Source organism: Rossellomorea aquimaris, from assembly GCF_008180865.1.
GTDB lineage: Bacteria > Bacillota > Bacilli > Bacillales > Bacillaceae_B > Rossellomorea > Rossellomorea yichunensis.
In genome coordinates, this window is the sequence record NZ_VTEX01000001.1 from 1268620 (window position 1) to 1326290 (window position 57671).

Genomic DNA, 57671 nt, shown 5'->3' on the forward strand with positions numbered 1-57671 from the left:
TTTACCCATGTTGACTACCTCCCAGTAACTCTTTCACTTGTTCCACATCTTTATCCCCTCTGCCGGATAAACAAATCACTACTGACTCTTCTTTTCTCATTTTTCCTGCTAACTTCACCGCATAGGCGACTGCGTGTGAGCTTTCAAGTGCTGGTATGATTCCTTCTGTCTGGGACAGCTGCTTAAATGCATCTAATGCTTCCCGGTCTGAAATGGACGTATATTCCACTCTATCAATGTCTTTCAAGTAGCTATGCTCCGGCCCGACACCAGGGTAATCAAGGCCTGCTGAAACAGAGTGGGCTTCTTGAATCTGCCCTTCATCATTTTGCAGCAGGTACATCATGCTGCCATGAAGAATCCCGACGGACCCCTTTGTTAATGTGGCTGCATGTTTGTCGGTTTCAACCCCGCTTCCAGCCGCTTCCACACCGTATAAGTCAACTTCCCTATCATCAATGAACGGGTGAAACATTCCGATGGCATTGCTGCCGCCTCCAACACAAGCGACAATGGCCTTAGGGAGGCATTGTTCCTTTTCGAAGAACTGTCGCTTTGTTTCCTTACCGATCACACTTTGAAAATCCCGTACCATTTTAGGAAATGGGTGTGGCCCTAACACGGAACCGATAATATAGTGTGTGTCCTCTACATTTGCTACCCAGTAGCGCAGGGCTTCATTGACTGCATCTTTTAATGTGGCACTTCCCTGGGTGACACTCACCACTTTCGCTCCCAGTAACTCCATTCTGAATACGTTGAGCTTCTGTCTGCGAATATCTTCCTCCCCCATAAAAATGACGCAATCCAGGTTTAAAAGGGCACATACGGTTGCCGTTGCGACACCATGCTGCCCTGCTCCTGTTTCCGCCACGATTTTTCTTTTGCCCATCCGTTCTGCAAGCAGTGCCTGACCGATTGTATTATTGATTTTGTGAGCACCCGTATGATTGAGATCCTCACGTTTTAAATAGATTTTCGCTCCACCTACCTGTTTGCTTAGATTTTCAGCAAAGTAGAGTGGGTTTTCTCTTCCTACATAATCCTTTAAATAGTTTTGAAGTTTCTCTTGGAATCCTTCATCCTTAGAGGCTTCATCATAAGCCTTTTCCAATTCTTGAACTGCCTTCATCAATGATTCCGGAACGAACCTTCCCCCGAATTGCCCGAATAACCCTTTTTGATCTGGTTGTGCGTATATCATCTCAATTCCTCCATTCATTGATTTAATCAATCGTTATACCGACTTCGCCTCTCGAATAAATGATTCTATCTTCCTTCTATCCTTCTTTCCATCCGTCTCCACACCACTTGAAACATCCACCATATAGGGACGGACCTTTGTGATCGCCTGCCGAATATTATCCAGATTCAATCCACCGGCAAGGATCAAGTGTTGAGGGATGTTTAGTGAATGGACATAATCCCAATTAAACGTTGTCCCATTCCCTCCACGATATGGCCCATTTCCACTGTCCACCAAAATCATCTCTCCGCCAAAGTGTTCGATCCCATCTAAGTCTTCTTTTTCCTTTATCGAAACCGCCTTGATAAAAGGGAGATTGAGACTATCACAAAATTGGACTGATTCATCGCCATGAAGCTGTAAGTAATCTAGATTTACCGTTCTGGATATTTCCTCCATCTTATCTTTAGCCTCATTTACAAACACGCCAATTTTTAATACATTCGAAGGTAGTGAAGCACTTATTAGTGCCGCTGATTCTACGTCAATTTTTCTTTTACTATCAGCGAACACGAATCCTATCGCATCAGCTCCCGCTTCAAGTGCCCACTGCGCCTCTTCTTGTCTTCTTATTCCACACACCTTTACTCTGGTCATTTTACCACGCCTTTTCTCACTTGTAAGGAAGCAAGCTTAGTTGCAGGGTCATCACTTCTCATTAACGTCTCTCCGACGAGTACCCCATCCGCACCTGCGTTTACGACTCGGTGACAGTCATCTTCATTTCTTATACCGCTTTCACTTATGAACACGATATCTGTTCCATTTACCATGGAGCCGAGAGTTTCTGTAATCAGAAGATTTACTTCAAAGGTTTTCAGGTTACGATTATTCACACCAATAATGGTTGCCCCTAATTCCAAAGCGACATTCATTTCTTCTTCATTATGAACCTCTACCAGAACTTCCAGGCCAAGCTTCGTTGCATAAGAATATAATTCTTGTAATCTATTATCATCCAGGGCAGCCACTATAAGAAGAATGACATTTGCCCCGGCATCTTTGGCACGATCAATCTGGATTTCATCGATAATAAAGTCTTTACACAGAATAGGGAGGGAGACTGCTTTTCGAACATTTGCGAGATCTTCCATACTCCCTTTAAAGAAGGGAGCATCGGTTAATACCGATATGGCACATGCTCCCGCTTCTTCATACTTCTTGGCTTGAACCACGGGATTCACTCCTGTTCGGATATCTCCTTTTGATGGAGATGCCCTCTTAATTTCTGCAATTACCTGCAATCTGGATGCTGATTTTAAAGCTTCATATAAGGAATGATCGGGAGCCCCCTTATAATTATAGGATTCATACCCTGCATTTTTTAACTCTTCCACTTCCACTTTCTTTTTTTCAAGAATGGTTTGTAGTATGGTAGACAATTAAATCACCTGCTTTCGACGTTGTTGACTATAACGGACCAAGGAGTGGAGCTTTTCTTTAGCACGACCGCTTTCTATACTTTCCCTGGCAAGCTTTACACCTTCTAGAAAAGTGGCTGCTTTGCCATGAGCGTACAGACCGATTCCAGCATTGAATAAGACCGTATCAGTGTAAGCTCCTTCCTTCCCACTTAATACTTGTTCTAAAATAATGGCATTGTCTCCCGCGTCCCCCCCACGTATCTCTTCGAGGGAATAATATGGAAGGCCGACATCTTCTCCCTTTAATATAAGTGAAGTAATTTCCCCTTGATCCAGCAGAACGAGATGATTTTCTCCTGCTAATGAGGCTTCATCCATGTAATCAGCTCCATTAAGCACAATCGCTCGTTTTCTGCCTAATTCATGTAAAACATGCGCCATCGTTTCTAATTTATCTCTTCTATATACCCCTAGGAGCTGAGTTTCCAGATGAACCGGATTCGTTAATGGTCCAATAAGATTAAAGATGGTAGGAATCCTTAATTCTTTCCGGACCTTCATTACCTTTTTTAAACCTGAGTGGATATGGGGTGCAAATAGAAAAGCAATATTGGTTTCATCCAGTAAACTTTCCACCTCATGTGATTGAAAATCGAGGGCTACCCCTAAATGTTCTAACACATCAGCACTACCTGTTTTACTGGATATACTTCTGTTACCGTGTTTCGCGACCTTCACCCCGGCCCCGGCAAGAACAAATGCACTCGTTGTACTAATATTAAAGCTTTGGGATCCGTCTCCACCTGTTCCGCAGTTATCCAATATTCCTGGGGCCGTGCTTTTAATCGGCATCGCTTTCTCCCTTAAAACTTCAACAAGGGCGGTAATTTCATCTACAGTTTCCCCCTTCATTTTTAACAAGGTCAGGAAACAGGCGATTTGACTATCCGTTGTTTCTTCATTGAACAATTTCTCTACTGCCTCTCTCATCTCTTCTCTCTCTAATGAATGCCCGTTAGATAGCTTCTGTAGATAGGGTTTCACGGTTATTCTCCTTCCTCATCTGAACTAAAAAGTTTTGAATGATTTTCTTTCCTGTTTTCGTACCGATGGATTCCGGATGAAATTGAAGACCGTACATCGGATACTTCATATGCTTTATCGCCATGATTTCTCTATCATCCATGGACAAAGCGACAGTCTCTAACTGCGTCGGAAGGGTCCCATTCTTAATCACCAGGGAATGATATCTCATCACCTCTAATGGCTGTGGAAGATATTCGAATACTCCGCCGCCATCGTGTTTAATGAGGGATGTTTTTCCATGCATGACTTTCTCAGCCACTTCGATGGTTGCTCCGAATGCTGCCCCGATTGCCTGATGCCCTAAACAAACCCCTAAAATCGGCACACTAGCGTGAAGATTCTGTATTATCGAGATACAAATGCCCGCATTTTCCGGTTTCCCAGGACCAGGTGATAGAATGATTCCCGAAGGATTCAATTCCTTGATTTCTTCTAATGAAATAGCATCATTCCGTTTCACGATTACTTCTTCACCGAGCTCTTCTATATACTGATACAGGTTATACGTAAAGGAATCATAGTTATCAATAAGAAGGATCATCCTGTCACCTCCAATAATGATTTAGCTTTATTCATCGTTTCTTCATATTCACTGGCTGGGTCTGAATCATAAACAATCCCGGCACCAGCTTGAACATATGCCGTTTTATCTTTAAGAACCATCGTCCGTATGGCAAGGGCAAAATCCAAATTCCCATTTACCCCGATATACCCGACAGCACCTGAGTACACGCCGCGCTTTGTGGTTTCAAGTTCATTGATGATTTGCATCGCCCTGATTTTCGGTGCTCCACTGACGGTACCTGCCGGTAAGCAGTTTGATAATGCTTCCAGTGGTGCTACTTCTTCTTTTAATTCACCCTTTACTTCCGAAACGATGTGCATGACATATTTATATCTCTCAATTGTTAAATACTTTGAAAGGTAAATGGAGCCGATTTCACAGACTCTGCCTAAATCATTCCTGCCTAAGTCAACCAGCATTCGATGTTCAGCGATTTCTTTTTCATCTGTCAGTAATTCCTTCTCGAGCTCCCTGTCCAGATCATGTGTTTCTCCCCTTCTTCGCGTTCCTGCGATTGGATTCGTGGTGATTTCCCTCCCTTGAACTTTCAGCAAGCTTTCTGGTGATGCACCCATTACGACATAATCCTCGAAATCAATGAAGAACATGTAAGGGGACGGATTGGATTTCCTCAAGCTTCTATAGAATGAAAAGGGATCTCCAGAAAAGGACGCCTTAAGTCTCTGAGAGAGCACGACTTGAAATATCTCACCTTCTCCTATGGATCGCTTTGCCCTTTCCACCTTTTCCATGAATTCATCTTTCGAGGTTTGAGCATGGAAGGACAGTCGATCCAGCTCCTTTTTATGAGTTTTCAAATACACATTGTTCAGCTCAGCCTCTACTTCCTTCACCTTTTTATCCAAATCTCCTATGTGATCCTCTGTCCACTCATTCATGACGACAATAAATACTTTGTGCTCCAGATGATCAAACACAATGACTTTTTCATAAAACATGAGATGAATATCCGGCATTTCCAATTCATCTTGGGGAGTTATACCGATGTCTTCGTAGTGTCGAATAACGTCATATCCCAGATATCCAATCCCCCCACCTGTAAAAGGAAAAGGCGCACCTTCTAATTGGTTGGAAGGTATGAGGCTTTGAATGATTTCAATGGGATTTCCCTCTATTTCATCAATTTCATTTACAGATGATTTTTTTAACTGTACGGCATTTCCGTATGCTTTACATTCTAAAAATGGATCACTCCCTACAAATGAATACCGACCGGATTGTTCATGCTTCAAAGAGCTCTCCAATAAATATTTTTTCTTACCTTTTAACGATTGAAAAAGTGAGATGGGTGTAAATATGTCTCCATTTAATTCTTTCACTACATAATCCAGTGCTTGCTGTTTCATCATTTCATGCCTCCAATTCAATGTTCCGCTTAAAATAAAATAAAAAAGTCCCCTATGAACAGAAAGCTCTGTTCATAGAGGACGATGCTGACCGCGGTGCCACCTCTGATTGGGATACGCTGACGTATCCCCTCTTGCTTCAAGTACGGGGTCTATCACCCGATACTCTATCCTTTTAACGGTGGAATTCCGTACGATCCTACTTCCATTCAGATCATCTCTCATAAGTCCATTCCACACAAGCTATCATGCCAAGGTCTCACCATCCTTAGCTCTCTGTCATGCATCACTTGAATGTACTCCTCTTACTCAACGATTTATCATTATTAAGTTATAAAAAAAGGGCATCCCTATCCATTTACATCATGTAAAGGACGAGATACCCGTGGTGCCACCTTTGTTGACTGCCTGAACAGTCCACTCAATCGTATCGAAGCGGTTTGCTTGAATACGCGTCTTTTGTAACGATAAGACATTCGCCAAAGCCTACTCCCTAAAAGTTTCGGTCTGGAGGCTCAGAAGTCCATTCCCAAAGATCGTTCACACTGGTTCTCACCAACCACCAGCTCTCTTAAGTGTCGATCAGAGGTACTCCTCTTCGTCAAAGCCATTCGCTCATTTAATTAATTGTTTATTATACTAATAGCTTTCCTTCACAATGTCAACTATTTATATAAAATAATATTCTGGTATGTATCAAAAGGTTCACACAATGGAAATCATCATTGAATCGCAAACGGGCTTATAGCCGATTTCCATATAAATCTTGTTGGAGGTGGGATTATCCAAGTCCGTATAAAGGGAACAAAAGGAGTGGTCCTTCAACAAAAGACGGCTCAGTTCTGCTACAACAGAAGACGCGTACCCTTTTCTCCTGTATTCTGAAGGGGTGTATACAAAATTTACGGTAATGCCGTTTTCCGTTTTTCTTGCACCCCGTGCCATGGAAACAGGCTTCCCATCCACTTCCCACAAAAACACATATGGTTCATTTTCAATCATATCCCTTGACCGATTCAATGCCTCTCCCTCAGTAAGAGCCAGTTCCCCGGTATCTTCTACAAAACCTATCAACCATTGGGCAAGGAGCTCTTCATGTTCTTTACGCACAGCTATCATCTTCCCACCGCTTAACGGGATATCATTCACTTTACCCAGTTGATATACACGCTGATTCATTTTCACATTGTATCTATCTCCCGTTAAATGACACCAAGCGTGTGTCAATTGAAGTGCGAGCTCCTTCTCTGCTAAAAAACCCGGGAAGTTGATACCCGTATTTCCACAAAACGAATGTAGCTCTTTGACTATCTCATGTACGCCTTCTTTCTCCACCTTAAGTGTACTGACAAGGTAATGAGGAGGGGTCATGATTAGAGATCCCATCACCGTCCCGACCTCATTTTCCACTAAAAGAAGAAGAGGATCTTTATATTTGTCACTCGTTTTCATCGTGTTCAACAAACCCAAAGGCAGGTTATTCGCCGCTTCATCCTCCATTAAAAGGGAATGGACCTTTTCGTGGAAGACTGTCGGGTCTTTATACTGTATCAACTTGTACATATTATCACCCCATTCCCAGAATTCGACATAAGTAGTCGAGGTTCCTTCTTACCTCTGAAGTTTTCTGCCTGTAATGGAGTGAAATACATGGTAAGCACTTACAGATACACCGATGGTCCCTGCACCTGGAAAGACTGAATCTCCACATACCCATATATTTTTCAATGGAGTCCTGTGAGAGAGACTCTTGAAGAGAGCATGGTCATTAGATTGAGGAAATCCACCGACTATGCCCCCGGGCCGCCCGGTAAATCGTTCCCATGCTTTAGGTGCCCCAGTGTAAATATCTACAATGCTATCTCTTATAGTTGGAATGACTGATTCTATGGAATTGATCAATTTCTCCTTAAGATCCTCCTTGTATGTATCATATTTTTCTTTGGTTTTCCATTCTTCTAATTTAGTATGTGTTGATACCGTTAAGGTACGGAATCCTTTCGGGGCACGCTTACGATCATTTGGATGGGATAGCGATAAGAAGAGATGGTCCCCTTCTGTCATATTTCCATTTGGGCTTGCACAAATTTGGGAAAACAACGGATAGGATTCCGGTAGTGATTCTTCTTTCAATAACATGTATAGGGACATGGTGCCCCAAATTGCTTCATCCTCTTTTGCTTTTAGATAGGTATCAAGTTTGGGTGTATATTGTGGGGGAAGAAGATTTTTTAAGGATTGTACCGGAACGTTGCATACAACATGATTTGCACGATATTCATTGCCTCTATGATCAAGGATTATCCATTCTTCACCAGAATGATCACGGTCGATGCAAACCACCTTTCTCCCTAAAGTCGCTTTAACCCCTATGGATTCTGAAAATCCGACAAGACTATGGGCTATTTCGAATAATCCACCATCCAGATAAAATGCTCCTTCATGATAAATATCCAAACCGAGGCATCCCAGCAATAAAGAGCATTGATCGCTGGTCACCTGCATGCTATCGATCAGTTGTCCATCGATAAAATGCTTAAAAGAAGAATGTTGGTGGATTCCGTGTTTTTCTAATAAATCGAGCATTGTTTTCTGGAAGGAAGGAATCAGTGTCAGAGTTCTGGGGTGTAAACTCATCGTTAGCTCCACCCAATCTTTTAGCGTTTTAGGAGGAAGTATCGGGAGCGCGACCATCAGCTTTCGAATTTCGTCGGCTATCCTGTACACTTCTTCATAAAAAGCGCTGAGCTTCGATGATACTTCGGGATATGCTTTCTTCAACTGATTCACATGTGTTTCCCTATTACGGTAGAATATCAGTGTTTTGTCAGGAAGATGAATGTCCATAACCTCATCAAGCATGAAAGACACAGGGGGTTCTATCCCTAAATAGTCAAAAATACGCTGATGGATCCCTCCTTTTTCAAAACCCATTCCAAGAGTCGCCCCTACGGGAAATAAGGCTTTTCCTCTCTGGAATTTACCAGCGCATCCTCCCCATTCCCTGGAAGCCTCAAGAATCTGTACATTGTAATCAGCACTTCCAAGGAGTGAAGCTGCGGTCAGACCGCCGATTCCTCCACCTATTATAACAACAGAATTTTCCAAGATACTGCACCCCATTCATTGATTCTTTTCTAAAATGTACGCTTTTCCCTTATTAAATACAAAAATGGATGGGTTAAACCCATCCATTCTGCCGATATTGTACTTGAGTAAAAAGGGAAACGACCACATACATGAAAAACGAAATGACAATTGGAAATATGACCGTGTGCATATCCAGATAATTAGGTGCGAAACTGTGAAATAAAATGTACGCTACCAGTCCTGAAATCATAGAAGCAAAGGCACCATGAGCATTTCCTTTTTTCCAATATAAACCTAAAACGATTGGCCAGATAAATACAGCTTCAAGTCCTCCAAATGAAAATAAATTAAGCCAGATAATTAATTCAGGCGGACTCAGCGCCATAAGAAAAACGAGTATTCCCGTTATACTAGTCACCCAAAAGCTGATTTTTTTGACTTGTTTTTCCTTTGCATCCTTATTGATGAAATTCATATACACATCTTTCACAATAGCCGAGGATACAATCAATAATAACGAATCCACTGTCGACATGATCGCGGCCATTGGAGCAGCCAGGACAATCCCGGCAAGCCATGGTGGAAGAACTTCTAATGCGAGAAGGGGCATGACTTTATCAGCCACTTCTATTCCCGGGACTACGACCCTTGCAAGCACACCAATCAAGTGCATACCGAGCATAATGGACCCGACCACAATGGTTCCGATTATGAGCGCTCTGTGCAAGGATCTGGAATTCTTATAGCTCATGGCTCTAACTGCCACTTGAGGTAATCCGACAACACCCACACCCACTAAAATCCAGAAAGAAGAAATATAGCGGGCACTTAATTCTCCATCAGGACCATGTGGACTTAATAAGTCAGGGTTTTCCGCTTTCAATCCCATCATGATGTTCTCCATGCCACCTCCGGCTATGATAGTGGCAATCAACAGAATAATGGTCCCACCAAGCATGACCACACCTTGAATGGCATCCGTGATGGCAACCGCACGAAAGCCCCCGATAATGACGTAAACAAGTACCGATACGGCAAACAGAAAAAGAGCACTCTCGTAAGATAAACCGGTTAAAGATTCAATGAGCCTTGCTCCCCCTACCCATTGAGCAATCATGGCTGAGAATAAAAAGATGATAATACTGATGGCCGATAGAATCGTGATCTTATTACTGCCATATCTGCCTTGTAGATAGTCGATCAAAGTAACGGCCTTGTATTTCCGGGCCATAATCGCGAACTTTTTCCCAAGTATAAGGAGAACAAAGTAACCTGTCACAACCTGTGACATGGCCAAAAGAACCCACGATAAACCATATGTATATGCTGCGCCCGGCCCTCCGATGAAACTACTGGCACTTCCATAGGTCGCAATCATGGTCATCGCCAAGATAAATCCGCCAAGCTGACGGCTTCCCAAGAAGTATTCCTGGACAAAGGAATCTGCTCTACTCACATTTCTGGCCGCATAAATTCCCACAATAAAAATCAAGATTAAAAAAGCGAATAAGGGAATCAATGCCATACTATTCATGATCATCCCCCTCATCGTCAAAAGGAATGTCAGTAAGCATGTACTTTACGACGATAATCACTAACAATACCATAAGAAAAAAGCCAACGATGCAGCTGTAAAAAAACCATTCAGGCATCCCGAGGATCCAATCGTAATCTGAAACCTGTTGACCACCTAAACCGAATGCAAAACCATACCACCATAAGAAATTTATAAGAACAAGTGCTATTCCTATCAGTGCCTCGTGACCAGCAACCCTGAACCGTTTATCTTCATTATGATCCACTTACTTTTACCCCTCCTTGAAATACACATCCTTTAACAATTTACGACAGGAAGAAATGAAATGCAATATAAAAAGACAGACCGGAACCATATGCATCCGGTCTGTCTTTTTATATTTAATAAAGGGGGTTTTTCATGAACCATTCTCTCTATTGAAAGAGGGGGAACTCTTTTGTTTAAATGAGAATGATTTTCAATATCATTTTAATCCCTCTAATAATAAATGTCAACATAAAACTTTTATTTATATAAGGAAATATTTGGTGCCTTAAAATGTGAATTATGATAAAATTCTAAATTGAGCTTATATTATAGAGATAGAGAATCGAGGGGGATATGTTTGAAAGAGAAATTCAAATCATTTGGAATACCTTTAGTGTTAATCATCCTGTTTATAGGAGCATTATTTCTTCACCAGCTGTTACAAGTAAAAGAACAACCACAGCCTGATTGGAGTAGATCCATCCCATTAAACTACACTTCTGAAGAACGCCCTGTTATCTTTAATGGAGATAAAGCACTCTTCTTGGCAAGTAACGGGAAAATTACAGGGTTTACTTTCGAGGGGGCACTGGATTCAACCAGTGAAACAACGCTAGACACCAGCGTTACCCGGGGCCACCCTTTTTGGACAGACGGTACGAAGGTCATTCAGATCAAGGATGACAAGTTAATCTCTTCAGAGAATAATGAAGTAATGACGATTGCTGAGGAAGCAACAGGAACCAGTGCGGCAATGAACTTTGTGTATTTCTGGAATAAAGAGAACCTTTTTTCTCTTAATCCTACTGATTTATCAACGAAAGAGGTTTTCAGCTTTTCTAATGAAATCCTGGACGTCTATATTGGAAATAGTGGCAGTGCCGTAGTACAGGTTAAAATAGATGACGGTCACTCTCACCTGTACTACATGGATGAGACGTTCCAAGTAGTGAAAAATCCATTTGCAATCGTAAACACAGCAACGAATCACCACATTAATGGATTAACCTTTACCGCGGAAAATAATCAATTAACACTTCTATATAATGAAGAGATGAGAGCCCAGGGCACATTGTCATATAAGATTTTCAAGTTACAAACACCGATGGATGAAATAGGATCTTCTATTTTGAAGCCCACAAAAATCGATTTTATGAACGAAATGTCAGGGAGCAAACTTCAAAGTCCAAGAACCGCACAACTTCTTTCCATTAATGGAGAAAAATCCATTCTCTTCACATCTGAAGGTCATCGGGTTGGGGATGAAAATGCGATCAGTCTATATGTAGCACCCTTCAGTGACTCTAATCAATTAACAGCGGCACCGGTCAGTACAACAAAACATTTTACTTATTCTCCACTTCAGCTTACCAATAAGAATATTGCTTGGTTGGATTATGATGGAGATACGTATGAATTATTTGGTGCTTCACAAGATGCACAAGTTATCGCCGATAGCATAGAATGGTCGAAACGAAGTGTCAAAGAAGCCGTAAACAATTCCGTACTAATGATATTCAGCAGCTTAATCACGATCATGGTTTCATTTTATTGGGTACTGCCTTCCCTATTTCTTTTAATTCTGCTTTATATTTTTAAACCAAATATATTTGAGAAGGAAGAGATCAACTGGGTTGAATATGCCTCTATCATTATGTTTTTAGTAATGCCGATAACCTTCATCACTAAAGCGATGGGCGATTATTTCTACTTTGCTGCTCCGGAATACCTGATGTTTTCAGGAAGTGAATATATAGTATTACTCGTTATCAGCGCCATTACTTCACTATTATGGAAAGTTGGGAGAGATCCTGACTGGGGTACTTTTGGTGGAGTATTCTATTTCATGGGTATTTATATTCTACTCTATGCCACTTTAATTGGACCGTATATTTTTAATTTATTTTAATGATAAATGGAAATAAGCGCTCAGAAGAATTTCTGTGCGCTTTATTTCTATTTAATTCTCTCTTTCTTTCCAATGTTTTCGTTTATGGAAGTAAGCATAAATGACGATACAAAGCGTCAACCATGCACCTCCCGCAGTGAAACCTCCAAGAATGTCACTTGGATAATGCACCCCTAAATACACTCTGCTAAGACCAATCAATAGCACTAGGAAGCTGACAGCAATGACACTTGCCCACTTATACCGTTTATGATCTAATGCCCGAAATAATATGAATGCAAGGGTCCCGTAGAATACAAAGGAACTCATGGAATGACCACTGGGAAAACTATAACCGCCTTGCTCGATCAGTGCTTCAATATCAGGTCTTTCCCGTTTGAAAATCCATTTTAGCAGCCAATTAAATCCTGCTCCTGTTGTGATGGTAATTCCTACAAACAGAGCAAGTGGATACTTCTTGAGAAACAAAAGTATGACCACAACACAAATGGCAAATATTGTGATCCCTTCCACGCCACCCAAAAAGGTAATCGACGTCATAAAGGTCGTTAACCCCGGGGAAATGAACCCTCTTACAATCTCAGAAACACCATTGTCAAATTGTGCGATTTCATTTTCTTTCCACTCCTCGACAATCGTCACGAATCCCCATGTAAATGCAATTAGACAAATGACTGATAGGACAACAAATATTCCTTGTTTTATTTCTTTCTCCTCCAAAACTTGTCCCTCTCTTTATTCACGACTTATATTTTATTGAGCTTTTTTCTTTGAAGTCGTTTTCTTTTTCGTTTGTTTTTTCGTCTTTTTAGGTTTGGATGAATCAATGGAGGCTTGAAGTGCCGCCATTAAATCTGTCACATTTTCTCTTGGCTCTTTTTCTTTCGTTGTGACTACCTTTTCCCCGGTTTGCTTTGATTCAATCAACTGACTCAAGCGTTCACGATACTGATCTTTATAATTCTCCGGTTGAAATTCAGTTGTAAGCTGATCAATCAACATCGTTGCTGTTTCCAGCTCTTTGTCCGTTATTTCATCTTCTTCTGGAACATTCGGTACATCACCCGTGCCTCTTACCTCATCTGGATAATGAATGGTTTCCATTACAAGCGTATTCTCATACACCCGAACGATGGAGAGTTGTTCCTTCGAACGCATCGTGATCTTGGCAATCCCAACTTTCCCGGATTCCTGAAGAGCTTTTCGCAATAATGAATATGCTTTTTTCCCTCCATCATTAGGTGAAACGAAATAACTCCGATCAAAGAATATGGGGTCGATTTCCTCCATTTTGATAAAGTCTACTATTTCCACTGCTTTATCCCCGTTTGCTTCCTTCAATTCCTTCAATTCCTCTTCTTCAAGAACGACAAATTTCCCCTTGGTCACTTCATAACCCTTAACGATGTCATCATGTTCGATTTCTTTTTCACAAGCTGGACATACTTTTTCATATTTAATTGGAGTATGACACTCTTTATGAAGTGAACGAAGCTTTATATCACGATCTTCTGTAGCAGAATGAAGTTTAATGGGGATGTTCACCAGTCCAAAACTGATAGAGCCTTTCCAAATCGTATGCATATATCAATACCCTCCTTCACATAAACTAATCCCTTATCATTATCATTTAGTTGATCGATACTCTTCATTCCCTTAAACATTTGGAAATAAATAAACCCTCATTGGTCACACTAATACTAAAAATCAGGTGAATAGATATGAAACCGATGCTACCTACCTTATATGATGAACTCCCTGAAAATGAGGACTGGCTTTATGAAGTGAAATATGATGGGTTTCGCGCAGTTCTCAACGTTCATTCTAAGAATCAGATAAGCCTTCAAAGTCGAAACGGGAAGGAATTGCTTCCTCACTTCCCGGAAATTGAAGAACAGATTAAAACTTTACTCAATAAAAAAAACTTAACCGTTCCTATCATTTTGGATGGGGAGATTGCCCTGTTACGTTCTCCCTACAGCAGTGAATTCTTTGAATTGCAGGTAAGAGGCAGAATGCGCAATAAGCATAAAATTGATCATGCTGCAGCCGGGAGACCCGTTAAATTTCTGGCTTTCGATTTACTCCAGTTTGGAAAGAAATCATTTGCCCCCGAACCCTACCTTACAAGAAAAGAAAAATTGAAAGAGGTTTTTACCTTTCTTCAATTGCCGTTAGATCCGTCGCCTTCTCACCCATCTTCCCTTCAAATGGTTTCCTATTTCAAGGATCGGCAGGAAATATGGGAACTTGTAGAAAAAGAGGAAGGTGAGGGTGTTGTCGCCAAGAGGAAGCATAGTAAGTGGGAAGCGGGAAAACGAAGTACGAGCTGGGTGAAAACCAAGAATTGGAAACACTGTCACTGTTTCATCACTGCGCTTGATGAAACGAACGATTACTTTCACATTGGCATTTTCGATGACGAAAAGATTATTCCTATTGGCTTATTTCACTTTGGTCTTTCTCCTGAAGAGAAAAAAACATTAAAAGCAATGATTAAAAAGAATAGTACGAAGAATGAGCATTCCCTTCACTACATAGACCCGGCTATAACTGTGGAAATTTCATATTTGAATTGGTATGAGGGTCAACTGAGAGAACCACATTTTCATCGATTTCTATTCTCCATTTCTCCAAAATCCTGCACAATGGAGCAATTCAAGCTGGACGAAGCATCCATTCCTCCTGGGGTTGAAATCACTCATCCTGATAAGGAATTGTTCCAGAAAGTCTCAATGACTAAGCTTGATTACGTTCGGTATCTTAGGAAGATGTCCGTCGCTATTTTGCCTTTCCTGCAGGATAGGCCATTGACTTGTATTCGTTTTCCACACGGGCTCTTTGGTGAATCATTTTATCAAAAAAATACGCCTGATTACGCCCCTTCATTTATTGAAACGTACAAGGAGGACAACATCGACTATACGGTATGCAATAACTTGGAGACATTGATTTGGCTTGGAAATCAGCTTGCATTGGAATTTCACATTCCTTTCCAAAGGACAAAGGATTCATCGGTCACTGAAGTTGTCTTTGATTTAGATCCACCAGGCAGGGATCAATTCTCCCTGGCGGTTAAAGCGGCTTCCATTATGAAAGAACTATTCGACCGACTCAACCTGCATAGTTTTGTTAAAACGTCGGGGAATAAGGGACTGCAAGTGTATATTCCCATACCTCCGGGTTACTCATGGAAGGACACCGGCTTGTTTACTGAATTCATCGCACACTACCTTGTAACCAATTATCCTGAAGATTTTACGATCGAGCGGTTAAAAAAGAACCGAAAAGGCAGGTTATATGTGGACTACATTCAGCATGGAGAAGGAAAAACCATCATTGCGCCTTATTCCTTAAGGGGTAATGAAGATGCTTTAGTAGCAACTCCACTCTGGTGGTATGAAGTAAATGAGGACCTTCATCCAGAACATTTTACTATAGATGTTGTTCTGCAGAGGTTCCAGAAGATGGGATGTCCCTTTACTAGATTCGAATGGGTAAAAGACCTCCAGCCATTTGATAAGGTGATTCAATTTTTGAAACAGCAATCCAACAACAAAAAAAAGAGTGTCCCAAAAGCTTAGCTCTTTTGGACACTCTCGTCTGAACTTGCACATCAGGTTCTTTTATTCGTTTAGGCGCTCATAAATACTTTACTATCGACAATTGATTTGGCATGATTTTGAAGCAGTTCGTACGTTCCTTCTTCAGTGAAATCCTGTCTGGAAATCTCACGATAATCCTCAGGATGCGAGATAGACAATTCAAACTGGGCCTGGTAGAGATATGTTGCATTCCCGATCAACTCCATATTGTATTGCCCTTCACCTAATTGGTTCACCACGACACGTACTTTTCCCCCATTATTATATACATCTATTTCCTTGCCGAATTCATTCTGATCGAGTAAGCATGTCACAAGACTGGAAGCAGACATAGCCGTTCCACAAGCATTTGTAAAGCCTACACCTCTTTCGAATGTACGAACATAAATCGCACCTTTTTCTAATGGATGAACAAAACTTACATTGACTCCATCAGGAAAGAGATTATTGGGACCATTTACTGTTTCAGCAATCGTCTTCTGTTCATTCGAAAGAATATGTTCTGTGCTTACAACACTAATTAGATGAGGGTTGGGGACCGCAAGTGCAGTAAACGATAGCCGATCTGAAATTTCAGGAATCATCTCGTCCACTAACGCCTCACGATCCATATTCATCGGCAATTTATCCAATTCAAATAATACAGGAGAAATTTCAACATTATACGTCGGTATATTTTCATAGATAGCCTCTTGTGCTGAAACACGCAGATCAGCTTTCATCGTCTGAATCACAATCATCGTTTTGTCGAGAAGCTCACACACATAGCGACCTACACAACGAAGTCCATTCCCGCACATGGATGCTTCAGATCCATCTGCATTGAATACCCTCATTTGTGCATCGCAATGTTCACTTGATAACACAAATAGGATTCCATCCGCTCCAATACCCGACTTTCGATCACATAGCGCAAGGGCAAGATTTTGCCTTGCTTCTTCAGTGAATTCATAACCATTCGTCATTTCATCAATTAGTAAAAAGTCATTTCCTGAGCCATGACATTTAATTAGATTCAAGTTCATCGTGAATCCCTCCACGGTAATTTACTAGTAAACTATTCTTAATAGTCTTAGCTTGCCACAAACAAGCTCTTTTCGCAATCATCTCACCCGATATTATTTAAGATAATCCTCTTGGTGTGACTTGTAGAAAGGTAAAAGTTGAATTTCTTCGTCCATTTAGAGACAATGGGGATGGGTGATGATGATCATGAAGGATGAGTATACTTTTCGGTTTCAAGTTCAAGAGGTAGAAGAAGCGGGTGACGAATACCATTCCCGGGTAGTGACTGTATTGGCCCATATTCTGAATGACAAAAAAGACCTTTTACATGAAGGTCTCTTTCGTGTGCGTTTCAATCAAATCGGCATTTATCCTTTTCCTAAAGATGTAGCCCGACAAATATCTTCTAAGCACCTCCAGCGGTTACTTCTAGTTGAATTGAAGAGATATATAAAGCCTCAAAGAAAATATCTGACCCCAGGGGAATATAAACGTGTTTGGTAACTAACTGATCTCTGCTATTTCATCTTGTAAGAGGTCTCGTGCCCATTTACATGATGTTTGATAGCATTCCATCACATCTCCTTTGTTCAACTTCAGTTCGGCCATTTTTGTTTCGATTGCTGTCCAGTCAGCTTTTTCAAACAAAATAACCAGCTCCAGAATGTCTTTGAACTCGTTTGAGGTACCCGTTAGTGCATCACAGATTTCGTCATTCAATGGTAATTCATTCAGGATTACTTCAATTGGCATAGATAATATCGTTTCCATTAATGAAAACATACCCGTAAGGAAATAGCTCGACTTCATTGAACCGCGATTGTGCTTCTCTGCCAGCAGCTCACACATTTTTGCCCTTGTTAAAGATAATGTAATAACTTCGTTTTCTAATTGCTTCCTTTTACCAACCTGCTCCCTAACCGCTAAAACATAAATCCACCGTTTAATTTCCAGAAGACCCAATAGAACAATAGCCTGTCGAATAGAATGAATTTTATGTTTAGGTCGGTAAGAAGGTGAATTAATTAATTTTAAAAGTTTATAGGACAAAGAAAGATCCTGTTCAATCAATCGACTAATCACATCAATGCTAGGTTCCGTCATTTCCAGACTTTGAATAATCGAATAATAGGAATGAAAATAGGTAGGTACGTCATGGGTAGAAATGATTTTTGGTTTACTAAAGAAATACCCTTGAAAGAAATGGTAACCGTTTTTCCTTGCTTCTTCATATTGTTCCACTGTCTCCACTTTTTCTGCCAGGAGCTTGTACCCCAGTAAATTAGCGAAAACTTCAATCGTTCCCCGGTTAGTGTCTGTGGTATGTAGAAAATCAACCTTCACATAATCCGCAATTTTCATTAATTTTAAGTAGTTAGGATCCGATTCATTAAAGACAAAATCGTCTAATGCGATTTTATAACCCAGCTCCTTTAACTCTAAGCAAACCTTCAGGATTTCAGGACTTGGAATTACATTTTCCAAAATCTCCACGACAATTTCCTTGGGTTTGAAGTAGGTAGGCACTTTATCCCTTAAAAGATTTTCTGTGAAATTGATGAAGCATGGCTTACCAGCGGACAAGCTTTCAAGACCAATATTTAAATAGCTGTTAATAATGACATCGGCCGTGGCCTGGTCTCCATCTATATTTGGAAACATATTCAATTCATTGTTTCGGTAAAGAAGCTCATAAGCTACGGTTTCTCCATTCCGATCAAAAATTGGCTGTCTCGCTACAAACACTTCCATTACACTCACCCCTGCTGGTTTCCTGATATATGCATAAAAATAGTCCTAAAGTTTCATTAATCCCTATAATAATACCAAGAAATATGTGGAAAGTCCACGGAATTTGGAAGTAGCTGTAAGGACAAAAAAACTCAAGCAGACAGCTCATAACTACGATTTTAATCGTAATGATGAGCAAATCCACTTGAGTTCTTTACCGCTTTAATGAATCGAATGAACAAAAAAGTTCATAAGGAACAATGCAGCAATGATATATAGAGGAATGGATACTTCTCTCGCTTTACCTGTAGCCAATTTTAAAATTGGATACAGAATAAAACCGATGGCAATTCCATCTGCGATACTGTACGTAAATGGAATCATTGCAATGATAAAAATGGCTGGAAATGCCTCTGTTAAATCACGAAGATCCATATGTCGTATATTTTGAATCATTAAGCCGCCAATGATAATGAGGATTGGGGCGATAGCATGATCTGGAATCCACTTTAAATACGGAATAAACAACACAGATCCCAAGAATAATACTCCAGTAGTCAAACTCGTTAATCCCGTACGACCACCCGCTGTCATGGCTGCAGCACTTTCAACAGTAGAAACCGTCGGACTCGTTCCGAAGAATCCTGATGTAAAGGCAGAAAATGCATTAGCCTGGAACGCTTTAGAGTATTTATGAGGTTGATCGATCATATCCGTATGTCCATGAACGAGACCGATGTTTTCAAATACCAGCACCATCGTGACAGAAAAAACCGCAATCCAAAACGGAATCTCCAAAATGGCACTAAAGGATATTTGACCGAAAACCTGACTGTATTCACTTAATTGGAAAGAACTGGACTGAATCGACGGTTCGATTCCAAAGATGAATCCCAGCAAGGTTCCAAAAGCAATACTCCATAAAAATTGACCTTTTACATTTCGAACAAACAAAAATATCGTCACCAGGAAAGTCAGCACAGTGGCCAACACCTTTAATTCCCCAAAATCACCAATCATGATGAGTGCGCTCTCTCCTCTTTGGATGAGACCGCCTTTTTCAAGACCGATAAACATTAAAAACATCCCTAATCCTACAGTGATGGCTTCTTTTAATGTTTTGGGTATGGCTTCTGATAATACTTTTGAAAGCTTTGTAAATGCAATGATCATAAAGAGTATTCCTGAAATCACTACGACAGCTAAAGCTTCCTGCCACGTTAAGCCCGATGATTTTACGAGTGTAAAAGTAAACATCGCATTAATACCCATGCCTGGAACCAGAAGTATTGGTGCATTAGCCCAAAAGGCCATCACCAAACACCCAACGAAGGAGGCTAGAATGGTTGCCATAACCGCTCCTTCAAATGGAATTCCAGCTTCAGAAAGAATTAAAGCATTCACAGCGATGATGTACACAATCGTGAAATAACCGATTGCTCCAGCCATCATCTCCTGCTTCATCGTGGTACCGTGATTCTTTAACTGAAAAATACCTCCACGTGCTTTCATATAATAATCTTCCTATAAAACTGCCCTCTCCCTACCCGCTCCTCCCATAATAAGGGGAGCCACAAAATACTATTCTAGCAAAAGGTCTGACGTTTGCCAATATGTATTTTGATGGGTACAGGTTGTTTCTCCATCAGGAATACCGACGAAAAGTGAAATACTCCAGAGGCTTTTGTGGTAAATCGAGCCATTTTACAAATTTATCCACACACCCCAGGTCCGTCCCTCGTAAAAAGCCAAGCCTCCCAAAAAGGAGGCTTGGCTTAGTTGAAAAATTTTACTTATCAATCTCACGAATCAAATTGGCCATTTCAATGGCTGATACAGCTGCTTCCCATCCTTTGTTTCCTGCTTTTGTGCCGGCTCTTTCGATGGCCTGCTCGATTGTATCTGTCGTCAAGACTCCAAAGATGACGGGTACCTCTTCCTGTAGGCTTAGATTGGCCACTCCTTTTGCAACCTCTCCGCTTACATATTCAAAATGAGCGGTTGCTCCACGGATGACCGTTCCCAGGGTAACAACGGCATCATATTTCCCTGAGCGAGCAAGTTTTTTGGCAATCATAGGTATTTCGAATGCACCTGGAACCCAAGTGACAGAAACATTTCCTTCTTCAACGCCGTGGCGCTTTAATGCATCTTCCGCCCCACCCAGAAGTTTTGATGTGATGAACTCATTGAAACGTGAAACAACAATGGCAACCCTTAATCCTGATCCGACTAAATTACCTTCATAAATTGTTTTCATTGTATTTTCCTCCTAAAATTTAAGTAAATGTCCCAGCTTAGCATGCTTTGTTTTTAAATATTTCTCATTTTCGAATTTCGCCGGCATCTGGATCGGTACTCGATCTGCGATTTCTAATCCGTAACCGTTGATTCCGGCAATTTTTCTAGGATTATTGGTCAGTAGACGCATCTTTGTTATGCCTAAATCTCTCAGTATCTGTGCTCCGATTCCATATTCCCTCAAGTCATCACCAAAGCCCAGTTTTTGATTAGCTTCAACTGTGTCATAGCCTTCTTCCTGGAGCTTATAGGCCTTCAATTTATTGATTAAACCAATCCCACGGCCTTCTTGTCTCATATAAAGCAGTACACCTTTTCCATGCTCTTCAATTTGAGTCAGTGCTGTGGCAAGCTGCGGTCCACAATCACAGCGATTGGAACCGAATACATCTCCCGTCAGGCATTCAGAGTGAACACGGACCAGTACATCTTCATCCTCGGACCACTCTCCTTTCACAAGTGCGATATGCTCTTTACCTGTAAGGTTTTCTGTGTAAGCAACCGCCTTGAAGTTTCCGAATTCGGTTGGAAGTTCAATTTCCACTTCTCTCGTCACAAGCTTTTCTTTTTTGCGTCTGTACCTGATCAGATCTTCAATGGAGATGATCTTAAGGTCCCATTTATCAGCCAGTTTCATTAATTCAGGTACTCTTGCCATCGTGCCGTCTTCATTCATGATTTCACAAATGACGCCTGATGGTTGTCCCCCTGACAGAATAGCCAAATCGATGGCGGCTTCTGTGTGTCCTGCCCGTTTTAGTACTCCGCCTTTTTTGGCGACAAGGGGAAATACATGACCGGGTCTTTTAAAGTCCTCGGGCATTGAGACCGGGTTCAATAATTCCTGTATTGTGGTCGATCTCTCAAATGCACTAATCCCAGTAGTTGCGGATTTATGATCGACAGAAATCGTAAAGGCTGTTCCATGAGGATCCGTATTTGACATCGTCATGGGTGCAAGCTTTAGTTTGTGTGCAATCTCCTCTGTTATCGGGGCACAAATTAACCCTCTTCCTTCTTTAGCCATAAAATTTATGACTTCTGGAGTCGCTTTATCTGCAAGTGCAATAAAGTCTCCCTCATTCTCACGGTTTTCATCATCTACTACGATAACGACTTTACCTGCCTGTAAATCTTCAAGAGCTTCTTCGATCTTATTAAACATGGGGCAACCCCTTCCTATTAGTCAGCGAAACCATTTTGACTTAAAAAATCATAGCTGATGCGGCTTGAATTACTCTTAGACTGTTCCTTTGCTTCATAGAAGCGATGAAAATATTTAGCCATTACATCACATTCAATATTGACACGATCCCCTACTTTTTTTTCACCAAGAACCGTGTCCCCTCTCGTTTGCGGGATCAACGAAATCGTAATGGCATTACTTTTCACACCAAAAACAGTAAGGGAAGTGCCGTCTATTGCGACAGAGCCCTTCATGATAAACAAGTGGCTCTGATTTTCCGGAATGGAAATGTCCATATACCAGGCATTTTCAACTTTCTCTATTCTAACGATCGTTCCTACTCCATCGACATGCCCATTAACGAAATGCCCGCCGAAACGACCGTTAGCAGCCATTGCCCTCTCCAAGTTCACTTTAGAACCATGGGACAGGTTTCTGAGCGTTGTGCCTTCAAAGGTTTCTGGCATCACGTCCACTTGGAATTGCCTGGAACTGAATGAAGTGACGGTTAAACAGACACCATTCACACTGATGCTATCTCCAATATGAACATCTTCGAGAACGCGGCCTGCTGTTATCGTCAGTTCCATGGATGAGGAGGACTTTTGCATGCGTTCAATTGAGCCGATTTCTTCAATGATTCCAGTAAACATCCCTTTCTCCTCCTTTCAAAAAGGCTATCCCTTAGGTAAGGCAATTATTTTAATGTCCTTTCCTACTCGTTCTATGCTCTTAATCTCCATTTCAAGACCTTCTGCAATGGTCGGGAATCCATCCCCTCCAAAACTGGTGAAGGCAGAGCTTCCGCCTACAAGCTTGGGAGACATGTACAGAACCAATTCCTGAAAGGCTCTTCCCTTTAAAAAGGAAGAATGAATGGTAGATCCACCTTCTACATAAAGGGATCCTATATTCCGGTCACCCAGTTCTTTTAATACTGTGTGAATGTCCATCCATTCCTCTGAAAGGGTGATGATTTCACAGCCTGATTCCATATAGGGCAGCTTCTGTTCTTCATTGACAGAACTGCCTGTAAAGATGAGGGTCCTGCTTTCCGAGTCTTTCACTACATGAGAGTGGAGAGGTGTTCGTAAAAAGGTATCTAATATGATTCGAATGGGGTTTTTTCCACCTTGGGGCAAACGGGTGGTAAGGTGTGGGTTATCCTGAATAACGGTATTGACTCCTACTAATATCGCGTCATGCCGGTGACGATCATAGTGGACATCTGTGCGGGATGCTTCTGACGTAATCCATTTGCTATCTCCTGAAGCTGAAGCTGTTTTCCCGTCTAATGTGACAGCTGTCTTAAGTGTTACATAAGGTGTACCGTATTGAATGAAATGGAAAAAATGCTTGTTTAGTTCGAGTGCTTCTTCTTCAAGCTCTCCGACCATTACTTCTATGCCTGCATCCTTCAACTGTTGAATTCCTCTTCCCGCTACAAGGGGATTTGGATCAGTGCTGGCAATATGGACCCGCCTCACTCCGCTTGAAATCAGCAGCTGTGAACAGGGAGGTGTTTTCCCATAATGAGAGCATGGTTCCAGCGTCACATAGACGTCACTCCCCTGTGCTTTGTCTCCCGCCATCTTTATGGCATGAACCTCTGCGTGACCTTCTCCTGCTTTGAGGTGCGCACCCATTCCAACGACTTCTCCATTTTTCACCACAACCGCTCCTACGGCAGGATTGGGTGAAGTTTGACCTTGGGTGGTCTTGGCCATAGTGAGGGCAAGCTTCATATATTGTGAATCGTCCAATCGTTTTACCTCCCTTCTTTTATCACTATTATTCTAAAATAAATAAACCCCAAGTAAGTTTTTACTTGGGGGAAGTTGGCATGACTGAATAAAGCATTTACATGATTACTTTTTTTGGAAACAAAATCCTCAAAAAGATAGACTTCTTGCGTCTGCATCAAGTAAATACCGCCGTTCCTTCTCCCATCCAGACTATCACTGTCGGCTTTGGAATTTCACCAAATCCACCGTCTAATTTTCATTAGCCGGGTCACGGACTAAGAGCATGCGCTCATCACCGCCGGTAGGGAATTTCACCCTGCCCCGAAGGAAACCTATTCGATTAACATTATTCTATCATAGTTTCATAAATGAAATCATGTAAGGAGCACTAAAATTATATTTTTGTACTATTTTTTGAATATATATTAGAAACCTCTCTCTATTTCTAATTGTAAGCACTAAGAAATTGCTGCAAGAATAAAAAAGAATGCCTCCACTAAATAGAAGCATCTCTTCATTTATTATGCTAATAGCTTCCTGCATTCTTCCGCACATTCAAAACAGGCTTCAGCGCAGTCCTTACAATGCTGTTGGTCATGAGAATTACATTCTATACCACAAGCATCACAGATTTCTGCGCAAAGGACCAGAATTTGTTGAACAAATTTACTGCTTCGTTGCAAGACATTAATGGCATAGGAACAAATATCCGCACATTCCCGGTCCAGTTCAATGCACATCATCATTGCTTTTTCTTCCTTAAGGGATGCATGATAGCAAACATTACATGCTTCCAGACATCGGTGCAAAGCCGTTAAGCATGGTTTATAATCAGCATTCATAATCTCACCTCCACAAATGTTCCTTTTTAGCGTACCCAAATGAAAAAAAAGGATTACTATGAGGTAAGAAAATAATCACTGTCTACATACCATAGGAAAACAAGGAGCCAATCCAGTTCTTCGCTATATGTTTCATAAAAAGAAATATAACTATGGTGATAGTCGAAGAGCTTTTGAACAGTTTGAGGAAGATATCCTTTTTGTAAGGATAAATAATTTTTTTTATTATAATTCAAGATCCATCGTTTGTTTCCTTTATAAATGATAATCGTGTCACCTTCATCACTGCGCCATTCAATAGCAGTAGAGCTCTGGTACTTCAAGTGAAAAACCCTTCCTGCTCCGCCCTTATCGATTTTCATGGACCTGCTCCATTTTAAGAATGTCAGTGGTTGCTTATGTTTTCGGTGGAGCATATAATATTTCGGGTTATTGATCAAGGACGTCCTTTGAATAAAGTATTCTGACCATCCATTCGTTTTTAAGTAATAGGAACCTTCTTTCGTCTGAACTCCGACTAATGAATGCCGGGATTCAGGTATTGTTTCATAAAATAATCGGTTCGCTTTCCTTATCTCCTTCTTCATACTAAAACTGAGATATAAATTTGAGCACGCAGGTATAAAAATTAACAGTGGAAAATAAAATAACTGTTTGGTCACAATCAGCATTCCTACACCTATGAGAAAATACATAATACTGCGATAAAGCAACGTATATTGTTCATTTTTGTAGATTTGATAGAGGTTCATGAAATGCTCGTCCTTTCAAGGAATCTCTATCATATGTATGAAAAAATCCCTTAAATAGACCATTTAAATAGAAAGAGCCAACGCTTGCAGAATCCTCAATAAAGAGATGGGAAGACTTTTCTGCCCTTCGTTGGCTTATATGTTATGAGTGCACTGGAGTGACTGTGCGATTCCATTCCATTATTTTTTTATCCTTTGCCTCTGCATCATGATAGCCTTGCCAGTACAATTCGTCCAGCTTTTGTGGATTTTTTTCAATACGGCTCACTTTTAGAGGATGTTGGGGTTGAATGATCAGGACATCCCCATTCTTTTCTCTCGTTTCTAATTCCTTGATTGTTTGATTGTAACGCAAGTAACGGTTATACATCGTTTTATGTAATTCAGGATATTGAGGGTACTTTTTTTTCACAAGGAAAGAAAATCGTGAAGGCTTTTTATAATAGCCTCTGTTTCTAGTTAATATGACTACATTTTTCTTAAACCCGTCCTGCTCAGCTTTTTCGATGGGAACAGGGTCACTTATTCCTCCATCTAGAAGATGCCGGGATCCAAATTCGACGATCGGAGCCACAAATGGCAGGGAACTTGACGCACGGATAATCGTAAGGAGCTCCTCACCATAGTCTCTTCTTGAGAAATACGCCGGTTTTCCTGTATGACAATCTGTGGTGCCGACAATAAATTCCGTTGAATTAGAGTGAAAAGCTTCATAATCGAAAGGGACCAGCTTATTTGGAATTTCATCAAACACGTAATCCATCCCAAATAACTCTCCTGTTTTCCAATAGTTTCGCCAAGATAAATATTTCGGATCACGGATAAAGTCTACATTCACCTTCTTATTGCGTCCATTTTGCTTAGACAAATAGGATGCGGCATTACATGCACCCGCAGAGACTCCGACAACATAAGGAAACTCAATGCCTCTTTCAAGGAAGTATTCCAATGCTCCCGCCGTGTATATCCCCCTCATACCTCCACCTTCGAGAACGAGGCCTGTGTTTTCAATCATCATCTTCTTGTCTACCTCCCTAATGATGCAAGAATTTACGTCACCGGTATTGAATAAACGATAATATCTTCCCACAAAATAGTGAGAATGTGTACTAATTTGCTCACTGTTCAAGCCACTTATTGATTTCATTCTCGATTATTCCGACTCGATCTCACATTCATCGTTCTCCACAGGAATAAGCTTAGCGTTACACTCTTTTTCATAAAATTCGATGGGGCCTGCTTCCTTTAATACGGCGTACATATACCCTTTCTCTTGCATGCAATGTAATGCATTATATAGGAGTCCTTTTCCCACTCCTTTATGACGGGTGTGTGGCAGTACCCCCATCGGTCCGTAAATCCCTTTTTTATTTTTATACACATCAAATGCTGCGAATCCAATAAATTCACCTTTTTCTTCCGCTTTGATAATCGGGATGAATTCTTCTGATGATTGAAAGGCCTGTATCAATGTTTTTGACCATGATTCTCCAAAATGCTCCTCGACCCATTTCAATAGTTCTTTTTCATCTTCAGCCTGTACGGGGCAAATTTGGAATTCAGGGTCCACTTCATATCTCCAATCTTTGTTCAATAAATATACCGTCAAATCCCGGGCCTTAGTAACGGATCGGATAATCCTTTCATGAGGCATAGAACTAAGTTCTTTTTGCAGCTGTGGGTGTTCTGGTAGATGGGCGTAAAACGCTTTGATAATATGACCTTCGTTTAAAAACGTTTGGTTGTATCTTTTCATGACTTCAATCGACTTGTTCCATACCTTTCTTGCGTGTGTGGATAATGGAATCGAAAAGCGATCAATTCGTTCTGTATCAGAAGTCTCTGCAGGAATGATATTAGATATGTTTTCTATCTGTTTCATATAGGGCTCCATAAGGTGATACATCTCCCTTAAAGTACCTTCTTTTACGTGAGCGGCTCCTAAATATAGATCCATGCTTTGAACGCTTTTATGATGATTCCTTTCGGCAATCATATTAGCGTTTTGAATCAACTTGTTTACTTTGTTGGTGTATTGAAGTTCTATCATCCTGCCACCTCCCTTCTATTACCATTATTCGACAAACAATAAGGTAATCCTTTTACTATTTAATGAGGTCCGTCCCTCAAAAAAGGCAGCAGACCTGGTCAGATCAAATCTTTTTTCTTGTAGAGTGGTGGAGCTATGAGCAGGATAGCCAGGCAAAGGGTGGTGGTAAGGATAATTGTCCCTGTCAGGTGATCCGGCCACGTGCTGTGAAGAATGATTTCATTTACATAGTTGGTTAGCTGACTTGGGGACCACTTAAAGGTTCTGGTCATGAATCCTGACACAAAGGTTAATAGTATGGCGATCCCGATCGTACAGAATGCTGCAAGGCCCGACGTTTTTACTAAACTACTAAAGAAGACGACCATTGTTAAGATAAAGGTAAGCCACAAGCCATAGACGAGGAATCCCTGCACGAATGGTGTAAAACCAATCCCGTTGAATAATACATGAATATAATACCAACTGGATAGCATCCCAAGGCCATAGGAGACCCACACCAAAACAAATGCGGCCATCCATTTGGAATAAATATAAGCTGCGTATGAGACGGGCTTAACCAATACCATTACAGCATTTCCACTCTTTCTCTCTCCCGCAATCATTCCCATGAATCCTAATACGATGATGAGGACGCCAAAGGTACTAAATTGGCTGATAGTCGACAATAATACTTCTTCAGATGAAGGCGTGGGAATGCTGATGACCGTTCCTTCCGGCAGATCTCCTACTGAATTAAGAATGTCTGGTAAATAAAATGCCGTCAATGGTTCCGTTAATCCAAATAATATGAATACGAAAGGCATCCAAATCATTTTATAATTTCGTGTTAGTTCCAGTATTTCTTTTCTGAATAGTATCCAGCATGTTTTCATTTTTTTATCACCTCCATGAATAGTTCTTCAAGGCTCTGTTCACTTGTTTCCAATCTAGTCACTCCCCAATGCTTTTCTGAAATCATTGAAAAGATTCTCGCTCTATCTCTGTCCAGTTCACTAACTTCGAAAGAGAGCCGATTTCCTTCTGCTACAAGATGATGAACCCAATCTTTTTGCAGCAGATAGGGTTTATACTTTTCGCTATCTTCGTTAAAGTACAGGTTCAATCTCGGTGTCTGGTGCCTTTCCTTTACTTCTACAAGTGGACCTTCTTCAATCAGCTCTCCACCGTGCAAGAACAGCACGTCCTCACAAACCTGTTCTGCATCATTCAAAATATGTGTAGAAAAAAGGATCGTCGTTTCCTTCTTTAACTTTTTTAACAGCTCCAGCACTTCTCTTCTCCCGAAAGGATCTAAGGCAGATACAGGTTCATCAAGGATTAAAAGCTTCGGTTGATGAATAAGAGCCTGAGCTATCCCTAATCGCTGCTTCATTCCACCAGAATACTGACCAATTCTTCGATTCTTTCCTTCCAACAAACCTACCAACTCTAAAAGTTCTTCACATCGATTTTGAGATGTTTTCCTGGTTAATCCTGCGATTTCACCGGAAAAGGTGAGAAATTCTTTTCCTGACATCCATTCAAAAAAGGAAGGATATTGAGGCAGGTAGCCTATCAATTGCCGTATATCTTTAGAGGCACCGCTTGAGGAAATTGATCCATTAGTAGGTGTAATCAACCCTGCAAGCATATTTAAAGTAGTGGTCTTCCCTGCACCATTAGGACCCAGCAGAGCTGTACAACGACCTTGTTTTAATTGAAAGGAAACGTTTTTTACGGCAAGCTTTTCCCTATACTTCTTTTCTAAAGAAGATACTTCTAATACGTTCATCCATCATGTCTCCTTCCAAAAATGAAATACACAACCGGTCCAACGATATTGATAAACAGGATAATGAGAACCCACAGCCATTTTGGTCCATTCGTTGATTTAATCCGGATCAAATCACTCACTGCAACCACCATGAGTATGAATTGAATAAGGATGACAGGAGCAATAAGCCCCCAATTTATTGACTGAAACGCTTCTTGTAATTCATTCATCTCCGATTCCTCCTTTTGTTTACAAATATAAGACGGAGGAAAAAGAAAATCGTTCATTTTTCTTTTAAATAAATTTCTAAAACAATAAAAAGCACTGAGCCCCATGCAATGAGGTTCAGTGCTTCATTATTGATGATATAAGGGATACAGCTTAGTCACTTCCGTTTTAACGGTGTCCACCAGGGAAGGAGGAGTTACGACTCTCGCCTGACTTCCAAAATTTAAGATCCAGTTTACTAGTCCATTACTGACACGGGCTTTTGTTGTTAGAATAAAATGGTCTTCACCATCTCTTTGAATGTTAACATCCTTTCCGAACTTATCGATGATCACATTGATGAGGTGGTTTTTAAATGAAACTTTAATCCATTCTTCATCACCTGCAAACATATGAAAGGTGGATTGTACATACTTAGATACATCAAAGGGTTCGTATGGAAAGGTTTCAGAAAGGGGTTCTACATTCCTTAATCGATCCACACGGTAGTGGCGGATTTCATCTGCTTCAAAATAATAGGCGATGAGATAGTAGAAATCATTTGCCCATGCAAGGGCATAGGGCTTCACTTTATAAAGCTTTCCTTCATGGCTCAAGTTAAACTGTTTCTTCACATCGTAACGACCGTATTGGAACGTAATCATTTTACGTTCTGCTATTGCTTCATGAATATCATGGATAGCGAGGCGAATATAGGGACTTTCACTTTTAATGGAGGAATCGATTTGAATTTCATTATGCAGCTTTTTCCCTTGATGAAGACTTGTGAGCCGCTTTATTTTTCCAGTCAGCTGCCTCGTTTCCTTCTTTGATATGAATTTGGCAGAAACGACTGCATCGATGAGCATGCGAAGTTCATATAGCTCGAACAAGCGATATTGATGACTATAATATTTAGGCAGCCCTTCTTTTTCCTGGTTTATGGTGACATCGAAATTATTTCTGATGAGATGCTCAAGGTCATCTTTTAATGAATTCTTATTCAATTTCACGTCAGGGCCAAACATCTGCTTAAAACGCAGAATAATATCATCCAAACTCAACTCATGTTCCTCATCCGTCTCTTCACTCAAAATACCCATCAACCTAAGCACTCTCTCTTTATTATCCACCCTCGTCATTTTGACATGCTCCTTTCGGGGACAAACCTAAAACAGTAAGATATTTTTATTAAACTATCAATATTCCGATATTTTTGTCAACACTTTATTTCTAAAATGATTATTAATGCATCAGAAAAAAGAACCCATGAATGCTCATGGGTTCCCAGCTGCTATTTAAGTAATCGAAAGACCGTTGGAATTCTATAATGCTCTCCCTCATAGGCTCTGATCGCTCCCAATATTGTAAAGATCAAGGCCAGGACCCCCACTACAGGAGCCAGAACAAACCCAATCAGCACCACCATCAAAATGGTGCTTACCAAACCATAAACGGCATATGAAATAAGAAAGTTGAAGTATTCCTTCCCATGAAAGTCCACGAACTCTGATTCATCCTTTTTAATAAGCCAGATGATCAATGGTCCAATGAATGCTGTGAAGAAGCTTAATATATAAATAAGAGCAGCCATCATTCTTTCATCTTTTGTCGGCATATTGAAATTCCTCCTTTTCATTGCTCACCCTAAATTAGAGTAAACAGAAAGTTTGATTCTATCCTCCTCTATATTTACGTGCATTCAGTCAGAAAGTTTCATCCAATCATGCATTTTTTTGAGAACACTTGAAGAGAGAAATTCATCAAACTTCAGGACAGTCCTCATGAAATCTGAAAGGGTGGAATATATGTTAAAAAAGAGGAGTTTGTCCTTAGTGGACTTGCAGAAAGGTAGTGGTGGATTTGAATAAATTTGAAGCCTTCATTCTGGGGATCATCCAAGGTTTAACAGAGTTCCTTCCAATCTCAAGCACAGGTCACCTTTATCTGGGGAGGCTTAGCTTTGGATTGGAGGAAGCTGGACTTTTCTTGGATACGATGCTTCATATCGGAACATTGATCGCTGTTCTCGTTGTGTATCAAAAGGAACTTCTCTATATGCTGAGGCACCCCTTTAGTAAATTATCGTGGATTCTCATCATTGGAACCATCCCGGCTGTAATCGTTGGTTTTTTGTTCGAAGATTTCTTCGACTCAATCTCAAAGTCGGGTTCCACCATCGGATGGGAGTTTCTTGCAACGGGATGTATTATGTATGTTGCAGACGGAGTGAAAAATGGCTATAAAAAACTGGATGATCTTTCTTACACAGATGCAGTGGTGATCGGAAGCTTTCAAGCAGCAGCCATCTTCCCGGCATTATCAAGGTCAGGATTAACGATTGCGGCAGGTTTATTCAGAAAACTGGACAGGGAAACCGCGGCTTATTTTTCCTTTCTTCTCTCTACCCCTGCCATACTCGGAGGGATCGTGCTTCAAGGGAAGGAAATGATAGGAGGAACTGTTGAAGCGATCTCTTTTTCAAGTTTAGCCATCGGAACAGTAAGTGCCGCAGTATTCGGATACTTCGCCATCCTTACGATGGTTAATTTTTTGAAAAAGCACTCCCTTAAAGTTTTCTCCTACTATGTGTGGGCACTGGGGCTCTTGATTCTCTTTCTTCAATACTCTGGGATTATGTAGGAGGAACACGATGAACCATGAATCGATTGTACAAATCCTGACACAATTAACTGATTTGGGTTACGCAGGAATCGCACTTGCACTCATGATAGAAGTGATTCCAAGCGAGCTTGTATTAAGCTATGCAGGCTTTATGGTGAATGCCGGTAAACTCTCCTTCATTGGAGCGTTCCTTAGTGGGGTCATCGGTGGCACACTTGCACAACTATTTCTCTATTGGCTTGGCTACTATGGTGGCCGACCCTTCTTCGAGAAATATGGAAGGTATCTACTTATTCAGCAAAAGCATTTGACGGCTGCTGAAACGTGGTTTGATAAGCATGGTACCATCGTCATTTTCACCGCTCGATTTATTCCGATCGTCCGTCACGCCATCAGTATTCCGGCTGGCATCACCCGGATGCCTCTTTCTACTTTTACTCTTTATACCTTTGCAGCCATGCTTCCCTGGACATTATTGTTTATGGTCATCGGGATGGAGCTGGGTACTCACTGGGAGCACATTGAAGTAATCGGAGTACGCTATATTAAGCCTTTGAGTTTCATTGCAATTGTTGGAACATTTGTCTATCTATTTTATTCCTATTGGAGAAACAAAAGGAAGGATTAACTTCTTTTTTTCCATGAAATTGTTTAAAATAAGAAAGAAACAAGACCCACGAAAGGATTACCTATGAATTCGATACTATTAAAGAACGCAACTATATACCCCATCACATCAAAGCCCATACAAAACGGCTCTGTACTCATAAAAGACGGAAAAATCAAACAGATATACTCAACTAGCGTAGAATCATCCCGAGAAGTTTCAGTGTATGATTGCCAGGGGAAATTTCTTTTCCCCGGTTTCATCGACTCCCATACCCACCTGGGATTATACGACGAAGGTACAGGGTGGGCAGGTAATGATGCCAATGAAACCATCGAGCCCATGACTCCTCATATCCGTGCATTCGATGGCGTTTATCCATTGGATCCAGGTTTTAAAGATGCCCTGAAGTACGGTGTCACAACGGTGAATGTCATGCCGGGGAGCGCAAATGTCATCGGTGGTACGACTTCTGTGATCAAAACCTATGGCTCAACGATTCGTACGATGCTCATCAAAGAAACCTCGGGATTGAAAATTGCCCTGGGGGAGAACCCGAAGCGGATTCACAGTACCGGCAACAATGATTCCATTACAAGAATGGGCATAATGGGTATGCTTAGAGAAGCATTTTTCTCTGCTAAATATTGCGATCAACCTGAAGATCTCAGGGTTGCACCTTTAGTATCTGCATTAAAACGTGAAATCCCGGTTCGGATACATGCTCACCGTGCAGATGATATCTTGTCTGCCGTCCGGTTTGCCGAGGAATTCAATTTGGATTTTCGTATTGAGCATTGTACGGAAGGACATCTCATTTCCGAGGAATTTCATGGTAAGAATGTAAAGGTTTCTGTAGGGCCGACCTTTACGAGAAGATCGAAAGTGGAACTAAAAAACAAAAGCTGGATCACGTATCAAAAACTGACGGAAGCTGGTGTCGAAGTATCGATCACGACAGATCACCCGTACACCCCCATTCAATACTTGAATATGTGTGCGGCCATTGCTGTTCGTGAAGGGTTGGCAGAACAAAAAGCTCTTGAGGGCATCACCATCCTGCCCGCCAGAAACCTTGGTGTATCAGAACGGATCGGTAGTATTGAGGTGAACAAGGACGCCGATTTAGTCCTTTGGAGCCACCACCCTTTTCATTTTATGGCAAAGCCCATCATTACGATGGTGAATGGAGAAATCGCTTATCAAAACGTGTAGAAATTTGTTAAAAATTTTCATCAAAATTTAGCATTTTACCTATTTCCTTTTTGTTATATTTCGTATATGATACAAATGGATATTATATTTCCGATTACATTGTTCTAACGAGATTTATTTTTATATAGAGTGATTGTAATGAAGGGAAGGCAAAAGGTGCGCCACCAGTTTCTTGACTGGTCTTAGTGGGTTCGATTCCCACCCCGAAATTTTTTAGTTACCATTTAAAAATTTCGAGGGTGGGATCGTACGCAAGTAGACTGCCCTCAAGGAGGGTCTACTATGATCAAGAAACGTGAATTACATGAGTGTCATGAGCTCTATGACCTGATGGTGCACCCGGATGTCTTCCCTTTTGTGCGTCAAAAAGCTCAATCCTATGAGGAGCTCCTATTCTTAACGAAACAAACGATTGAAGCTGAGGAACGTGGAGAACTCATTTCACGAACAATTTTGGACGAATGGGGCAACCCGATCGGAACGATAAACTTATTTGATATTCAAGAAAATGCTGGATTCCTGGGAACCTGGATCGGCAAGCCCTATCATGGAAAGGGATACAATCAGCCAGCCAAAGATGCATTCTTCGCAGAGCTATTCTTTGAATTGGGTATGGAAACCATCTTCATGAGAATCCGCAAAGTGAATACCCGCTCCCAAAAAGCAGCAGAAAAACTTCCATATGTTTTAAAAGCGAATGAAACAAGGAAATCTCTTTACGAACAATTAAATGCTCAAGAAGAAGTATATGATTTATATGAAATCCCTAAAGACTTATATACACTTTATCTATATCAGCATCAACAATCCCAAGACGAAGAGCAAGCTTTGGAAGCTTAGGATAAAAACCCGATTTCCATATGAGGAAATCGGGTTTTTGTTTAAAACAATATAGAAGACCTTTCCTCACACAGATTCAGCGGGAAAACGAATGATATGATCTCAAGAAATCAGTATAGCTCACAAAAAAAGGGAACTGCTGATAGTTGACGTCTTATCTCTCTTTCAAAAGAATGACACTAACTACAGGCAGCACCCTATTTTATTTCTTTTTCGCTACTTTCTCGAAATACAAATTTCTAACGACAAAGGTTTTATAATTCTCCAATTTTCTTTTTTCCAGCGGATGATAATTGATTCCCGCCTTTTTAAGCTCTTGAAGGTACCACCCTTTGGAAAATTGATAAGCCATTGTACCTCTCCCCTTCAACCATTTATATACTATATGCTTAAAGGAGAGTACAATGACTTTTTATCGTGACATAGATGAAAGTTCCTTATACATGTCTTGAATAGTATAAGCTTTTTGACCCTTTTCCATGTTGTGGATATAGGTATCTCGATTTTCTTTTAACTCCTTGACTTTCACGAGGAAGCTCGTTTCGGTCAGCTCTTCTTCTTCCAGCTTTAATGCATATCCATGCTTTACGAAGCTGTTAGCGTTAAGGATCTGATCTCCCCGGCTCGCTTCCCTTGAAAGGGGGATCAGTAACATTGGTTTTTTCAACGCAAGAAATTCAAAGATCGAATTAGACCCCGCACGCGATATCACATAGTCTGTCATCGCTAAATAGTGAGGAAGCTCACCTTTTATGAATTCATATTGTCGATAGCCCTTTTGGGTATAAGTTTCATCGATATTCCCTTTCCCGCATATGTGTATGATTTGAAAATGGGATATCAGGTCATCCAGATTCCCTCTTACCGCTTCGTTAATTTTTCTGGCTCCAAGACTCCCACCCATAATCATCAATACAGGCTTATCTTCATAATACCCTGTCAATCGTTTTCCTTCCCTCGCATCTCCTGTAAACAACTCTTCACGTATTATCGCTCCTGCACATAATGATTTATCACTTGGAAGAGATTGAACCGTTTCAGGAAAAGTAGTGAAGATTCTGGTGGCGAATGGAACCGCTAATTTGTTAGCGAGTCCCGGTGTTACATCTGATTCATGAATCGCTACTGGAATCTTTGCAATCTTGGCAGCCATGACGACGGGAACGGAAACAAATCCCCCTTTTGAAAAGATGATGTCAGGTTTCGTCTTTCGTATGACAGCTAATGCATCGAACACGCCCTTCATCACCCGGAATGGATCCGAAAAGTTTTTCCATGAAAAATATCGTCTGAGTTTTCCACTTGAAATACTTTCGTACGGAATATGAGGAAACTGTTCAGTTATGATTTCCTTTTCGATTCCGTCTTCCGATCCAATATACGTTATCTCCCAGCCTTCTTTTTCAAAGTGTGGGATCAGTGCCGTGTTTACCGTAACGTGACCTGCTGATCCACCACCTGTAAATAAAATACGATTACTCATATGTATAAACTCCTAACTCGATTTTCTAATAGCTTTCTCATTCATCATTATACACTTTACCAAAAATGCAGGTGGTATAGAACTAAGAAAATTTGACAAAACGAAAAGGTTCCTCCTGTCATGATCAATAGGAACCCTTTTGAATCTCTCGCGAAGCACCCATAGGAACATGTCATGAAGGCTTCCTAAAACATTGCTTTATTATCTCGCTTCAGTATGTAGTTCGCTACATTTCTTCCGCTTATTGTGACCATCGGGGAGCCACCACCCGGATGAGTCGTACCCCCGACATAGAAGAGGTGCTCAATGTCCTTGCTGACGTTGGAAGGGCGAAGGAACGCTTCTGTCATCCGGTGGGAAGCAAGACCATATAGAGAGCCTTTATAGGCGGAGAATTTTTGTTTGATTGTATTCGGGGTATATACTCTCTCTACTTCCAATGATTCACGTATTGGTAGACCTTTAGCTTCTAATTTCTGATAGATCTTCTCCTTATACGCATCTGCTTGCTCGTAGGACAGAGGAGCGGCTGGAGCATTCACAAGGATGAACAAATTGCTTCCCTTTGTAATACGGGAATCTGTAGCAGCTGAATGACTGATATAAATCGTAGGATCACTTGGCAGCTCTTGCTTCATAAAAATCTCCGAGAACTCCTTTTGATAATCTTCCGTGAAATACACTTGGTGATGATGAACGGAATCCTGATAGGTCCGTAACCCTGCCAGAATGACAAATGCGGAAATGGACGGTTCATAGGCATCCAATTTCCTATCAGGATGGCTTGGTCTATCTTTCTCTTCAATAAGATTCTTCGTAGCACTGATAAAATCTCCATTCACAATCACATCATAAGCAGAGATCGTATCGCCGTCTTCAGTTACAACACCCACTGCTCTCTTGTCCTTGACTACGATCTCTTTAATTCTTTTTCCCAGGTGGACAGTCCCCCCCTGTTCTTTAAAGAATTGATAGAAACCCTTAGCTATCTCAGTGTTTCCACCAATCGTATAATACACCCCTTCTTTCATCTCGAGGTGGCCGATCAACGAAAAGGTCGCAGGACACGCGTACGGTGATGATCCAATATATGTTGCATATCGATTGAACACCTTCAACACATCCTCATCCTGAAAGAACCTTCGATGAAAATGATCCATCTTTTCAAAGGGACGGACCTTCATAAAGCTATAAGATAGCTGCGGGGAGAGATAATCCCGCCATGAACCGAAAACCCGGTAGAAAAACCCCCGCTCGGCTAATGTATATAACTTTTCCACTTCCCTTAAGTACTCTTTGTAATGAGATGCCCCGTACGGATCCAGCTTTTCAAGTTCCGCAATCATTTCCTCCGGGTCCGCTGATTGATATAGAATTCTCCCATTGTGAAAGACATTTTTCGTATGTTTTACAAGCCTTTTAAACTGAAAATAATGAGTAGAGTCTCCCCCTGCATCATTGATCACCGATTGAAACACTTCAGGCATGGTAATGGTATTCGGACCAAAATCAAAGGAATATCCATCCATTTCAACAGGCAGCATTTTCCCTCCCGGATGATGGTTCTCTTCTATGATCGTTACATTGTAGCCTTTGCTTTGGAGAGAAATTCCTGCGGACAATCCCCCTAATCCTCCTCCGATAATGACGATATCCTTCATGAATAAGTCCTCCCCTTCCAAGCGTATCCCTGTTTCTTCATTCCTCTCAGCATCGAAGCCCACATTATGATGATAAAGCTTATAGAAGCAACCGGCATGATAAGAAAATGCCATCTGGATTGATTGGAAGTAATATCAATCAAGAGGGTTTGTACCCATATCGCAACCAACGGAACACAATAGCTCCCTTCCCCTGCCATTAATCCATATAGGAACAGAGGAAGGGGCAATATGTAAAATACGAAGTAAAAAAGGGAAAGGAGAAAAACGGAAATTGGATTTCTCCCTAATCCTATATAAATATTTTTCAAGAACCCCTCCCATACTTCCCTATTGGTATCATACATATGACATGTCACGTCATATGTATTGTTGACGATTGTTACCTTCCAACCCTTTTCTTTCACTTTCCTCGCAATATGCACATCTTCTAATAAAGACGATTTCACCGCTTCATGCCCCCCGCAGTCTTCATACGCTTCCTTTTTAAAAAACATAAAAGCCCCGTGTGCAGCCGTAAATGCTTTATTCGTCGTATGATTGGCAACTCCAATGGGTAAATGAAAATATACCAGGAAGTGTTGAAACGGAACCAGCATCTTACTGAGTAAAGTAGGGATGGGAAATTGCGGAAATCCCGTCACAAGCCCTGCGTTGTAGTGTTTCATCTGGAACAATACTTTCTCAATGATCGATGGGGACACCCGTACATCAGCATCAAGGAATAAATAATACGTTCCGCCTGCATGTTTGCTAAGTTCCTTGCATGCATGGACCTTTCCTACCCAGCCTTTTGGGAGAGGCTTCCCATTGACTACCTTGAAACGGGAATCCCCTGTCGTAAGTTGATATAGGAGCTCTTTCGTACGATCCGTCGATCCATCATCTAAAATGATAAATTCAACATGTGAATGGGTAATCTTCTTTATATTTGCAATTAATCCCCTCACATTCCTTTCTTCATTTCTCATTGGCACCAGGACAGAAACAAGGTCATTAGAAGATAACTTACTGGAAAGCTTCGGCAAAAAGAGGAGATTGATGAATGTGACCAGTACAAATATGAGCGTGATAAGGATATAATAATTCATTGTCTATTCACCTCTGATTCCTTCTTTTCCAGAAACTCAACCATTCACTATTTGTAGGGAATCCTTTGAGTAATAATTGAAAACTTGACAGGTCTTCCTGAATGATATCGGTTTTTAGAGAATCGAGCCTTATTTCCATAATCGTCCTTAAACTGTCTGTAAGTTCTTTTCTTGATTGATTTGTATGATCTCCATTCTCTTCACAGATCCGGATAAATAATTCAGGCCTTTGATCATGACGAAATGTGTAATAGAACGTGACAAACGTAACCTTTACCCCTGGGTTACGTTCAATTAAGAAGCCCGGACCAGTCATAAATGAAAGAGGTCTCATCTCAAGATGCTCTTCCTTCCCCTGTGGAAAGATCCAGACGGTTTTTTTCTGTTGCAGGCATTTTTCAGCAAACTTTAAAGAAGAGACTAGGTCTTTGGGTGAATCAGGGTTCACAGAGAATGCTCCGATTTTACGAAAAAAAGAATAATCCTCCATCCCTTTCTGACTCATCATCGCATAGCTGTCTTCTTTTATAACATGATGATTTAAGTAAAAGACCATCAACCCGTCCCACCAGCTCGAGTGATTCGAGAGTATCAAGTGTCCTGAAGGTGATTTCGTTCCCTCCCTCTGGTCATCGATCCATACACGATAAAAATGTTTTTTCAGCTGAAAAGTAAGGTAGTTGGCCAAGATGCGTTGAAATCCCGGACTTTTCTTCGGTTCGATCATACTACCTTCTCCAATCGTTTTCTAAGTAAGAGAGACACACCGTAAAATGCCAACGTAACCCAAACAGCCAGCCACAGGCCTTCTACGATCGCTGTCACGATAAACATAAAGATCACGAGGAAATACAAACGTCTCATCCGCGAGCTCCAATGTGAAGAAACTCCCTCGAGTTTTATCCAATAGTAAAGGACAAATTGTATGAAGAAAGAAACAAAAAACCAGCCCAAGAAATTTTGAGTTGGAATGTCATAATACATCCCATCCTCATCCCATACCCAATACTCCCGGCCTTTAAAAGCAACCGGATCAATAATCAGGTCCATCGTCACCGCTAAAATGGACGTGACTGTGCTATAGATAAACGCTCCCATTACAGTCTTTCTTTGATATAGCAGAAATTCATAGTGTGCCATACTCGTAAATATCACCATGACCCAGGCAAAGCCTATGGTGATTGGTACGCCAACCAGTTGAAAGCCAAAGTCTTTCTCATAATGATAAGAACCGAATATCAGACCATAATGAACGCCTAAAGACTCCGCGAAAATCGTAAGCAGCATAATACCCAAAGCGATGATGGCCCCGATTTGTCCTCCGAATTTCTTCATTGCATAAAGAATAGCCAAAATACCGGCCAAATATAAGAAAACGGCATTCGCCCATTGAAGGGATGGAGGAAGCCAATCAAGAGAAACGAGAATGATCCCCACTCCGTACCATATTAAAAACACAATCCAAATCCAGTCCTGCCATTGTTTAATCATTCTCTGCCTCCCTGACGACTTAATCTTTTCAACACCCATTATATAAGAGTGATCCGATAAAATGCATATTTGACTCTCTATCACTTGAAAATATGATACAGTATGATAGTGAATTTATCATATGTTCAAGGGACGTTTAGTAAAGGAGCTCATTCTATGAGAGAAACACACACTATTAAAGATAAAATCAAACAATTTTCCCTTATTCTCATTCCCATTCTGGTCACCCAGCTTGGTATGTTTGCGATGAATTTCTTTGACACCATCATGTCAGGGAAGTATTCTCCCATCGACCTGGCAGGTGTCGCCATAGGTTCCTCCCTTTGGGTACCGGTATTTACGGGGTTAAGTGGCATCCTTCTCGCGGTTACCCCAATCGTCGCTCAATTAATAGGAAGAGGAAATAAGAAAGGTGTTCCTCACACTGTGCTTCAAGGCGTATATGCTGCCATTGCTCTATCACTTTTCGTGATGATTGTCGGTGCATTCGTTCTTAATCCAATTCTGAATGGAATGAACATAGAAACACAAGTCCGTACTGTAGCCAAGGATTACCTTATCGGACTTTCGTTTGGAATGATTCCATTGTTCATCTACAATGTTCTGAGATCGTTTATTGATGCATTAGGCATGACAAGGGTCACCATGTTTATTACATTGCTTTCTCTTCCGATCAATGTGGTATTTAATTATATTCTGATTTTCGGAAAACTCGGTTTTCCTGCATTAGGAGGAGTTGGTGCGGGTTATGCATCAGCCATCACCTATTGGGTCATCACTCTCATTGCCTTTTGGGTCGTGCATACAAAAAGTCCTTTTAGTCAATTTTTTGTCTTTAAAACCCTTCATAAGCCAAACCTACTTAAGTGGAAAGAGCTCTTTCAAATCGGTGTGCCCATCGGTTTATCGATTTTCTTTGAAGTAAGCATTTTTTCTGCCGTTACTTTGTTAATGAGCAACTATGATACCGTTGTTATTGCAGCTCATCAGGCAGCGATCAATTTTGCATCTTTTCTCTATATGATCCCTCTGAGTATATCCATGGCATTAACTATTGTTGTAGGGTTTGAGGTAGGGGCGAAAAGGCTCCGGGATGCAAAAATCTACAGCTGGATGGGGGTAAGCTTTGCATTACTATTGGCAATCATATATGGCGTGATCTTGCTCGTGTTCCGTTCAGAAATCTCGCACCTTTATTCAGATGATGCATATGTATTGGAATTAACAGCTCATTTCTTATTGTATGCCGTATTCTTTCAGCTATCAGATGCCATTCAGGCTCCGGTACAAGGGGCACTCAGAGGATACAAGGATGTTAATATCACCTTTATAATGGCACTCATATCCTATTGGGTGATTGGATTACCTCTGGGTTATCTACTGGCAAACTACACTGACTTCGGGCCATACGGATTTTGGCTCGGTCTGACATCCGGATTAACGGCAGGTGCCATAACATTGTCAGCCAGACTATTATTCATACAAAAAAAATATCGAAAACAATATAGCATTAAAAGTGAATAAACCCATAAATGAAATCAATAGACACGGCAGATTCATTTTTCTGCCGTGTCTATTCTTTCCTTCACTGACGAAATACCTTTCCCAGGACATCCTTGCCCCCTGTAACGGGAATGATGGAGCCGGTAATAAAATCAGATTCCTCTTTACAAAGAAAAGAAATGATCCTCGAAAGGTCTTCCCCTGTTCCTGGTCGCCCTACCGGTGTCCCCGGATCATGAAATTGTTTAGCTTTAAAGATCTCCTCTTCTTTCCATTCGCCTACGATATCTCCAGGGCAGATCATATTGGCGGTTATTCCATTACAAGCTTCTTCTATTGATATCGTTTTCGTAAAGGAAGCAAGTCCCGCTTTTGCTGCCGCAAACGCGGAACGGTAGATCCAACCTGGTGCTGTTTCAACTCGATCATAACCAAAAGTAATGATTCTTCCCCAGTTCTTTTCACGCATTCTTGGAATGATCAGCCTGGATAAATAAAAAACGCTATTTAAATTTCCATTTACTATGTAATTCCATTCTTCCGGGGAATAATCTGCAAATGACTTCCTCTCTTTCACGTAAGGACCTGCATTATGGATTAAGATATCGATACTTTCGACTTCATTCCATATCTCTGTTACCATTCGTTCACATTCTTCCGGTACAGAAATATCACCTTTGATCGCTATTATTACATTATTAAATTTCCCCTTCAAGTGGGAAACAAGATCCTTAACAAATTGATCGTTTTGCCTATAGTTAATAATAACGGTATAGCCTTGTTTCGAGAATTCCTCTACCGTTCGCCGGCCGATTCCCTTCGACCCTCCCGTTATAAGCACAACTTTTTCTTTCATCCAAGCTCACTCCACGTACTCGTTATACTTCAATAGTAAGAATGATTATGTCGAATTGCAAATGTAAGCTCTTAAATAATGCATTCATGTTCGATAAGAGTACTATTTCTTGCATATTTTCATTAGGTGAGAAAAGACTAACTTAAACACTTCATCCGTTTTTAAACAAAAAAAACAACCTCTCCAAAAGAGAGGCTGCTTTCATGATTGTGTTATATTATTTACCAATGAACTGTTGAGTCCAGTAGTTACCGTTTTCTACATGTCCTACACCGATATGAGTGTAGTTTGAGCTTAAGATATTTTTACGGTGACCATCACTGTCCATCCATGCTTGTACTACTTCTTCCGGAGTAGGTTGACCCATAGCGATGTTTTCACCGGCAGAGCTGTATTCAATGCCGAACTGCTTCATCATGTCGAATGGTGAACCGTACGTCGGGCTATCATGGGAGAAGTAGTTATTCGCTTGCATATCACGAGACTTTTCACGTGCAACTTTGCTTAGCTCAGTATCTACTTTAAGAGCTGGAAGACCTTGCTTTGCACGCTCTTGATTTGTCAATTCAACCACTTTTTGCTCATATTGGCTTAATTGACCAGTTTCTTCACTAGCTTGTTGTTCTGGTTGTTGTTGCTGTTCGTTTGCTGCAGGAGCTGGTGCTGGTGCTGGTGCTTCTTCTTTTGGTGCTTCTTCTTTAGGAGCCGGTGCTGGCGCCTCTGCTTTTGGTGCTTCTTCTTTAGGAGCCGGTGCTGGCGCTTCTGCTTTTGGTGCTTCCTTAGCAGGCGCTGGTGCTGCCTGAGCTTTAGGAGTTTGTCCATTTAACAGCTCTTGTACATTAATATTCTTACCCTCGATTTGGTATTTTGCTAGAGTATCTTGTACAAATTTATTTAAATCTTCTTGATTACCACTATATTTAAATGCGTTCACTTGTTGTGCAACCTTATCTGTCGGACATGGTGCTGCAGCGTCAGCTTTACCTGCCGCGAATGGTGCTGCTAATAAAGTGAATGCTGTTGCAGTTGAAATCATCATTTTCTTATTCATAAAAATGAATTCCTCCTTAGTGAATGTGTTTTTCTTTGCTGCACATTCATCATACCACCCTGTTTTTGTTACATTTACGGGAGAACTTGGTAACTAGGAATCAATTGTTCTATTTTGAAAGACAATTACTCTATAGTAGTATAGTAATCACTGATTCTAGTAGGGAGAAATGTATTTCTGAAATGATTTACTTACATTTCCAATGATTGTATTATTTAGTCCTGAAGACTAATAATTACCTGTATATCAATATTGACAGCTTTTTAAAGGACCTATCATTGTAACGGATGTTACAGTAACATTTCACATAACATGCAATTTCACCCTAAAGATAGGTATTCATTACATTTTTTGTCAGAATCAATGATGATATATCCTTCTACTGGAAAGCCAAGACGTTTTAGTTGTCTAACCCCTACATTGCATTCAATGGGATTACTCCCCAATACCACGATAGAACCATCTGGGATGTCGCGGGAATGCCTTCTTATATATCCACAGGGGATTGCTATAATGTTATCGCAATCCCCTTTTGAAGAATCTTGATAATCCCGGACATCTACCACCACATGTCGGGAAGTTAGCTCAAGAGAAGACCACTGTTTTGTTCTGACAGGGAAATATCGATAGTACATCATATAAGAAAGTACACTAAATAGAAGGAAACTTATTACTAGCATACTGGCATCATCCTTTTTAAAATTATCTAATCACCATTATATACCTATGCGGGTATATAATGAAGGGAAATGCTCAGAATGAGATGTTTTGAATATTTTTTTATATTCCATCATTTATGGATACGCAAGGTCCACCCTCACTCAGTTATGCCTGTAAAACATTTAAATATCTTTATGTATCTCTATTCAATTGTGAGACCATTTCAAGATGTACCTTTATTAATGATACTTGCTCTTCACTCGTCAGGTCCGATTCAATAATTCTCTTGGTAGCTGAGAGGTATTTTTCTTCTTTTGATTTACGCACTCTTGGATGACTATTGCCGTCCAATAATTCACGTTTAATGGTTTCCTTCAGGATCTTTTCTGAAGAAGTACCCTCACTTATTAATAATCTGTTTTTCCATATCTGTCTGTACGCCTCTAATAATGCATCGAATGATTCTAATCTCATGTTCAATCAATCCTTACATAATAAGTTTATTTATAATGCATACTAGAAAAAAACAAAGAAAGGTGATGTACATGACTACACCCTATCGCTGTCCCAGCTGTAAAACGAATCGCACCCGGTTTAATATTATACAACAAGTATCTCAGAGTGTGAAACTCGATCCTTCCTCTGGAGAAGTTGTACAAAGTTATGAAGAAGGTCAGATCGAGCCTTTTCATCTTGCATACAATGGACCGGACTTAAAAGTACAATGTGCCGCTTGCGGTTTAGTAGAGGATGAGATGACGTTTAAGAAATTTGGAGAAAGTACGATGTAATTCTTCTTAAAAAGGGGTAACTGGTTGGCACTGTGTTTGAATACAGATCCACCCGGTTACCCCTTTTCTTATTTAGAACTGGAGCCAATCAATGATTGGAAGCTTCTTTAAGCTTTGTTTCTTTCTCTTCTTCAGTTACATCTTTATTCGACATACGTAAAGGGATTTCGTTCATAAAGAACGTTAATACAAAACCAACAAGCAGTATGATAGCACCAATAAAGAAGACATTCGTTAAAGCGAAACTTAACGACTCTCTCACTCCTTCGAGAATGGTTGCGTAAATCCCTTGGAATTCTTCAGGTAATGTTGATTGTAATTCTTTTAATTTCTCACCATTCATTATGTTTTGCGGATCCTGAAGCTGCTTCAACACTCCTGATGTTTCAGGATTTGTAAGAAGTGGTGAGTCTTTCACTTCTGACATTTTCTCGGTCATCTTTGAAGACATGGAAGTATTCATCACGGTACCCATGATGGCTACACCAATCGTACCGCCGATTTGTCTGAATAATTGGGTGGCAGCGGTAGCCACACCAAGGAACTTATGCTGAACAGCGTTCTGAACCGTTAAAGTGAACACAGGGAAGCTCAGCCCAAGACCTGTTCCTACTATAATAATATTGATTAGAGCCGTTGTATTGGTTGTGTTCGTATCCATAAAGGATAGAAGAATCATTCCTGTACTCATGACGAACAAACCGATTAGGGCAAGAAATTTATATCTGCCTGTCTTCGTGATGATCTGCCCACCAACCGTACTTGCGATCACCATACTCAATGTCATCGGCATCATCACCAAGCCGGACTTAGTGGCAGATGTCCCCATGACCCCTTGAATAAAGAACGGCATATACATAATGGCTCCAAACATCCCGGCACCCAGGATAAATCCAATGATATTGGATAAAGTGAAGATTTTATTCTTGAACAATTGAAGTGGAAGAACGGGATTACTTGCTTTCTTTTCCGTAATGATAAATAAGACAAAGAATATCACCGTTGCCGACAGTAACCCTATGATCGGAAGGGAAACCCATTCATAATCATTTCCACCCCATGTAAAGGCCAATAATAATGGAATAATCGTCAGAGTAAGCATAACAGAGCCCAAATAATCCACTTTCAGTCCTCTATTTGGTTTTTGTGAAGGAAACATTTTATAAATCATCCCAAAGGCGATGAAACCTACTGGCAGGAAGACCCAGAATACCCAATGCCAATCTGCATTATCAACGATCCAGCCTCCTAATGTAGGACCGAACACACTTGCAAGACCAAATACACTACTCATTAAACCTTGCCATTTCCCTCTTTCCCGAGGCGAAAACAAGTCTCCTACAGCCGTAAACGCAGTAGACATGATCATCCCGGCTCCAAAGCCTTGAACCCCCCGGAAGATGATTAATTGAATGATTGAGGAAGAAAGTCCATTTAAGAATGACCCAATCATAAAGACTCCAATACCAAGGAGGATGAATGGCTTTCTTCCATACATATCCGATAATTTCCCTACTAATATGGCTGTTACCGAACTGGTTAACATAAAGATTGTAAATACCCAGCTATAGTAGTCAATTCCACCAATCTCAGAAATGATCCTTGGTAAAGCCGTTCCTACTATCGTTTGATTCAATGCTGCGAATAACATGGCTGACATGATGGCTATCATGATCATTACTTTTTTACGATGTTCTAAGTGTTCCATTTTTAAGTCTCCCTTAATATTTATAATAATAATAATTCACTTACTTAAGTAATTAAGCATAATAGAAGGGATGACCCATTCCGGTCAACCCTTGCTCTCTCATGCTTACACTTATTACTTGCGATTCGATGCTAATAATTTTTCAAACAGTTCGATCAGGTGGTTTATTTCTTCTTTATCAAATTTCACAAATAGTTCCTGAAAGTATTGAGTCTTTTTTTCTTCACATTGAGAAAGCATCTCTTCGCCCTGAGGTGTCAGAGCTAACTCTACTACTCTACGATCTTCGTTAGACCGCATTCTTGTGATATAGCCTTTTTCTACTAATGTATCTGTAATGGAAGTGATGTGACTTGCCGATACTTCCATACGTTTGGATATTTCCGACGATTTCAATGCCCCATTCTCGCTAATGAGCTGAAGTACGCGAAATTCTCCATTGGAAATGAACTCACCAAAGATGGTTCGGATATCTGATTTCATCATTCTAAAAACGGATCTGAATAATCCCTCTAACTCGTACATTTCTTTTCCCACTAACAATCGACCTTTCTCACTTCTTGCACTAAATAAATAGTTCACTAAGTTAACTATTATAGTTTAAACATTTTCTTATGATCTGTCAATGGTCATGAACCAGTCAAGACCATGACGGTTCTGACTCCCATCTTGGAGAATAGAATGATACTGATTGATAGTCCGATCCCACATAGAAATCCGGTCAGCAACCGTAACGTATTCGTACTAGTTCTCCACTTCCACTTCTGGGTGTATGCATCTGCCAGTAGGGGGGATATGAGCATCCCCACATAAAGCAAATGAACGAATGATAGCAAAGGAAAATACAACCAAACGAACGGGATCCCGATTAGAATGCCCATGAGAATACCCATACAGCGGAAACATACGGGAAATTGTTTCCCCCTGACGACGAGTGAACGTTCTCGTATTCTGTGACAGGGCATAAAGGATAATGTAAGGATGCCTTTCACTCTATTCCCTCCTATGGACTGCAGTCCGGAGTACAATCACAGTCCGGTGAATCACAGTCAAACTTCTTTCCCCGTGGAAAAGGAAGACAGTCAGGTGAATAGATTGCACAGTCCCAACAATCATTGGTCCTTTCCCTTTTATGTTTTTTTCGCTGATAATACACGATCGTTGAAATAAACATGATGACACTTAGTACGATGAGGCCAGTAAAGATGATGAACTGCAGAGTGGTCTCATGTATACTCAACCCGTATAATCCACCGATAAATAAGATTAGTTCTACACTAAACAATAGAAACACCATGAATTGTTTCTCCACCCCTTAGGTTATTCAGTTATATCTATCTCCTGCAATGAACGTATTACTTCTGATTTATGTAAATTTTCTCCAATTATGACGAAATTGGTAGGATATTTCATGTCACCCGGCATGAATAAGGGCATACCATATGAATATTGAAACAAGGTTGGATTTTTTCGACCCTGTAAAGGAACATACCCCTTCATTCTATAAATGCTGTCAGGTTGATTTTTCACCCATTCTTCAAACGCTTCTCCATTGACTGATCCATTGAATGTATACACGATTGCTTGTAAGGTTAAATGCTCGCCAATGGATGCTTTCTCATAGGAACCGTTTCGGTTATCCGCTTTTAAAGAGAATAGATCTGTCATAGAGACCTTTGAATAGTTCGTTAAGTACACTTTAGCATTTGGGTTGATTTGCTGAAGCTCATACGAGAATGTTCCCTGCTCCATCTCTGTAAGCAAATCCATCTTATTCGCCACAATATACTCCGCATGGCGAATTTGTTCCCTCATCAAATGTAAGACGGCCGGACTGAATTCACCCCTATTTCGCCACTGTAGTCCATCCACAACAGTAACAATCCCCCTAAATTCAAACTGATTTGCAAACAGTGGGGATAAGATGGAATCGACAACCTCAACGGGATGGGCTGCTCCTGTTGTTTCGATTACCAGTACATCGAAATTTTCGTTAAGCAGTAATTCCTGAAGCTGTGACTCCAGCTTTTCTGCTATGGTGCAGCATATACACCCATCAAGCAACTCCCGCAAAGCCGTATCTTTTTCAACTTCATCACTATCGATGGATACACTTCCTAATTCATTCATTAATACAGCCGGTTTTTTATTCTGGTCCTTTAAGGCTTGAAGTAAATCTTTTAATAACGTCGTTTTTCCACTGCCAAGGAATCCGGATAGTATATAAACATCTTTCTTCATTTAATCTTCCTCTCTTTAGATCTTATACATATTCTATTAGAAAGCGCTTGTGAACACAATGAAGGTATTTTGTAAGGCTCTATTTACAAAGTTTGTGGCTCTCCTAGACATGAAATAAGGAGTTGATTTACGGGGAATTGCGGTGAGTTTTCGTGGTTTCACCCTCTGGATCAGTATAACCCCTAAAAAAGTGAATTTTTCATGAGTTTGTAGTTTAAAACATGGACCGTTCCTTTCCGCTCCAGGCATAAGATTCCCCGGGGAGGAAGTCAAGCCTCCTCGGGCTTTGCCCTGCGGGGTCTCGACCTTTCCTCTATCTCCCGCAGGAGTCAAGTGCCTTCCGCTACAATCCACTCTGTGCTACTACATTCTTACTGCTAATGAGTATAGATAAACAAAACACAAAATAGTTCCTATTGTATATCCATGTATGGAGCCCCAAGGCATTTGGAACCAAATGTTTATCGCCATGATTGCCTATATCCTTTCCTAGATGACTAAAAAAGAACGATTAACAATCTTATCAGTAGAAAGTGTTTTTTCTCCCACCGTAGATAACCTCTTGTAAATAGAGCAGTGTTTGTTTTCTATTAATGGTTTTTCAGATTTAAGCTCTGTCAGGTAGTTTTCTTATAGATGGTGAGGGGAACTGCGTGGACTCCTGCGGAAGTACGGACGTGCCGAGACCCCGTCCGGCTAGCTGAAGAGGCTCGGCCGAACGCTAGCTGCAAGCGGAGCGGTTCCCTTCACCATCCAGCACTCACTAATGGACAGAGCAAAAGCAGACCTTATGTTAAAAAACAACAAACTTTTAGAAAAGAGCCATTGTAAAAAAGGGTTTTATTGTCTTTCTACGCATAGGATGAAATAACCAGGAATCGAGTCAACTTAGATAGGTTATGGATGTTATTTATTTCTTTATTTTATCATTATAAAAGACTGTTCCATTACGGCAGGATTAATAAACATGTGAGTACTATAAAGGTGGGGTTGTCATTGTATTATGAGAAGATTGTTCCGCTTAAGTTAAGAGACTTTTTGAAGAATCCTTCTCATGAGACATTGAAGGATCTGTTGCTTCATAATACGGGTGAAACGGATTACGTGGATTTCAAATCAGATTGGATTGAATTCACAAAAATGGCGAAGCATATTCTGGCTATCTCCAATACAGGAGGCGGATGCATCATTATTGGAGTGATGCAATATGATGATGGATCGTTAGATTTAAAGGGATTGTCGGATGAGGAATTTTTAGATAAAGCAGATGTTGATAATAAACTACAGCATCTGCTTCCAAAATACTTACGTTATCGAACCGAGGATTTCATTTTCCCAAAAGGTATTCACCCTTTGTTGAGCTTAAAACGGTTCCAGGTTCTCATCATTGACTATGATCCGCGATACGTTCCATACACCTCTATTGTGACAAGAGGTGAATTACGGTATGGGGCCATTTATGCCAGACAAGGGACGAAGACAATCGAAGCAAGCCACGAAAAATTGGTGGACGTAATTCTCCGTAAAGTCCAGTCCGGTGGGTCGGATAGTGATGAGCGTACATTAAGAGAACATCTGGAGCACCTTAAAATTCTGCATTTGGAACATGATCAAGCTGAAGACATGAAGTACAAAAAATACCTGCATGATTTGATTGTAAGAAAGATGAAGAAAATAGAATCTTTCCTGGACCTGGATTCATCCGAATTTCATTCTTGGTAAATCACTCACCCGTTTTCAGAAATTCACTGATAGCTTCTAGATTTCTCTGTTCATCCATGTCTAATACCTGGCCAGCATTCACAGTAGTAAGATCCGAATAGCTCCCTTCTATTGGCACTCGAAGTGTATCCACCCGGTCCACTGGATTTAGCATTAATGACATTCCATACTTTATTACTTCACTCATTGGTGTAGAGGTTTCTACGTTTTTTAAACCTTCTCTCATAATGGAAACGACAGTTGAAATTCCTTCGCCGGACTGCATCTGCTCCATAAGACTCTTTTCTGCTAACGTCATGATTTCCTGCTGTCTCTCCACTCGTCCAAAATCGCTTTTTATGTCTCCCCTAAACCTTACATATTGTAAGATTTCTTCTCCTTTTAACACTTGCTTCCCGGGATCCTTTGACCATTTCCAATACTTGATCATCGGTTCTGACACTGTAACCCCGACCCCTTCTGGAAAAACGAGATCCATCACGTTTATAAAATCATTAAAATCCACTTTCACGGTATGGTGAACATCTATGTTGAAATTATTTTTTATCGTTTCAGCCAGTAGTTCTTCTCCACCCCACGTATACGCATGATTAATTTTGCTCTTTTCATATCCAGGGATGTTTACAAATGTATCCCTCATGATGGAAACAATCTTGATGGATGTAGATTGTGGAGTATATTGAGCAACCATCAATACATCTGCACGGGCAGATTCGTTCTTTCGTTGATCTGAACCAATTAGAAGTACATTAACAGGAGATTTTTTATCCTGAAGGACTAAAGGAAAAATCGATTCATCCTTTTCAACTAAGGAATGCTTTTGCGATTGAACTTCTTCTTTGGGTGCGGGTTGTTCTCTCTCACCCCAGAAAGGCGAACAACTTACAACAATGAATACAGAAAATAATAAAGTCAGCAGTAAAGCTGATTTTTTCATAAGATCACCTCATATATACTCTCATTGTTGGTACATCTCATATATTCTATACGAGTAAGAAGAAACCAATAGCCAAAAAAAAAAGATCTCAGGTACTTCACCTGAGATCTTCCACTTAATTATTTTTGTTTAATTCTTCGATCGCTTTTTTCACTTGCGGATCGTTTTCTTTTAGTTTATCTCGAAGATTGGACATAAGCTTAACCGTCGTTTCAGCATTTAACGTTCCAGTTACCTCTAGTTCATTCTTTTCCTGGAACTGCTTAACCGCTTTTGTCGTATCTTCATCGTAATATCCATCAACGTTTCCTGGATTCAAGTCCAGTGCATTCAGCATTTGCTCTGCTGTTTTCACCTGATCGGATAGGTCTGATTCCTTTAGTTCCTTTTCAGGATTGATGTATGGAAGCTGCGCATATTCCGGCATCTTCACTTCAATATCGGGAGTGATCCCCTTTTCATGAATCCAATTGCCATCCGGCGTTAACCATTTAGCAGTTGTAAACTTCATGTTTGATCCATCTTGGAAGGTTTCGGCTGTTTGGACCGTTCCCTTACCAAAGGTTTTCGTTCCAACAAGAGGTAAATCGTTTGACTCACTTACAGCAGCTGCTAAGATTTCGGCAGCACTTGCGCTTCCACCATCAACAAGAACAGCAGTTGGCACATCTACCTTCTGCCCTGATTCGGAAACATACTTCTCCACTTTACCGTTGCTGTCTTCTACTTGGAATAAAACTTCACCTTCAGGAACAAACAAGTTAGAGATTTTCACAGCTTGATCAAGTAATCCACCGGGATTTTGTCTTAAATCAAGAACAAGTTTTTTCATCCCTTTATCGTTCATGTCATTTAAAGCTTCCGTTAATTCTTTATACGTACTCTCCGAAAAGCTCGTAATTTGAATTTCAGCTACACCATTTTCTTTCATTTCTGCATAAACCGTTTCAATTGGAATTTCATCCCTAGTAATGGTTACTTGCATTGGCTTATCCTGACCTGGTCGCTGAATGGTCAATGTAACCTTTGTCCCTTTTTCACCTCGGATGAGTAGAACCGCATCGGTGACAGACATTCCTTGTATACTTTTGTCATCCACTTTCGTGATTGTATCGTTCGGCTGTAATCCGGCTTTCTCTGCCGGAGAACCTTTTATGGGAGAAACGATGGAAATGTATCCTTCTTTCTCTTGTATTTCTGCACCGATTCCTTCGAAAGAAGAAGAGATGCTTTCCTGGAATTTTTCAGCTTCTTCTACATTCATATAATCAGAATAAGGATCTCCCACACTGTCAAGCATCCCATTAATAGCACCGTTTACTAAGGTGTCCTGATCAAGGTCTTTAAAGTAATTTTCATTTAACTTATCATACGCTTCATAAAGTTTTTGAAACTCTGAACGTTCGGTTACTCCTACATTTACTGCCTTCTCGTCTCCAAACGCCAGTGCAAATGTTGTAATTCCTGCAGTTGCAAATACAAGGAAAAACAAGAGCATTACAAATTTAAACTTCTTCATTTTTATAAAACTTGAATGGGTTTCTTGTTGTGATTGATCTGTCTTATCTTGTTCCAAAGCTTTCCACCACTTTCGTTGCTATGTATCTTGTGTGAATTTACCGACTACACTATCACGAAACAGCTATATGAGCAATCTTCCAACTCATAGCTTCTTTATTCTATCAGCTTTTCAATATTAACGAAAGGAAAATCCATTGTCATGATTATGATGTGTCAAAATCGTTGTAAAAAACCCTACTGTACTGACAGCAAATAAAGAATATAAGAAAGACTCCGTACCGATGATCGGCCAGCCAACCACTAGCACGATGCTATCAAAAGCAAAAATTAATTTCCCTACATTCATTTGAAAGCTTTTTCCAATCAGTTGAGCCAATAAATCAGACCCTCCCGTGGCGGAGTTCCCTTTTAACATAAGGCCGATCCCAATACCAACAAATGTCCCTCCTAAGAATGCGCTCATAAGCGGGGGAAGAGTGAGAATATTCTTCCAATGATGAAAAAAATCTATCATTAACGAGGATAACCAGAGACCGTGAATACTATTATAAAAAAGTTTTCTGTCCACAAAAAAAGCCAGCATATATAACGGCACACTCAGTAAGATAATCGTGAGACCCGGCTTAAAACCAAACCAGTAATGAGCAATAAGGCCAATCCCGATCATACCCCCGTCCAGGAAATGATGCGGCACGAAAAAAAGATTGATGCCGATCCCTACAAACACACTTCCTATGATAATAATGCTAAAAGTCCTCAACATACGTTTCACCCGCTCACCTCAAACTGGGACAGCCCCTATTATTGTTGTATGTGAACTCTTGAGAAAACAGAACAACCCAGGGCGTAATGATCGAATAACAGACACCATTATATATCACATTTCACAAAGAAAAGGGTCAGGAGCCAAAAGCCCCTAACCCTTGAAAAACCATTATATCTTTTTCACATTATTGAAATATTCCTCTAAAGACCAATCGTTTTCATGAATGACTTTAGCTGCATCCTTACCAACATACCTGAAATGCCAGGGCTCATACTGGTAGTGTGTAATTGAGACCTTATCTTCTGGATAACGAAGGATGAACCCATATTTATAGGCGTTTTCAGCAAGCCATTTCCCTTCCTTCGTATCGGCAAATTCAATATTTACCTGGAAGTTATTACTTTGGCTTGAAATATCCATGGCTAATCCGGATTGATGCTCACTTTGTCCTGGAGGTGCCACGGCCATAACGGCTTTTTCTTCTCCGAATTGAGCAATTTCTCTTTCCAGCAGCATTTTTTGATATTCATATGAACGATAACCTGAAATAGCCGTTAGTAAAATCCCTTGTGATTTGGCGTCAGCGAACATTTCCTCCAACTGTACTGCCGCTTCTTTACGAAGATACGCCTTTTCAAGTTCTTGATCACCAAATACAAATGGAACATTTGGGCGAACCAAATCAGTTGGTTTATATTCATCTAATGCGTATTCCTTATTTACAAGCGCTAAAAGGTTGGAGGGATTTTGAATCACTTGTTTTCCATCCACTACTTTCACATCATTAAAGTATTGAGACTCTAATTGTAGTTCAGGGGGAACCGCTTCTTCCTCTGAAGTGGGAGTCTGTTCTTGTTCCGACTGTTCATCCTGCTCAGGTTGATTTCCTGGAGTTTGCTGCTTAGGTTCTTCTTCTTTCGTTTCTTGTTTGTTCTGGCCAAATAAATTCTCTGACCAATCTTGTACTTGTGAACACCCCGATAACATAATCAAGGAAGCAGCCGTTACGAAGATGATCTTTTTCATACTTTCACCTAGTTTCTCTAAAATGTTTCCATCCAACATCTTATCATGTAATAAGATTTCTGTAAGCAGGATATACTTCACAAAATGAAAAACTGCCTATAAACCCGGAAGTGGGAATGTAAGCAGTTTCTTTTGATCGTAAATGGATCTACTCTTGAATAGCGGCTTCCAATGCAACTTCGATCATTTCATTAAAAGTTGTTTGACGCTCATCTGCTGTCGTTTCTTCACCTGTTAATATATGATCACTGACTGTAAGTACAGATAGTGCATTGCGTCCATATTTTGAAGCTAATGTATATAGAGCTGACGTTTCCATTTCAATTGCCAGAATGCCGTATTGAGCCCATTTTTCGTGCTCTGCATTGTCATTGTAGAACATGTCTGCAGTAAATACATTTCCGACCTTTAAGTTAAGGCCTTTTTCCACGCCGGCATCATAAGCCCTTTTAAGTAAATCAAAGTTAGCTGTGGGTGCATAGTCAATCCCGTTAAACGTTAATCGGTTCATTTGAGAATCGGTTGATGAAGTCATAGCCAGAATGACGTCTCGAACCTTAACATCCTTTTGGATAGCACCGCAAGTACCTACACGGATCAGGTTTTGTACGTTATAGCTTTGCATCAATTCGTTGATATAAATGGAAATGGATGGTACGCCCATGCCTGTCCCTTGAACTGAAATTCTTTTCCCTTTATATGTCCCAGTGTATCCAAACATATTACGTACTTCATTATAACATGTTGGGTTTTCCAGAAATGTTTCTGCAATGTACTTTGCTCTTAGTGGATCTCCTGGTAATAAAACCGTTTCTGCTATTTCATTTTCTTTTGCATTAATATGTATACTCAATTTCATTTTCCTCCTAACAAGTCTGTTGAAACACCATTGTAATCCTTTTTTATTTCTTATGCAACGCTTGAAAATGGAAGGATAGAATGCAGTGTATGGGGTCAAACTAACGACAGAAGGAGGGATTCACATGGCTAAAGAAAAAATGAGTAAAAAGCTGAAGCAAGCAGTTCAGCATGCAAATGAAACAAACCCTTCTACCCGTACAGGGACACAACCTAACTCTTCAAGAACTGAAAGACTTAAATCATAACGGGGAGGATGATTTCTATGGGAAAAAAACACCGAAACAGAATCAATGCTCCTAAGAAAAATAACCATATCCCAAAAGAAGCACTGGATGCAGAGCACAATGCACATGCAAAGGAAAATTCAGCTCAGAACCGGAAAAACGGTCCGGGTAATCACATATAGATATTGCCAATAAAATAAAGGAAAGAATCTATCTTAACTCGATGAAAGATTCTTTCCTTTTTTCCGTTGTTTCATATTTAATGAATCAAGATCCTGTTCACTCTTTTCCATCCATTCGGCTGAAGGCGATAATAATAATGACCCCTCCGCCCCTCGTCAATAAAGATAATATCACGTGTAGCAATGTATCTGCCCTGATAATCCTTAGGAACCAAATCAGGTACGTTAAATGTTCTGAACGCTTTATACAGGGCTTCTTCATGATTATTTGCTTCAACCGAGATTCGATACACCTTTTCATAGCCTTTATCCTCTCCATACTTTGGAGTTTGGAAAATGGTCATGTCATAGTTCGATCTCAAAAGCTTGGGACGAATGATTTTTTCAAGTAAAGGCATGAGCACCCCTCCGTCATTATGTTGTACTCATACTATTACACAAAGACGTTGTCGAATCCTTCATGGAAACATAGGAATCTTTGTCGAATCGAGCCATTAAGCGAATTTATTTATCACATCTTTCAGTTTAGATGAGAGATGGGGAATATCTGACGTTCTTATTGTCAGTTTGACCATGGATTCGTCCATTTCAAGAGCTTCTGCTAAAAACCCACCTAACCCTCTTGCCCGTCGATCCACTTCCATGAGCAAATCCACCTGTTCTTCCGATTGATTCAGGAACATCACTTCAAGTTCATCTAATTTTCGCTGATATGGACCATCAACCGGTACGAATTCGAATTCCTGTATGAATGGGTAGCGGCCTCTGTAACGGCGTGGTGCCTGCTCGCATTCAACCTTACGAATCCTGAAGCCCAGTTCCTGAACTGATGTGAGCACCGCATTCGTCAATTCATTCGGTATGATTTCTATATAATCTTTGTCTTTAGGGTCAACTGCATTTTTAATATCCAAGCCGGTAGCTACCCACACCCTTGTATTCCCATACGTGATTGGGGTTTCAAATGGCAAGGTAAAAGTAAAAGGAAACTCTTTCTTTTCATTTTCGCCGATGGTAAA

The 57671-nt window shown here is 40.6% G+C and carries 63 protein-coding genes, 1 riboswitch and 2 other annotated features (2 of these 66 only partly in view); of the genes, 12 read left to right on the forward strand and 51 right to left on the reverse strand.

Annotated features, from left to right (window positions below; genetic code table 11):
* The 11 genes from trpA to FZC88_RS06395 form a co-directional block, all read right to left on the reverse strand.
* Positions 1 to 9, reverse strand: the start of a protein-coding gene (gene trpA, locus FZC88_RS06350) for a tryptophan synthase subunit alpha (protein ID WP_148994075.1). The gene continues 783 nt to the left of window position 1, outside the view; only the first 9 of its 792 coding nucleotides appear in the window; it begins with the start codon at positions 7 to 9; the stop codon falls past the left edge of the window.
* Positions 2 to 1204: a tryptophan synthase subunit beta gene (gene trpB / locus FZC88_RS06355; RefSeq protein WP_148971068.1), complete on the reverse strand. Its 1203-nt coding sequence runs from the start codon at positions 1202 to 1204 to the stop codon at positions 2 to 4. Before trpB ends, trpA begins: the two co-directional genes overlap by 8 nt.
* 33 nt (positions 1205 to 1237) lie before the next feature.
* Positions 1238 to 1843, reverse strand: a complete 606-nt coding sequence (locus FZC88_RS23885; protein ID WP_187443516.1) for a phosphoribosylanthranilate isomerase — start codon at positions 1841 to 1843, stop codon at positions 1238 to 1240.
* Positions 1840 to 2628, reverse strand: coding sequence for an indole-3-glycerol phosphate synthase TrpC (trpC, locus tag FZC88_RS23890; RefSeq protein ID WP_148971066.1), 789 nt, complete (start codon positions 2626 to 2628; stop codon positions 1840 to 1842). Before trpC ends, FZC88_RS23885 begins: the two co-directional genes overlap by 4 nt.
* A complete protein-coding gene (gene trpD / locus FZC88_RS06365) occupies positions 2629 to 3654 on the reverse strand; it encodes an anthranilate phosphoribosyltransferase (protein ID WP_148994076.1) in 1026 nt (341 codons plus the stop codon). It lies immediately after the preceding gene.
* Complete coding sequence (locus FZC88_RS06370; RefSeq protein WP_148994077.1) at positions 3626 to 4237, reverse strand: anthranilate synthase component II; 612 nt, start codon at positions 4235 to 4237, stop codon at positions 3626 to 3628. Before FZC88_RS06370 ends, trpD begins: the two co-directional genes overlap by 29 nt.
* Positions 4234 to 5631 carry an anthranilate synthase component I gene (gene trpE / locus FZC88_RS06375; protein WP_148994078.1) on the reverse strand — a complete coding sequence of 466 codons (1398 nt, stop codon included), beginning with the start codon at positions 5629 to 5631 and terminating at the stop codon, positions 4234 to 4236. The genes FZC88_RS06370 and trpE overlap by 4 nt, the downstream gene beginning before the upstream one ends.
* A gap of 71 nt (positions 5632 to 5702) precedes the next feature.
* Positions 5703 to 5950 (reverse strand) — a binding site (T-box leader).
* A 45-nt stretch (positions 5951 to 5995) separates the two neighbouring features.
* Positions 5996 to 6242: a binding site (T-box leader), on the reverse strand.
* A 91-nt stretch (positions 6243 to 6333) separates the two neighbouring features.
* Positions 6334 to 7191: a GNAT family N-acetyltransferase gene (locus tag FZC88_RS06380; RefSeq protein ID WP_148994079.1), complete on the reverse strand. Its 858-nt coding sequence runs from the start codon at positions 7189 to 7191 to the stop codon at positions 6334 to 6336.
* A 48-nt stretch (positions 7192 to 7239) separates the two neighbouring features.
* A complete protein-coding gene (locus FZC88_RS06385; RefSeq protein WP_148994080.1) occupies positions 7240 to 8736 on the reverse strand; it encodes an FAD-dependent oxidoreductase in 1497 nt (498 codons plus the stop codon).
* A 73-nt stretch (positions 8737 to 8809) separates the two neighbouring features.
* Positions 8810 to 10252 carry a sodium/pantothenate symporter gene (gene panF / locus FZC88_RS06390; RefSeq protein ID WP_148994081.1) on the reverse strand — a complete coding sequence of 481 codons (1443 nt, stop codon included), beginning with the start codon at positions 10250 to 10252 and terminating at the stop codon, positions 8810 to 8812.
* Positions 10245 to 10520 carry a YhdT family protein gene (locus tag FZC88_RS06395; protein ID WP_148971059.1) on the reverse strand — a complete coding sequence of 92 codons (276 nt, stop codon included), beginning with the start codon at positions 10518 to 10520 and terminating at the stop codon, positions 10245 to 10247. Before FZC88_RS06395 ends, panF begins: the two co-directional genes overlap by 8 nt.
* A gap of 339 nt (positions 10521 to 10859) precedes the next feature.
* Between FZC88_RS06395 and FZC88_RS06400 the strand changes: the two genes are divergently transcribed.
* Positions 10860 to 12410, forward strand: a complete 1551-nt coding sequence (locus FZC88_RS06400; RefSeq protein ID WP_148994082.1) for a hypothetical protein — start codon at positions 10860 to 10862, stop codon at positions 12408 to 12410.
* A 51-nt stretch (positions 12411 to 12461) separates the two neighbouring features.
* Here FZC88_RS06400 and FZC88_RS06405 read toward each other — a convergent pair whose 3' ends face one another.
* A complete protein-coding gene (locus FZC88_RS06405) occupies positions 12462 to 13130 on the reverse strand; it encodes a phosphatase PAP2 family protein (RefSeq protein ID WP_148994083.1) in 669 nt (222 codons plus the stop codon).
* A gap of 33 nt (positions 13131 to 13163) precedes the next feature.
* Positions 13164 to 13994, reverse strand: coding sequence for a non-homologous end joining protein Ku (ku, locus tag FZC88_RS06410; protein WP_148994084.1), 831 nt, complete (start codon positions 13992 to 13994; stop codon positions 13164 to 13166).
* A 137-nt stretch (positions 13995 to 14131) separates the two neighbouring features.
* On the opposite strand from ku, the gene FZC88_RS06415 reads away from it, so the two are divergent.
* Positions 14132 to 15994 (forward strand): DNA ligase D, encoded by a 1863-nt coding sequence (locus FZC88_RS06415; protein ID WP_148994085.1) that lies wholly within the window; start codon positions 14132 to 14134, stop codon positions 15992 to 15994.
* Positions 15995 to 16044: 50 nt separating this feature from the next.
* Here the strand turns inward: FZC88_RS06415 and dapF are convergent, their stop codons facing one another.
* The gene (gene dapF, locus FZC88_RS06420; RefSeq protein ID WP_148994086.1) at positions 16045 to 17040 is read right to left on the reverse strand and encodes a diaminopimelate epimerase; all 996 of its coding nucleotides are present in this window, start codon (positions 17038 to 17040) and stop codon (positions 16045 to 16047) included.
* 178 nt (positions 17041 to 17218) lie between these two features.
* On the opposite strand from dapF, the gene FZC88_RS06425 reads away from it, so the two are divergent.
* A complete protein-coding gene (locus FZC88_RS06425; RefSeq protein ID WP_148971053.1) occupies positions 17219 to 17524 on the forward strand; it encodes a hypothetical protein in 306 nt (101 codons plus the stop codon).
* Here FZC88_RS06425 and FZC88_RS06430 read toward each other — a convergent pair whose 3' ends face one another.
* The 15 genes from FZC88_RS06430 to FZC88_RS06500 all read right to left on the reverse strand — a co-directional run bounded on the left by FZC88_RS06430 (position 17525) and on the right by FZC88_RS06500 (position 31208).
* A complete protein-coding gene (locus FZC88_RS06430) occupies positions 17525 to 18772 on the reverse strand; it encodes an EAL and HDOD domain-containing protein (RefSeq protein ID WP_148994087.1) in 1248 nt (415 codons plus the stop codon). It lies immediately after the preceding gene.
* Between the two features lie 201 nt (positions 18773 to 18973).
* Positions 18974 to 20263 (reverse strand): NCS2 family permease, encoded by a 1290-nt coding sequence (locus FZC88_RS06435; RefSeq protein WP_148994088.1) that lies wholly within the window; start codon positions 20261 to 20263, stop codon positions 18974 to 18976.
* Positions 20264 to 20540: 277 nt separating this feature from the next.
* On the reverse strand, positions 20541 to 21011 hold the full coding sequence (gene ribH, locus FZC88_RS06440; RefSeq protein ID WP_148971050.1) for a 6,7-dimethyl-8-ribityllumazine synthase: 471 nt from the start codon (positions 21009 to 21011) through the stop codon (positions 20541 to 20543).
* 12 nt (positions 21012 to 21023) lie between these two features.
* Positions 21024 to 22217: a bifunctional 3,4-dihydroxy-2-butanone-4-phosphate synthase/GTP cyclohydrolase II gene (locus tag FZC88_RS06445; protein WP_148971049.1), complete on the reverse strand. Its 1194-nt coding sequence runs from the start codon at positions 22215 to 22217 to the stop codon at positions 21024 to 21026.
* A gap of 17 nt (positions 22218 to 22234) precedes the next feature.
* Positions 22235 to 22891 (reverse strand): riboflavin synthase, encoded by a 657-nt coding sequence (ribE, locus tag FZC88_RS06450; RefSeq protein ID WP_148971048.1) that lies wholly within the window; start codon positions 22889 to 22891, stop codon positions 22235 to 22237.
* Between the two features lie 24 nt (positions 22892 to 22915).
* Positions 22916 to 23983, reverse strand: coding sequence for a bifunctional diaminohydroxyphosphoribosylaminopyrimidine deaminase/5-amino-6-(5-phosphoribosylamino)uracil reductase RibD (gene ribD / locus FZC88_RS06455; RefSeq protein ID WP_148994306.1), 1068 nt, complete (start codon positions 23981 to 23983; stop codon positions 22916 to 22918).
* Positions 23984 to 24172: 189 nt separating this feature from the next.
* Positions 24173 to 24316, reverse strand: a riboswitch (FMN riboswitch).
* 188 nt (positions 24317 to 24504) lie between these two features.
* Positions 24505 to 24825, reverse strand: a complete 321-nt coding sequence (locus tag FZC88_RS06460) for a four-helix bundle copper-binding protein (protein ID WP_187443517.1) — start codon at positions 24823 to 24825, stop codon at positions 24505 to 24507.
* A gap of 56 nt (positions 24826 to 24881) precedes the next feature.
* A complete protein-coding gene (locus tag FZC88_RS06465; protein ID WP_148994089.1) occupies positions 24882 to 25577 on the reverse strand; it encodes a hypothetical protein in 696 nt (231 codons plus the stop codon).
* 142 nt (positions 25578 to 25719) lie between these two features.
* Positions 25720 to 26592, reverse strand: a complete 873-nt coding sequence (locus tag FZC88_RS06470; RefSeq protein ID WP_148994308.1) for a patatin-like phospholipase family protein — start codon at positions 26590 to 26592, stop codon at positions 25720 to 25722.
* 138 nt (positions 26593 to 26730) lie between these two features.
* Entirely contained in the window at positions 26731 to 27627 is an 897-nt protein-coding gene (locus FZC88_RS06475; protein WP_148994090.1) for a GNAT family N-acetyltransferase, read from the reverse strand.
* Between the two features lie 98 nt (positions 27628 to 27725).
* A complete protein-coding gene (locus FZC88_RS06480) occupies positions 27726 to 28502 on the reverse strand; it encodes an ABC transporter permease (protein WP_148994091.1) in 777 nt (258 codons plus the stop codon).
* On the reverse strand, positions 28499 to 29401 hold the full coding sequence (locus tag FZC88_RS06485) for an ABC transporter ATP-binding protein (RefSeq protein WP_148971044.1): 903 nt from the start codon (positions 29399 to 29401) through the stop codon (positions 28499 to 28501). The genes FZC88_RS06480 and FZC88_RS06485 overlap by 4 nt, the downstream gene beginning before the upstream one ends.
* A complete protein-coding gene (locus tag FZC88_RS06490) occupies positions 29398 to 29613 on the reverse strand; it encodes a PLD nuclease N-terminal domain-containing protein (RefSeq protein WP_148971043.1) in 216 nt (71 codons plus the stop codon). Before FZC88_RS06490 ends, FZC88_RS06485 begins: the two co-directional genes overlap by 4 nt.
* Before the next feature lie 126 nt (positions 29614 to 29739).
* Positions 29740 to 30732 carry a helix-turn-helix transcriptional regulator gene (locus tag FZC88_RS06495; protein ID WP_148994092.1) on the reverse strand — a complete coding sequence of 331 codons (993 nt, stop codon included), beginning with the start codon at positions 30730 to 30732 and terminating at the stop codon, positions 29740 to 29742.
* Positions 30733 to 30884: 152 nt separating this feature from the next.
* The gene (locus FZC88_RS06500) at positions 30885 to 31208 is read right to left on the reverse strand and encodes a DUF4870 domain-containing protein (RefSeq protein ID WP_148969340.1); all 324 of its coding nucleotides are present in this window, start codon (positions 31206 to 31208) and stop codon (positions 30885 to 30887) included.
* 245 nt (positions 31209 to 31453) lie between these two features.
* Between FZC88_RS06500 and FZC88_RS06505 the strand changes: the two genes are divergently transcribed.
* The 4 genes from FZC88_RS06505 to FZC88_RS06520 all read left to right on the forward strand — a co-directional run bounded on the left by FZC88_RS06505 (position 31454) and on the right by FZC88_RS06520 (position 34877).
* The gene (locus tag FZC88_RS06505; protein WP_148994093.1) at positions 31454 to 32233 is read left to right on the forward strand and encodes an undecaprenyl-diphosphate phosphatase; all 780 of its coding nucleotides are present in this window, start codon (positions 31454 to 31456) and stop codon (positions 32231 to 32233) included.
* 10 nt (positions 32234 to 32243) lie between these two features.
* Positions 32244 to 32843 (forward strand): undecaprenyl phosphate transporter UptA, encoded by a 600-nt coding sequence (gene uptA / locus FZC88_RS06510; protein ID WP_148994094.1) that lies wholly within the window; start codon positions 32244 to 32246, stop codon positions 32841 to 32843.
* 63 nt (positions 32844 to 32906) lie between these two features.
* Positions 32907 to 34037, forward strand: a complete 1131-nt coding sequence (locus tag FZC88_RS06515) for an amidohydrolase (RefSeq protein ID WP_148994095.1) — start codon at positions 32907 to 32909, stop codon at positions 34035 to 34037.
* A 282-nt stretch (positions 34038 to 34319) separates the two neighbouring features.
* Positions 34320 to 34877 (forward strand): GNAT family N-acetyltransferase, encoded by a 558-nt coding sequence (locus FZC88_RS06520; protein ID WP_148969344.1) that lies wholly within the window; start codon positions 34320 to 34322, stop codon positions 34875 to 34877.
* A 202-nt stretch (positions 34878 to 35079) separates the two neighbouring features.
* Here FZC88_RS06520 and FZC88_RS06525 read toward each other — a convergent pair whose 3' ends face one another.
* The 6 genes from FZC88_RS06525 to FZC88_RS06550 all read right to left on the reverse strand — a co-directional run bounded on the left by FZC88_RS06525 (position 35080) and on the right by FZC88_RS06550 (position 40603).
* Entirely contained in the window at positions 35080 to 35229 is a 150-nt protein-coding gene (locus tag FZC88_RS06525) for a DUF2639 domain-containing protein (RefSeq protein WP_148969345.1), read from the reverse strand.
* Positions 35230 to 35289: 60 nt separating this feature from the next.
* Entirely contained in the window at positions 35290 to 36360 is a 1071-nt protein-coding gene (locus FZC88_RS06530) for an undecaprenyldiphospho-muramoylpentapeptide beta-N-acetylglucosaminyltransferase (RefSeq protein ID WP_148994096.1), read from the reverse strand.
* Between the two features lie 185 nt (positions 36361 to 36545).
* Positions 36546 to 38021, reverse strand: coding sequence for a phytoene desaturase family protein (locus tag FZC88_RS06535; RefSeq protein ID WP_148994097.1), 1476 nt, complete (start codon positions 38019 to 38021; stop codon positions 36546 to 36548).
* Positions 38018 to 39112 (reverse strand): glycosyltransferase family 2 protein, encoded by a 1095-nt coding sequence (locus tag FZC88_RS06540; protein ID WP_148994098.1) that lies wholly within the window; start codon positions 39110 to 39112, stop codon positions 38018 to 38020. Before FZC88_RS06540 ends, FZC88_RS06535 begins: the two co-directional genes overlap by 4 nt.
* Positions 39113 to 39119: 7 nt before the next feature.
* Positions 39120 to 39839 carry a lysophospholipid acyltransferase family protein gene (locus tag FZC88_RS06545; RefSeq protein WP_148994099.1) on the reverse strand — a complete coding sequence of 240 codons (720 nt, stop codon included), beginning with the start codon at positions 39837 to 39839 and terminating at the stop codon, positions 39120 to 39122.
* Positions 39836 to 40603, reverse strand: a complete 768-nt coding sequence (locus FZC88_RS06550) for a carotenoid biosynthesis protein (protein ID WP_187443518.1) — start codon at positions 40601 to 40603, stop codon at positions 39836 to 39838. Before FZC88_RS06550 ends, FZC88_RS06545 begins: the two co-directional genes overlap by 4 nt.
* Before the next feature lie 156 nt (positions 40604 to 40759).
* On the opposite strand from FZC88_RS06550, the gene FZC88_RS06555 reads away from it, so the two are divergent.
* Positions 40760 to 42127: an MATE family efflux transporter gene (locus FZC88_RS06555; protein WP_148994101.1), complete on the forward strand. Its 1368-nt coding sequence runs from the start codon at positions 40760 to 40762 to the stop codon at positions 42125 to 42127.
* Between the two features lie 61 nt (positions 42128 to 42188).
* Here the strand turns inward: FZC88_RS06555 and FZC88_RS06560 are convergent, their stop codons facing one another.
* The 4 genes from FZC88_RS06560 to FZC88_RS06575 form a co-directional block, all read right to left on the reverse strand.
* Positions 42189 to 42962, reverse strand: a complete 774-nt coding sequence (locus tag FZC88_RS06560) for an SDR family oxidoreductase (RefSeq protein WP_148969352.1) — start codon at positions 42960 to 42962, stop codon at positions 42189 to 42191.
* Positions 42963 to 43179: 217 nt separating this feature from the next.
* Positions 43180 to 44013 carry a CAP domain-containing protein gene (locus FZC88_RS06565; RefSeq protein WP_148994102.1) on the reverse strand — a complete coding sequence of 278 codons (834 nt, stop codon included), beginning with the start codon at positions 44011 to 44013 and terminating at the stop codon, positions 43180 to 43182.
* A 320-nt stretch (positions 44014 to 44333) separates the two neighbouring features.
* A complete protein-coding gene (locus FZC88_RS06570) occupies positions 44334 to 44693 on the reverse strand; it encodes a hypothetical protein (RefSeq protein WP_148969354.1) in 360 nt (119 codons plus the stop codon).
* A 172-nt stretch (positions 44694 to 44865) separates the two neighbouring features.
* The gene (locus tag FZC88_RS06575) at positions 44866 to 45147 is read right to left on the reverse strand and encodes a hypothetical protein (protein WP_148969355.1); all 282 of its coding nucleotides are present in this window, start codon (positions 45145 to 45147) and stop codon (positions 44866 to 44868) included.
* A gap of 71 nt (positions 45148 to 45218) precedes the next feature.
* Between FZC88_RS06575 and FZC88_RS06580 the strand changes: the two genes are divergently transcribed.
* Positions 45219 to 45464 (forward strand): DNA alkylation repair protein, encoded by a 246-nt coding sequence (locus FZC88_RS06580; RefSeq protein WP_148969356.1) that lies wholly within the window; start codon positions 45219 to 45221, stop codon positions 45462 to 45464.
* An 88-nt stretch (positions 45465 to 45552) separates the two neighbouring features.
* Here FZC88_RS06580 and FZC88_RS06585 read toward each other — a convergent pair whose 3' ends face one another.
* From FZC88_RS06585 to FZC88_RS06605, 5 genes are all read right to left on the reverse strand, one after another.
* Positions 45553 to 47172 carry an MDR family MFS transporter gene (locus tag FZC88_RS06585; RefSeq protein ID WP_148969357.1) on the reverse strand — a complete coding sequence of 540 codons (1620 nt, stop codon included), beginning with the start codon at positions 47170 to 47172 and terminating at the stop codon, positions 45553 to 45555.
* 114 nt (positions 47173 to 47286) lie between these two features.
* Positions 47287 to 47697: a MarR family winged helix-turn-helix transcriptional regulator gene (locus tag FZC88_RS06590; RefSeq protein ID WP_262371769.1), complete on the reverse strand. Its 411-nt coding sequence runs from the start codon at positions 47695 to 47697 to the stop codon at positions 47287 to 47289.
* A 104-nt stretch (positions 47698 to 47801) separates the two neighbouring features.
* Positions 47802 to 48164, reverse strand: a complete 363-nt coding sequence (locus FZC88_RS06595; protein ID WP_262371770.1) for a DUF2085 domain-containing protein — start codon at positions 48162 to 48164, stop codon at positions 47802 to 47804.
* An 11-nt stretch (positions 48165 to 48175) separates the two neighbouring features.
* Complete coding sequence (locus FZC88_RS06600; protein ID WP_148994103.1) at positions 48176 to 48469, reverse strand: hypothetical protein; 294 nt, start codon at positions 48467 to 48469, stop codon at positions 48176 to 48178.
* A gap of 23 nt (positions 48470 to 48492) precedes the next feature.
* Positions 48493 to 49413 carry a CobW family GTP-binding protein gene (locus FZC88_RS06605; RefSeq protein WP_148994104.1) on the reverse strand — a complete coding sequence of 307 codons (921 nt, stop codon included), beginning with the start codon at positions 49411 to 49413 and terminating at the stop codon, positions 48493 to 48495.
* A 996-nt stretch (positions 49414 to 50409) separates the two neighbouring features.
* Between FZC88_RS06605 and FZC88_RS06610 the strand changes: the two genes are divergently transcribed.
* On the forward strand, positions 50410 to 51135 hold the full coding sequence (locus FZC88_RS06610; RefSeq protein WP_148994105.1) for an AlbA family DNA-binding domain-containing protein: 726 nt from the start codon (positions 50410 to 50412) through the stop codon (positions 51133 to 51135).
* A 1-nt stretch (position 51136) separates the two neighbouring features.
* Here the strand turns inward: FZC88_RS06610 and FZC88_RS06615 are convergent, their stop codons facing one another.
* The 5 genes from FZC88_RS06615 to deoD all read right to left on the reverse strand — a co-directional run bounded on the left by FZC88_RS06615 (position 51137) and on the right by deoD (position 56238).
* Positions 51137 to 52072 carry an LCP family protein gene (locus tag FZC88_RS06615; RefSeq protein ID WP_148994106.1) on the reverse strand — a complete coding sequence of 312 codons (936 nt, stop codon included), beginning with the start codon at positions 52070 to 52072 and terminating at the stop codon, positions 51137 to 51139.
* A gap of 115 nt (positions 52073 to 52187) precedes the next feature.
* A complete protein-coding gene (locus tag FZC88_RS06620) occupies positions 52188 to 53648 on the reverse strand; it encodes a lmo1851 family serine protease (protein ID WP_262371771.1) in 1461 nt (486 codons plus the stop codon).
* Between the two features lie 120 nt (positions 53649 to 53768).
* Entirely contained in the window at positions 53769 to 54356 is a 588-nt protein-coding gene (locus FZC88_RS06625; RefSeq protein ID WP_148969362.1) for a YitT family protein, read from the reverse strand.
* 171 nt (positions 54357 to 54527) lie between these two features.
* A complete protein-coding gene (locus FZC88_RS06630; RefSeq protein WP_148994107.1) occupies positions 54528 to 55385 on the reverse strand; it encodes a M15 family metallopeptidase in 858 nt (285 codons plus the stop codon).
* A 148-nt stretch (positions 55386 to 55533) separates the two neighbouring features.
* Complete coding sequence (deoD, locus tag FZC88_RS06635) at positions 55534 to 56238, reverse strand: purine-nucleoside phosphorylase (protein ID WP_113970961.1); 705 nt, start codon at positions 56236 to 56238, stop codon at positions 55534 to 55536.
* 130 nt (positions 56239 to 56368) lie between these two features.
* On the opposite strand from deoD, the gene FZC88_RS24395 reads away from it, so the two are divergent.
* Both FZC88_RS24395 and FZC88_RS23895 read left to right on the forward strand, forming a co-directional pair.
* Entirely contained in the window at positions 56369 to 56491 is a 123-nt protein-coding gene (locus FZC88_RS24395; protein WP_262371772.1) for a hypothetical protein, read from the forward strand.
* Between the two features lie 17 nt (positions 56492 to 56508).
* Positions 56509 to 56652, forward strand: a complete 144-nt coding sequence (locus FZC88_RS23895; protein ID WP_187443262.1) for a hypothetical protein — start codon at positions 56509 to 56511, stop codon at positions 56650 to 56652.
* A 77-nt stretch (positions 56653 to 56729) separates the two neighbouring features.
* Here the strand turns inward: FZC88_RS23895 and FZC88_RS06640 are convergent, their stop codons facing one another.
* Entirely contained in the window at positions 56730 to 57050 is a 321-nt protein-coding gene (locus FZC88_RS06640; RefSeq protein WP_148994108.1) for a YodL domain-containing protein, read from the reverse strand.
* A gap of 96 nt (positions 57051 to 57146) precedes the next feature.
* Positions 57147 to 57671 carry the 3' portion of a sporulation protein gene (locus tag FZC88_RS06645; RefSeq protein WP_148969365.1) on the reverse strand. The gene runs 246 nt beyond the window's last position, so the window shows 525 of its 771 coding nt (coding positions 247-771); its start codon lies beyond the right edge, outside the window; the stop codon is at positions 57147 to 57149.

Coding starts and splice junctions, on each gene's coding strand:
- trpB (WP_148971068.1), bottom strand. CDS start 1,204: ATGATATACGCACAACCAGATCAAAAAGGGTTATTCGGGCAATTCGGG.
- FZC88_RS23885 (WP_187443516.1), bottom strand. CDS start 1,843: ATGACCAGAGTAAAGGTGTGTGGAATAAGAAGACAAGAAGAGGCGCAG.
- FZC88_RS06370 (WP_148994077.1), bottom strand. CDS start 4,237: ATGATCCTTCTTATTGATAACTATGATTCCTTTACGTATAACCTGTAT.
- trpE (WP_148994078.1), bottom strand. CDS start 5,631: ATGATGAAACAGCAAGCACTGGATTATGTAGTGAAAGAATTAAATGGA.
- FZC88_RS06380 (WP_148994079.1), bottom strand. CDS start 7,191: ATGTACAAGTTGATACAGTATAAAGACCCGACAGTCTTCCACGAAAAG.
- panF (WP_148994081.1), bottom strand. CDS start 10,252: ATGAATAGTATGGCATTGATTCCCTTATTCGCTTTTTTAATCTTGATT.
- ku (WP_148994084.1), bottom strand. CDS start 13,994: ATGCATACGATTTGGAAAGGCTCTATCAGTTTTGGACTGGTGAACATC.
- FZC88_RS06415 (WP_148994085.1), top strand. CDS start 14,132: ATGAAACCGATGCTACCTACCTTATATGATGAACTCCCTGAAAATGAG.
- dapF (WP_148994086.1), bottom strand. CDS start 17,040: ATGAACTTGAATCTAATTAAATGTCATGGCTCAGGAAATGACTTTTTA.
- FZC88_RS06425 (WP_148971053.1), top strand. CDS start 17,219: ATGATGATCATGAAGGATGAGTATACTTTTCGGTTTCAAGTTCAAGAG.
- FZC88_RS06430 (WP_148994087.1), bottom strand. CDS start 18,772: ATGGAAGTGTTTGTAGCGAGACAGCCAATTTTTGATCGGAATGGAGAA.
- FZC88_RS06435 (WP_148994088.1), bottom strand. CDS start 20,263: ATGAAAGCACGTGGAGGTATTTTTCAGTTAAAGAATCACGGTACCACG.
- ribH (WP_148971050.1), bottom strand. CDS start 21,011: ATGAAAACAATTTATGAAGGTAATTTAGTCGGATCAGGATTAAGGGTT.
- FZC88_RS06445 (WP_148971049.1), bottom strand. CDS start 22,217: ATGTTTAATAAGATCGAAGAAGCTCTTGAAGATTTACAGGCAGGTAAA.
- ribE (WP_148971048.1), bottom strand. CDS start 22,891: ATGTTTACTGGAATCATTGAAGAAATCGGCTCAATTGAACGCATGCAA.
- ribD (WP_148994306.1), bottom strand. CDS start 23,983: ATGAAGCTTGCCCTCACTATGGCCAAGACCACCCAAGGTCAAACTTCA.
- FZC88_RS06460 (WP_187443517.1), bottom strand. CDS start 24,825: ATGAATGCTGATTATAAACCATGCTTAACGGCTTTGCACCGATGTCTG.
- FZC88_RS06465 (WP_148994089.1), bottom strand. CDS start 25,577: ATGAACCTCTATCAAATCTACAAAAATGAACAATATACGTTGCTTTAT.
- FZC88_RS06470 (WP_148994308.1), bottom strand. CDS start 26,592: ATGATTGAAAACACAGGCCTCGTTCTCGAAGGTGGAGGTATGAGGGGG.
- FZC88_RS06475 (WP_148994090.1), bottom strand. CDS start 27,627: ATGATAGAACTTCAATACACCAACAAAGTAAACAAGTTGATTCAAAAC.
- FZC88_RS06480 (WP_148994091.1), bottom strand. CDS start 28,502: ATGAAAACATGCTGGATACTATTCAGAAAAGAAATACTGGAACTAACA.
- FZC88_RS06485 (WP_148971044.1), bottom strand. CDS start 29,401: ATGAACGTATTAGAAGTATCTTCTTTAGAAAAGAAGTATAGGGAAAAG.
- FZC88_RS06490 (WP_148971043.1), bottom strand. CDS start 29,613: ATGAATGAATTACAAGAAGCGTTTCAGTCAATAAATTGGGGGCTTATT.
- FZC88_RS06495 (WP_148994092.1), bottom strand. CDS start 30,732: ATGACGAGGGTGGATAATAAAGAGAGAGTGCTTAGGTTGATGGGTATT.
- FZC88_RS06500 (WP_148969340.1), bottom strand. CDS start 31,208: ATGCCGACAAAAGATGAAAGAATGATGGCTGCTCTTATTTATATATTA.
- uptA (WP_148994094.1), top strand. CDS start 32,244: ATGAACCATGAATCGATTGTACAAATCCTGACACAATTAACTGATTTG.
- FZC88_RS06515 (WP_148994095.1), top strand. CDS start 32,907: ATGAATTCGATACTATTAAAGAACGCAACTATATACCCCATCACATCA.
- FZC88_RS06520 (WP_148969344.1), top strand. CDS start 34,320: ATGATCAAGAAACGTGAATTACATGAGTGTCATGAGCTCTATGACCTG.
- FZC88_RS06525 (WP_148969345.1), bottom strand. CDS start 35,229: ATGGCTTATCAATTTTCCAAAGGGTGGTACCTTCAAGAGCTTAAAAAG.
- FZC88_RS06530 (WP_148994096.1), bottom strand. CDS start 36,360: ATGAGTAATCGTATTTTATTTACAGGTGGTGGATCAGCAGGTCACGTT.
- FZC88_RS06535 (WP_148994097.1), bottom strand. CDS start 38,021: ATGAAGGATATCGTCATTATCGGAGGAGGATTAGGGGGATTGTCCGCA.
- FZC88_RS06540 (WP_148994098.1), bottom strand. CDS start 39,112: ATGAATTATTATATCCTTATCACGCTCATATTTGTACTGGTCACATTC.
- FZC88_RS06545 (WP_148994099.1), bottom strand. CDS start 39,839: ATGATCGAACCGAAGAAAAGTCCGGGATTTCAACGCATCTTGGCCAAC.
- FZC88_RS06550 (WP_187443518.1), bottom strand. CDS start 40,603: ATGATTAAACAATGGCAGGACTGGATTTGGATTGTGTTTTTAATATGG.
- FZC88_RS06555 (WP_148994101.1), top strand. CDS start 40,760: ATGAGAGAAACACACACTATTAAAGATAAAATCAAACAATTTTCCCTT.
- FZC88_RS06560 (WP_148969352.1), bottom strand. CDS start 42,962: ATGAAAGAAAAAGTTGTGCTTATAACGGGAGGGTCGAAGGGAATCGGC.
- FZC88_RS06565 (WP_148994102.1), bottom strand. CDS start 44,013: ATGAATAAGAAAATGATGATTTCAACTGCAACAGCATTCACTTTATTA.
- FZC88_RS06570 (WP_148969354.1), bottom strand. CDS start 44,693: ATGCTAGTAATAAGTTTCCTTCTATTTAGTGTACTTTCTTATATGATG.
- FZC88_RS06575 (WP_148969355.1), bottom strand. CDS start 45,147: ATGAGATTAGAATCATTCGATGCATTATTAGAGGCGTACAGACAGATA.
- FZC88_RS06580 (WP_148969356.1), top strand. CDS start 45,219: ATGACTACACCCTATCGCTGTCCCAGCTGTAAAACGAATCGCACCCGG.
- FZC88_RS06585 (WP_148969357.1), bottom strand. CDS start 47,172: ATGGAACACTTAGAACATCGTAAAAAAGTAATGATCATGATAGCCATC.
- FZC88_RS06590 (WP_262371769.1), bottom strand. CDS start 47,697: ATGTACGAGTTAGAGGGATTATTCAGATCCGTTTTTAGAATGATGAAA.
- FZC88_RS06600 (WP_148994103.1), bottom strand. CDS start 48,469: ATGGTGTTTCTATTGTTTAGTGTAGAACTAATCTTATTTATCGGTGGA.
- FZC88_RS06605 (WP_148994104.1), bottom strand. CDS start 49,413: ATGAAGAAAGATGTTTATATACTATCCGGATTCCTTGGCAGTGGAAAA.
- FZC88_RS06615 (WP_148994106.1), bottom strand. CDS start 52,072: ATGAAAAAATCAGCTTTACTGCTGACTTTATTATTTTCTGTATTCATT.
- FZC88_RS06625 (WP_148969362.1), bottom strand. CDS start 54,356: ATGTTGAGGACTTTTAGCATTATTATCATAGGAAGTGTGTTTGTAGGG.
- FZC88_RS06630 (WP_148994107.1), bottom strand. CDS start 55,385: ATGAAAAAGATCATCTTCGTAACGGCTGCTTCCTTGATTATGTTATCG.
- FZC88_RS24395 (WP_262371772.1), top strand. CDS start 56,369: ATGGCTAAAGAAAAAATGAGTAAAAAGCTGAAGCAAGCAGTTCAGCAT.
- FZC88_RS23895 (WP_187443262.1), top strand. CDS start 56,509: ATGGGAAAAAAACACCGAAACAGAATCAATGCTCCTAAGAAAAATAAC.
- FZC88_RS06640 (WP_148994108.1), bottom strand. CDS start 57,050: ATGCCTTTACTTGAAAAAATCATTCGTCCCAAGCTTTTGAGATCGAAC.